This is a genomic window from Kribbella caucasensis (genome assembly GCF_004361855.1).
GTDB classification, from domain to species: Bacteria; Actinomycetota; Actinomycetes; order Propionibacteriales; family Kribbellaceae; genus Kribbella; species Kribbella caucasensis.
In genome coordinates, this window is sequence record NZ_SNWQ01000018.1 from 145,807 (window position 1) to 202,688 (window position 56,882).

General features: G+C 68.5%; 53 protein-coding genes (2 of these 53 only partly in view). 26 read left to right on the forward strand and 27 right to left on the reverse strand.

Annotated elements, in window-relative coordinates:
- Window positions 1-851 carry the 5' portion of an RNA-guided endonuclease InsQ/TnpB family protein gene (locus EV643_RS31395; RefSeq protein ID WP_133803798.1) on the reverse strand. The gene continues 346 nt to the left of window position 1, outside the view, so the window shows 851 of its 1,197 coding nt (coding positions 1-851); its start codon is at window positions 849-851; its stop codon lies beyond the left edge, outside the window.
- Window positions 852-955: 104 nt separating this feature from the next.
- Between EV643_RS31395 and EV643_RS31400 the strand changes: the two genes are divergently transcribed.
- The 8 genes from EV643_RS31400 to EV643_RS31435 all read left to right on the forward strand — a co-directional run bounded on the left by EV643_RS31400 (window position 956) and on the right by EV643_RS31435 (window position 9,617).
- Window positions 956-1,765, forward strand: coding sequence for an ECF transporter S component family protein (locus EV643_RS31400; RefSeq protein ID WP_133803799.1), 810 nt, complete (start codon window positions 956-958; stop codon window positions 1,763-1,765).
- Window positions 1,758-2,459 carry a bifunctional adenosylcobinamide kinase/adenosylcobinamide-phosphate guanylyltransferase gene (locus EV643_RS31405; RefSeq protein ID WP_133803800.1) on the forward strand — a complete coding sequence of 234 codons (702 nt, stop codon included), beginning with the start codon at window positions 1,758-1,760 and terminating at the stop codon, window positions 2,457-2,459. Before EV643_RS31400 ends, EV643_RS31405 begins: the two co-directional genes overlap by 8 nt.
- Window positions 2,459-3,307, forward strand: coding sequence for an adenosylcobinamide-GDP ribazoletransferase (locus EV643_RS31410; RefSeq protein WP_133803801.1), 849 nt, complete (start codon window positions 2,459-2,461; stop codon window positions 3,305-3,307). The genes EV643_RS31405 and EV643_RS31410 overlap by 1 nt, the downstream gene beginning before the upstream one ends.
- A gap of 369 nt (window positions 3,308-3,676) precedes the next feature.
- A complete protein-coding gene (locus EV643_RS31415) occupies window positions 3,677-4,879 on the forward strand; it encodes an ROK family transcriptional regulator (RefSeq protein WP_133803802.1) in 1,203 nt (400 codons plus the stop codon).
- Between the two features lie 100 nt (window positions 4,880-4,979).
- Complete coding sequence (locus EV643_RS31420) at window positions 4,980-6,050, forward strand: substrate-binding domain-containing protein (RefSeq protein WP_133803803.1); 1,071 nt, start codon at window positions 4,980-4,982, stop codon at window positions 6,048-6,050.
- 87 nt (window positions 6,051-6,137) lie between these two features.
- Window positions 6,138-6,947, forward strand: a complete 810-nt coding sequence (locus tag EV643_RS31425; protein WP_202869841.1) for an ATP-binding cassette domain-containing protein — start codon at window positions 6,138-6,140, stop codon at window positions 6,945-6,947.
- On the forward strand, window positions 6,944-8,251 hold the full coding sequence (locus tag EV643_RS31430; RefSeq protein ID WP_133803804.1) for a sugar ABC transporter permease: 1,308 nt from the start codon (window positions 6,944-6,946) through the stop codon (window positions 8,249-8,251). Before EV643_RS31425 ends, EV643_RS31430 begins: the two co-directional genes overlap by 4 nt.
- Window positions 8,252-8,393: 142 nt before the next feature.
- Window positions 8,394-9,617 (forward strand): low temperature requirement protein A, encoded by a 1,224-nt coding sequence (locus EV643_RS31435; protein ID WP_133803805.1) that lies wholly within the window; start codon window positions 8,394-8,396, stop codon window positions 9,615-9,617.
- Window positions 9,618-9,670: 53 nt separating this feature from the next.
- On the opposite strand, the gene EV643_RS31440 is transcribed toward EV643_RS31435, so the two are convergent.
- The 7 genes from EV643_RS31440 to gcvT form a co-directional block, all read right to left on the reverse strand.
- Window positions 9,671-10,729, reverse strand: coding sequence for an ABC transporter ATP-binding protein (locus tag EV643_RS31440; protein WP_133803806.1), 1,059 nt, complete (start codon window positions 10,727-10,729; stop codon window positions 9,671-9,673).
- Window positions 10,730-10,756: 27 nt separating this feature from the next.
- Complete coding sequence (locus EV643_RS31445; RefSeq protein WP_370452408.1) at window positions 10,757-11,908, reverse strand: ABC transporter ATP-binding protein; 1,152 nt, start codon at window positions 11,906-11,908, stop codon at window positions 10,757-10,759.
- Window positions 11,905-12,897 (reverse strand): ABC transporter permease, encoded by a 993-nt coding sequence (locus EV643_RS31450; protein ID WP_133803807.1) that lies wholly within the window; start codon window positions 12,895-12,897, stop codon window positions 11,905-11,907. Before EV643_RS31450 ends, EV643_RS31445 begins: the two co-directional genes overlap by 4 nt.
- 101 nt (window positions 12,898-12,998) lie before the next feature.
- Window positions 12,999-14,756: an ABC transporter substrate-binding protein gene (locus EV643_RS31455; RefSeq protein WP_133803808.1), complete on the reverse strand. Its 1,758-nt coding sequence runs from the start codon at window positions 14,754-14,756 to the stop codon at window positions 12,999-13,001.
- Between the two features lie 40 nt (window positions 14,757-14,796).
- The gene (locus tag EV643_RS31460; protein ID WP_133803809.1) at window positions 14,797-15,804 is read right to left on the reverse strand and encodes an ABC transporter permease; all 1,008 of its coding nucleotides are present in this window, start codon (window positions 15,802-15,804) and stop codon (window positions 14,797-14,799) included.
- Window positions 15,805-16,176: 372 nt separating this feature from the next.
- Window positions 16,177-19,200 carry an AfsR/SARP family transcriptional regulator gene (locus EV643_RS31465; protein ID WP_133803810.1) on the reverse strand — a complete coding sequence of 1,008 codons (3,024 nt, stop codon included), beginning with the start codon at window positions 19,198-19,200 and terminating at the stop codon, window positions 16,177-16,179.
- Window positions 19,201-19,350: 150 nt separating this feature from the next.
- A complete protein-coding gene (gene gcvT, locus EV643_RS31470) occupies window positions 19,351-20,448 on the reverse strand; it encodes a glycine cleavage system aminomethyltransferase GcvT (RefSeq protein ID WP_133803811.1) in 1,098 nt (365 codons plus the stop codon).
- 141 nt (window positions 20,449-20,589) lie between these two features.
- Here gcvT and EV643_RS31475 point away from each other — a divergent pair, with 141 nt between their 5' ends.
- Window positions 20,590-22,083, forward strand: coding sequence for a leucyl aminopeptidase (locus EV643_RS31475; RefSeq protein ID WP_133803812.1), 1,494 nt, complete (start codon window positions 20,590-20,592; stop codon window positions 22,081-22,083).
- A 28-nt stretch (window positions 22,084-22,111) separates the two neighbouring features.
- Here EV643_RS31475 and EV643_RS31480 read toward each other — a convergent pair whose 3' ends face one another.
- Window positions 22,112-22,429: a hypothetical protein gene (locus tag EV643_RS31480; protein ID WP_133803813.1), complete on the reverse strand. Its 318-nt coding sequence runs from the start codon at window positions 22,427-22,429 to the stop codon at window positions 22,112-22,114.
- Window positions 22,430-22,568: 139 nt separating this feature from the next.
- Here EV643_RS31480 and lpdA point away from each other — a divergent pair, with 139 nt between their 5' ends.
- From lpdA to EV643_RS31495, 3 genes are all read left to right on the forward strand, one after another.
- Entirely contained in the window at window positions 22,569-23,957 is a 1,389-nt protein-coding gene (gene lpdA / locus EV643_RS31485; RefSeq protein ID WP_133803814.1) for a dihydrolipoyl dehydrogenase, read from the forward strand.
- A gap of 93 nt (window positions 23,958-24,050) precedes the next feature.
- Entirely contained in the window at window positions 24,051-25,952 is a 1,902-nt protein-coding gene (gene sucB / locus EV643_RS31490) for a 2-oxoglutarate dehydrogenase, E2 component, dihydrolipoamide succinyltransferase (protein ID WP_133803815.1), read from the forward strand.
- Between the two features lie 140 nt (window positions 25,953-26,092).
- Entirely contained in the window at window positions 26,093-26,986 is an 894-nt protein-coding gene (locus EV643_RS31495) for a TIGR01777 family oxidoreductase (RefSeq protein ID WP_133803816.1), read from the forward strand.
- Here EV643_RS31495 and EV643_RS31500 read toward each other — a convergent pair.
- Window positions 26,973-27,365 (reverse strand): Lrp/AsnC family transcriptional regulator, encoded by a 393-nt coding sequence (locus tag EV643_RS31500; RefSeq protein ID WP_202869842.1) that lies wholly within the window; start codon window positions 27,363-27,365, stop codon window positions 26,973-26,975. The genes EV643_RS31495 and EV643_RS31500 overlap by 14 nt on opposite strands.
- On the opposite strand from EV643_RS31500, the gene EV643_RS47030 reads away from it, so the two are divergent.
- The 3 genes from EV643_RS47030 to EV643_RS31510 are packed head-to-tail and all read left to right on the forward strand — an operon-like array spanning window position 27,300 to window position 28,004.
- Complete coding sequence (locus EV643_RS47030; protein WP_370452410.1) at window positions 27,300-27,461, forward strand: ABC transporter permease family protein; 162 nt, start codon at window positions 27,300-27,302, stop codon at window positions 27,459-27,461. The genes EV643_RS31500 and EV643_RS47030 overlap by 66 nt on opposite strands.
- Complete coding sequence (locus EV643_RS31505; RefSeq protein ID WP_166665645.1) at window positions 27,398-27,679, forward strand: AzlC family ABC transporter permease; 282 nt, start codon at window positions 27,398-27,400, stop codon at window positions 27,677-27,679. Before EV643_RS47030 ends, EV643_RS31505 begins: the two co-directional genes overlap by 64 nt.
- Window positions 27,672-28,004 carry a branched-chain amino acid transporter permease gene (locus EV643_RS31510; RefSeq protein WP_133803819.1) on the forward strand — a complete coding sequence of 111 codons (333 nt, stop codon included), beginning with the start codon at window positions 27,672-27,674 and terminating at the stop codon, window positions 28,002-28,004. Before EV643_RS31505 ends, EV643_RS31510 begins: the two co-directional genes overlap by 8 nt.
- Before the next feature lie 40 nt (window positions 28,005-28,044).
- On the opposite strand, the gene EV643_RS31515 is transcribed toward EV643_RS31510, so the two are convergent.
- Entirely contained in the window at window positions 28,045-28,239 is a 195-nt protein-coding gene (locus EV643_RS31515) for a helix-hairpin-helix domain-containing protein (protein WP_238165922.1), read from the reverse strand.
- 263 nt (window positions 28,240-28,502) lie between these two features.
- Here EV643_RS31515 and EV643_RS44350 point away from each other — a divergent pair, with 263 nt between their 5' ends.
- A complete protein-coding gene (locus EV643_RS44350; RefSeq protein ID WP_166665646.1) occupies window positions 28,503-30,662 on the forward strand; it encodes an HNH endonuclease signature motif containing protein in 2,160 nt (719 codons plus the stop codon).
- Window positions 30,663-31,434: 772 nt separating this feature from the next.
- Here EV643_RS44350 and EV643_RS46755 read toward each other — a convergent pair.
- Window positions 31,435-33,267, reverse strand: a complete 1,833-nt coding sequence (locus EV643_RS46755; protein ID WP_133803821.1) for a protein kinase domain-containing protein — start codon at window positions 33,265-33,267, stop codon at window positions 31,435-31,437.
- Window positions 33,268-33,388: 121 nt separating this feature from the next.
- Here EV643_RS46755 and lipB point away from each other — a divergent pair, with 121 nt between their 5' ends.
- On the forward strand, window positions 33,389-34,102 hold the full coding sequence (gene lipB, locus EV643_RS31540) for a lipoyl(octanoyl) transferase LipB (RefSeq protein WP_133803822.1): 714 nt from the start codon (window positions 33,389-33,391) through the stop codon (window positions 34,100-34,102).
- Here lipB and EV643_RS31545 read toward each other — a convergent pair.
- Complete coding sequence (locus tag EV643_RS31545; protein ID WP_133803823.1) at window positions 34,084-34,977, reverse strand: LysR family transcriptional regulator; 894 nt, start codon at window positions 34,975-34,977, stop codon at window positions 34,084-34,086. The two genes, lipB and EV643_RS31545, sit on opposite strands and share 19 nt — an antisense overlap.
- 106 nt (window positions 34,978-35,083) lie before the next feature.
- Here EV643_RS31545 and EV643_RS31550 point away from each other — a divergent pair, with 106 nt between their 5' ends.
- Both EV643_RS31550 and EV643_RS31555 read left to right on the forward strand, forming a co-directional pair.
- Complete coding sequence (locus EV643_RS31550; protein WP_133803824.1) at window positions 35,084-35,815, forward strand: arginase family protein; 732 nt, start codon at window positions 35,084-35,086, stop codon at window positions 35,813-35,815.
- Between the two features lie 90 nt (window positions 35,816-35,905).
- Window positions 35,906-36,973 carry a hypothetical protein gene (locus EV643_RS31555; protein ID WP_133803825.1) on the forward strand — a complete coding sequence of 356 codons (1,068 nt, stop codon included), beginning with the start codon at window positions 35,906-35,908 and terminating at the stop codon, window positions 36,971-36,973.
- A gap of 24 nt (window positions 36,974-36,997) precedes the next feature.
- Here EV643_RS31555 and EV643_RS31560 read toward each other — a convergent pair whose 3' ends face one another.
- The 6 genes from EV643_RS31560 to EV643_RS31585 all read right to left on the reverse strand — a co-directional run bounded on the left by EV643_RS31560 (window position 36,998) and on the right by EV643_RS31585 (window position 41,580).
- Window positions 36,998-37,963, reverse strand: coding sequence for a LysR family transcriptional regulator (locus EV643_RS31560; RefSeq protein ID WP_133803826.1), 966 nt, complete (start codon window positions 37,961-37,963; stop codon window positions 36,998-37,000).
- Between the two features lie 108 nt (window positions 37,964-38,071).
- On the reverse strand, window positions 38,072-39,244 hold the full coding sequence (locus tag EV643_RS31565) for an ABC transporter permease (protein ID WP_133803827.1): 1,173 nt from the start codon (window positions 39,242-39,244) through the stop codon (window positions 38,072-38,074).
- Window positions 39,241-40,122 carry an ABC transporter ATP-binding protein gene (locus EV643_RS31570; protein WP_202869843.1) on the reverse strand — a complete coding sequence of 294 codons (882 nt, stop codon included), beginning with the start codon at window positions 40,120-40,122 and terminating at the stop codon, window positions 39,241-39,243. The genes EV643_RS31565 and EV643_RS31570 overlap by 4 nt, the downstream gene beginning before the upstream one ends.
- 131 nt (window positions 40,123-40,253) lie before the next feature.
- Window positions 40,254-40,622, reverse strand: coding sequence for a sigma-70 family RNA polymerase sigma factor family protein (locus tag EV643_RS31575; protein ID WP_133803829.1), 369 nt, complete (start codon window positions 40,620-40,622; stop codon window positions 40,254-40,256).
- Window positions 40,622-40,849 (reverse strand): hypothetical protein, encoded by a 228-nt coding sequence (locus EV643_RS31580; RefSeq protein WP_133803830.1) that lies wholly within the window; start codon window positions 40,847-40,849, stop codon window positions 40,622-40,624. Before EV643_RS31580 ends, EV643_RS31575 begins: the two co-directional genes overlap by 1 nt.
- Window positions 40,846-41,580, reverse strand: coding sequence for an SDR family oxidoreductase (locus EV643_RS31585; protein WP_133803831.1), 735 nt, complete (start codon window positions 41,578-41,580; stop codon window positions 40,846-40,848). The genes EV643_RS31580 and EV643_RS31585 overlap by 4 nt, the downstream gene beginning before the upstream one ends.
- 155 nt (window positions 41,581-41,735) lie before the next feature.
- Here EV643_RS31585 and EV643_RS31590 point away from each other — a divergent pair, with 155 nt between their 5' ends.
- On the forward strand, window positions 41,736-43,019 hold the full coding sequence (locus tag EV643_RS31590) for a low temperature requirement protein A (protein ID WP_133803832.1): 1,284 nt from the start codon (window positions 41,736-41,738) through the stop codon (window positions 43,017-43,019).
- Here EV643_RS31590 and EV643_RS31595 read toward each other — a convergent pair.
- Both EV643_RS31595 and EV643_RS31600 read right to left on the reverse strand, forming a co-directional pair.
- Window positions 42,930-43,595, reverse strand: a complete 666-nt coding sequence (locus EV643_RS31595; protein WP_133803860.1) for a response regulator — start codon at window positions 43,593-43,595, stop codon at window positions 42,930-42,932. The two genes, EV643_RS31590 and EV643_RS31595, sit on opposite strands and share 90 nt — an antisense overlap.
- Before the next feature lie 13 nt (window positions 43,596-43,608).
- On the reverse strand, window positions 43,609-44,910 hold the full coding sequence (locus EV643_RS31600; protein ID WP_133803833.1) for a histidine kinase: 1,302 nt from the start codon (window positions 44,908-44,910) through the stop codon (window positions 43,609-43,611).
- A 56-nt stretch (window positions 44,911-44,966) separates the two neighbouring features.
- Between EV643_RS31600 and lipA the strand changes: the two genes are divergently transcribed.
- The 3 genes from lipA to EV643_RS31615 all read left to right on the forward strand — a co-directional run bounded on the left by lipA (window position 44,967) and on the right by EV643_RS31615 (window position 48,083).
- Window positions 44,967-45,911: a lipoyl synthase gene (lipA, locus tag EV643_RS31605; protein WP_133803834.1), complete on the forward strand. Its 945-nt coding sequence runs from the start codon at window positions 44,967-44,969 to the stop codon at window positions 45,909-45,911.
- A gap of 37 nt (window positions 45,912-45,948) precedes the next feature.
- Window positions 45,949-46,644, forward strand: a complete 696-nt coding sequence (locus EV643_RS31610) for a DUF4191 domain-containing protein (RefSeq protein WP_133803835.1) — start codon at window positions 45,949-45,951, stop codon at window positions 46,642-46,644.
- Between the two features lie 161 nt (window positions 46,645-46,805).
- Window positions 46,806-48,083: an SAM-dependent methyltransferase gene (locus tag EV643_RS31615; protein ID WP_133803836.1), complete on the forward strand. Its 1,278-nt coding sequence runs from the start codon at window positions 46,806-46,808 to the stop codon at window positions 48,081-48,083.
- Window positions 48,084-48,107: 24 nt separating this feature from the next.
- Here EV643_RS31615 and EV643_RS31620 read toward each other — a convergent pair whose 3' ends face one another.
- Entirely contained in the window at window positions 48,108-48,575 is a 468-nt protein-coding gene (locus EV643_RS31620; protein ID WP_133803837.1) for an RDD family protein, read from the reverse strand.
- A 169-nt stretch (window positions 48,576-48,744) separates the two neighbouring features.
- On the opposite strand from EV643_RS31620, the gene glnA reads away from it, so the two are divergent.
- A complete protein-coding gene (glnA, locus tag EV643_RS31625; RefSeq protein ID WP_133803838.1) occupies window positions 48,745-50,169 on the forward strand; it encodes a type I glutamate--ammonia ligase in 1,425 nt (474 codons plus the stop codon).
- Between the two features lie 116 nt (window positions 50,170-50,285).
- Here the strand turns inward: glnA and EV643_RS31630 are convergent, their stop codons facing one another.
- The 4 genes from EV643_RS31630 to EV643_RS31645 form a co-directional block, all read right to left on the reverse strand.
- Entirely contained in the window at window positions 50,286-51,047 is a 762-nt protein-coding gene (locus tag EV643_RS31630; protein ID WP_133803839.1) for an alpha/beta hydrolase family protein, read from the reverse strand.
- A 15-nt stretch (window positions 51,048-51,062) separates the two neighbouring features.
- Window positions 51,063-51,677, reverse strand: coding sequence for a DUF7711 family protein (locus tag EV643_RS31635; protein ID WP_133803840.1), 615 nt, complete (start codon window positions 51,675-51,677; stop codon window positions 51,063-51,065).
- Between the two features lie 2 nt (window positions 51,678-51,679).
- A complete protein-coding gene (locus EV643_RS31640) occupies window positions 51,680-52,972 on the reverse strand; it encodes a Fic family protein (protein WP_133803841.1) in 1,293 nt (430 codons plus the stop codon).
- A gap of 91 nt (window positions 52,973-53,063) precedes the next feature.
- Window positions 53,064-53,471, reverse strand: a complete 408-nt coding sequence (locus EV643_RS31645; RefSeq protein WP_133803842.1) for a VOC family protein — start codon at window positions 53,469-53,471, stop codon at window positions 53,064-53,066.
- 113 nt (window positions 53,472-53,584) lie between these two features.
- Between EV643_RS31645 and EV643_RS44355 the strand changes: the two genes are divergently transcribed.
- Complete coding sequence (locus EV643_RS44355; RefSeq protein ID WP_166665647.1) at window positions 53,585-53,782, forward strand: hypothetical protein; 198 nt, start codon at window positions 53,585-53,587, stop codon at window positions 53,780-53,782.
- A complete protein-coding gene (locus tag EV643_RS44360) occupies window positions 53,779-54,225 on the forward strand; it encodes a VOC family protein (protein WP_166665648.1) in 447 nt (148 codons plus the stop codon). Before EV643_RS44355 ends, EV643_RS44360 begins: the two co-directional genes overlap by 4 nt.
- Before the next feature lies 1 nt (window position 54,226).
- On the opposite strand, the gene EV643_RS31655 is transcribed toward EV643_RS44360, so the two are convergent.
- A protein-coding gene (locus EV643_RS31655; protein ID WP_133803844.1) for a helix-turn-helix transcriptional regulator crosses the window boundary here: on the reverse strand, window positions 54,227-56,882 show its 3' portion. 92 nt of this gene lie beyond the right edge of the window; 2,656 of the gene's 2,748 nt are visible here — the last part of the coding sequence; its start codon lies off the right edge, out of view — the gene reads right to left on this strand; its stop codon occupies window positions 54,227-54,229.

Sequence of the window (56,882 nt, forward strand, 5' to 3'; positions counted from 1 at the left end):
GGTCGTTCGGGGTCGGGTTTCGGCTTGGGTCGCCGGGTCAGCGGCGCGACCCGCAGGTCCTCCACGCGGATGACATCGAACCGGCGGGCGAGGTCGGTGCTGGTCTTCTCCACCCAGTCCTTGCGCCGGTCGCCGGCCCGGGCGTACAGCTTCGCGATCGCGACCTGCACCCGGCCGCGGCGCTTGGAGCCGCGACGGCAGCGGGCAAGGCGACGTTGCAGCTGCTTGAGCCGTGCCTGCTCACGGTCCGACAGCCCAGGACAAGACAGGAGTTCTCCGGTGGACAGGGCGGCCGAGACGGTCACGCCGCGATCCACCCCGACCAACTCCCCCGTCCCCGGTGCGGGGATCGGCTCCGGGATCGCGGCGAACGCGAGGTACCAGCGACCCATCCGGTCGCAGGTCACGCGGTACGACTTCGCGTCGGGAATGGCACGGGACAGCCGGAACCGCACCCAGCCGACCTTCGGCACCAGCACCCGCGCCCACTTCCGGCTCAGCTTCTCAACACGGGCCGCCTGGGAACCGTCGATCCGGAATCCCTCGTGCCGCCCGGCCTTGCGCCAGGTCGGCCGCCGGTGGGTCCCGGCGTGGAAGTTCTTGACCGCCTGGTCGAAGTCTCGCAGCGCCTGCTGCTGCACGGTCTGCGACCCGGCCCGCAACCACTCGAACGCGGCTCGCGCCTCGGTCAACTGCCGGCACTGCTCAGCAAAGCCCGGCGTCGCGCCCTTGTCGCGGGTCCACATCGCCCACTGCTCAAGCGCCAGATTCCACAGATACCGGGCGTCCCGACACAGTTCCAGCAACGCAGCCTGCTGCGCAGGACTCGGGTACATCCGGAACCGGGACATACCGCTGATCCAATCAGTTGGGACCGACAGTCCCCAAGCTCCGAAGGGAGGCAGTCGCGGTTCCTCCCCGCCCTTAAGGACGGGACTTCCCCGCGACAGCTCAGGTGAGACTCGTCCGGCTCAAGCCCCGCAGTACTGCGACCCTGTTGCTGGCGTCGCTGGTCGGCATCCTCGCCTTCGGTTGGCCGTTGTTATGGCAGACGGACCAGGTCGGGGAGTCGGCGATCGGGCACACCACGGACGCGCCCTGGTTGTTCGTGTTGTTGCTGCCGTTGCTGGTGGCCGTCGTACTGGCCGAGCTGGCCGAGGCGGGGATCGACGCGAAGGTGATCTCGCTGCTCGGCATGCTCGCCGCGGTCGGTGCTGCTCTGCGTGCACTCGGGCCCGGTACGGCGGGGCTCGAACCGGGGTTCTTCCTGCTGATCCTGGCGGGGCGGGCGTTCGGGGCCGGGTTCGGGTTCGTGCTGGGGGCCGTGTCGTTGCTGGCAGGGGCGATGATCAGCGGTGGGGTCGGGCCGTGGATGCCGTTCCAGATGTTCGCCTGTGCGTGGGTCGGGTGCCTGGCCGGGCTGTTGCCGCGAGTGGGTGGGCGGCTGGAGATCCTGTTACTGGCGGCGTATTCGATGGTGGCGGGCGTGCTGTACGGGTTGGTGATGAACCTGTGGTTCTGGCCGTATGCGACGTTCGGCAGCGACTTCTCGTTCATCCCGGGCGACTCGCTGGCGGAGAACCTGCATCGGTATTTCCTGTTCGTGGTGGCAACGTCCCTGGGGTGGGACATTCCGCGCGGAGTGCTGTGCGCCGTACTGGTGCTGGGGTTGGGCCGGCCGATTCTGAACGCGTTCCGGCGGACCGCGCGGAAGGCGGCGTTCGACGTACCGGTGGTGTTCGAGTCCGGGAGGACTGATGGCTGAGTTGGTGACCGGTCCGGACGGCGCTGTCGTCGACGGTGTGCTTCGGCTCGGACGTGACGGGACCGTGGGGGTTGAGGGCTACGAGGTCTCCACTGTGCGGACCCCACACGGACTCCGGTACGACGTACGCACGCCCGATGGGTCTTCGTTGTCGTGGACCACGCCCGTTGAGTCGCAGCGGACCCTGATACTTGGTGGGGCCCGATCCGGCAAGTCCACCGAGGCGGAGCGCCTACTCGCCGACCACCCGGACACCCTGTACGTCGCGACCGGTGGGGACGGATCGGCCGATCCTGAGTGGGCTGCGCGGATCGCCATGCACCGTGCGCGTCGTCCGTCGACGTGGGGGCTGGCCGAGACGATCGACCTGGTGCCGCTGCTCGACTCCCCTGGTCCGCCTCTGCTGGTGGACTGCCTGACCCTCTGGCTGGCCCGCACGATGGACGCCTGCGACGTCTGGGCGTCACCCGACCGGGTGGTCGAGGTCGAAGCCGAGATCGCCGCCCTCGCCGCCGCGTGGTCCCGGACCCCCCGCCTGGTGGTTGCCGTCAGCAACGAGGTCGGCGCGGGCGTAGTACCCGCCGATCCCGGCACCCGCCTCTACCGAGACCTGATGGGCCGCGTGAACACCACCATCGCCCACCACTCCACCACCGTCCTCTGGTGCATCGCCGGCCGAACGGTTCCCCTCTGATGCTTGACGGGTTGAAGTTGGCGTTGGGGACGCTGACGGTTCTCCCGGCGCCGATGCCGTCCAAGGTCGACCGGCGGATCGCGGGGCGGGCGATGGTGTTCGCGCCTGGGATCGGGCTGCTGCTTGGCGGATTCGCGGCGTTGGTCGTGGCCGGTGTTCAAGCGTTGAAGCCGGAGGCGGATCTGCTGGCGGCTGTGCTCGGGGTGCTGGTACTGGTGGTGTTGTCGGGCGCACTGCATCTCGACGGGCTGGCCGACTTCGCCGATGCGCTCGGCAGCCGGCGGGATCGCGAGACCATGTTGCGGATCATGAAGCAGAGCGACATCGGCCCGTTCGGCGTCGTCGCGATCGTCACCGTTCTGCTGATCGACGTCGCCGCGCTCACCACTTGCATCACCGCAGGCTTCGGCTGGCAGTCCATCCTCATCGCGACCACCGCCAGCCGCCTCACCCTCCCCTGGTCCTGCCGCACCACCATCCCAACCGCCCGCCCCGACGGCCTGGGCGCACTCGTAGCCTCCACGGTCCCCCTGCGCGCCGCCGCCCTAACCACCATCACAACCCTCGCCGCCACCCTCCTCCTCACCTGGCTCACCACCCCCTCCACCAACCACCCCGCCTCCAGCACCACCCCGCCCACCCCGCTAGCCACCCCAACCACCGCCCTCGCCTCCGCCCCGACCACCCTCATCGCCACCACAGCCGCCGTCCTGATCGCCGTCGCCACCGCACTCGCCGTAACCCACCGCGCCCGCAAAACCCTGAACGGAATCACCGGCGACGTCCTAGGCGCCACAGTCGAACTAGCCCTCCCCACCACCCTCCTGACCCTCGCCCTAACCACCTGACCCGCCGCCGCAATCTCAGAGGCCAACCTTCGAACTGAATGGTTGCCCCCTCGAAATCTGAGTGGGTAACCATCCATCTCCGAGGTCAACCTCCGAGATGCGGGCCTCGGCGAGTGGGTTTCACGTCGGCGCGGCGTCGCGGGGTGATTGCGCTTCACGTCCGCGCGGATACGCGTAGTACAGGGGGCTGCCGACCAAAGCGGGTCTGGTGCTGGTGGGGTGGCTGGTGCACTAGTGTCGCCGGTGACGTCCTGGCGGGCAGGACTACGCGTAGCGGCGAGGGCACATGGCGATCAGGTTCGGATTCGGCGCGACCGGCGAGGCAGCGGCTCCCACCGCACTGGCCTCTGGATCCGTTATCTTTATGTAATGAACGCAACCCGCCCAGCACCGGGCTCACAGGCTTCGTTGCGCGAAGCCAACCGTGAGCGTGTCCTGCGGGTTGTCCGGCAGCACGGCCCGCTCACCCAGGTCGAGATCGCCGCCGCCTCCGGACTCTCCGCGGCCACCGTGTCGAACATGGTGAAGGAGCTCGACACCGCCGGCATGGTCGGCCTCTCCCGCAGCATCCGCAACGGCCGCCGCGCCGTCCTGGTGTCACTGGCCTCCGGCGGCGGACTGCTCGCCGGAGTCGCGTTCGGCGAGCGCGACGTCCGGGTCGCGATCGCGTCGGAGAGCCGCGAGATCCTCGCCCAGCAACTGATGCCGCTGCAGGCGGACCACGTCGCCGACGACGGCATGGAGCGCGCCGCCCGACTGCTCGCCGACCTCGCCGAGACCGTCGGCCGCGGCGTCGAGGACATCGGCGCGATCGGCTTCGGCCTGCCCGCGCCGGTCGACTCCGTCAGCGGCGAAGCGGGTTCGGACGCGGTGCTCCCCGGCTGGCGTGGTGTCAACGTCGCGGACGCGATGTCGGCCCACCTCAACGCTCCCGTCGTCCTCGACAACACCGCGAACCTCGCCGCCCTCGGCGAACTACGAGCCGGCGCGCTGCGCGGCGTACAGCACGGGTGCTACATCAAGTTCTCGTACGGCGTGGGCGCGGGCATCGTGCTCGGCGGCGAAGTGTTCCGCGGCTCAGCCGGTACGGCGGGCGAGATCGGCCACCTCACCATCGACGAGAACGGCCCGATCTGCCGTTGCGGCAACCGTGGCTGCCTCGACACGTTCGTCGGCTCGCGCGCGATCCTCAACTCCCTGGCCGCCTCGCACGGACCACTGCGGCTCCGGGACGTCGTCACCCGGGCCGTGGCCGGTGACCTCGGCTGCCGCCGGGTGATCGAGGACGCGGGCCGCCGGGTCGGTGTCGCGGTGGCCGGACTGGTGAATCTCTTCAATCCCGAGGTCATCGTGGTCGGCGGCAAGATGGCCGAGGCGGGCGACCTGGTGCTGGTCCCGCTGCGCGAGGCGCTCGACCGGTGCGCGATCCCGAGCGCGGCCGCGACCGTCGAGTTACGGCCGGCTGAACTCGGCGACGATGCGGATGTGATCGGCGCCATTCAGGTGGCCTCCGAGCTCAGCCACCAGCGCGCGACCGCCGGGAGGACCACCGGGCAGGCGACTCCCGTGTAACACCAATATGTCTATTTCTTGAATTCAAGTCTTGACGTCAAGATCAAGGCGAGCTTGACTCTGCTCAGGCCTACTCGGGCCCTCACGTCAAGGAGCACAGATGTCCGTCTCTACATCCCGCATCGTCGGCGTCGGTATCGCCGTCTCGGCCCTTGCCCTGTCCCTCGCCGCCTGCGGATCGGACGAACCGGCTGCGGGCAGCAGCTCCGGCGCCAAGAAGGTCGCCCTGCTGCTCCCCGAGTCCAAGACCACCCGGTACGAGGCGCTGGACCGGCCGCTGTTCACCGACGCGCTCAAGACGGCCTGCGCCGACTGCGAGCTGATCTACAGCAACGCCGACCAGGACGCCGCCAAGCAACAGCAGCAGGCCGAGGCCGCGCTGACCCAGGGCGCGAACGTGCTGGTGCTCGACCCGGTCGACGGCAAGGCCGCCGCCGCGGTGGTCGCCTCCGCCAAGAGCCAGAACGTGCCGGTGATCGCCTACGACCGCTTCATCGAGGGCGCCGACTACTACGTCTCGTTCGAGAACGAGGCGGTCGGCAAGCTGCAGGCCCAGACCCTGGTCGACACGCTGAAGTCGGGCGGCAAGACGTCCGGCAACATCGCCATGATCAACGGCGCGCCGACCGACCCGAACGCGGCCGACTTCAAGAAGGGCGCGCACAGCGTGCTCGACGCCAGCGGCTACAAGGTCGCCGCCGAGTTCGACACCCCGGACTGGAGCCCGGACAAGGCGCAGGCCTGGATGGAGGGCCAGCTGAGCGCGATCAAGAACGGCCTGGTCGGCGTGTACGCCGCGAACGACGGCACCGCGGGCGGCGCGATCGCGGCCCTCAAGGGCGGCGGCGTGACCCCGTTGCCGCCGGTCACCGGCCAGGACTCCGAGCTGGCCGCGATCCAGCGGATCATCGCCGGTGACCAGGCGATGACCATCTACAAGGCCGTGAAGCCGCAGGCCGAGGCCGCCGCCAAGGGCGCGGTCGCGCTGGCGAACGGCAACAAGCCCGAGTCGACCACCGACAAGCAGGGCGTCCCGTCGACGATTCTCGACCCGGTCGCCGTCACCAAGGCCAACATCAACGACACTGTGGTGAAGGACGGGATCTACAAGGTGTCCGACATCTGCACCGCGTCTTTCGCGGCCGCCTGCGCAACCGCCGGCCTCAAGTAAGCCCGCCTCGGCGGCACCCCCGGCTTGAGGAGGCCGGGGGTGCCGCCGCAGCGACGGCGTGACCGAAAGCCCCAGGAGGCTGAATCGATGACTGTCACTCCCGCTCCCGTGACGACCAGCACCGTGCTGGAACTGCGGGGCGTCTCCAAGCGCTTCGGCGCGGTCCAGGCGCTGAAGAACATCGACCTGGACGTGCGCGCTGGTGAAGTGCTCGCCCTGGTCGGCGACAACGGCGCCGGCAAGTCGACGCTGGTGAAGACCATCGCCGGGGTCTACACCGCCGACGACGGGACCATGGTGTTCGACGGGCGGGAGGTCCGGGTCGGCAGTCCGGCCGAGGCCCAGCACCTCGGCATCGCCACGGTCTTCCAGGACCTGGCCCTGTGCGACAACCTCGACGTGGTCGCGAACCTGTACCTCGGCCGCGAACTGCGCACCGGCCGGGTCCTCGACGAGGTCGAGATGGAGCGCTCGTCCTGGGAACTGCTCCGGCAGCTGTCGGCGAAGATCCCGTCGGTACGGATCCCGGTGGCCAGCCTGTCCGGCGGCCAGCGGCAGACGGTCGCGATCGCCCGCAGCCTGCTCGGTCAGCCGAAGGTGGTGATGCTCGACGAGCCGACCGCCGCGCTCGGCGTGGCCCAGACCGCCGAGGTGCTCAACCTGGTCGAGCGACTCCGCGAGCGCGGTCTCGCCGTCATCCTGATCAGTCACAACATGGCCGACGTGATGGCAGTCGCCGACCGGGTCGCCGTACTCCGCCTCGGCCGCAACAACGGGGTCTTCACGGTCAGCGACACCAGGACGCAGGACATCATCGCCGCGATCACCGGCGCCACCGACAACGCGGTCTCCGAACGCGCGGCGCGTCGTACCCAGCAGGAAGGTTCCGCATCATGACCATCGACGATTCCGGGGTCAGAGTGCAGGACAGCACCGTGCCGGGCAACGGCAACAACAACAGCAGCACGGCGGCGGAGCTGCCGGCCGACCTGCAGGACGAGCGGCTGATCGCCAGCCACGGGTTCAGCGGCGCGGTCGAAGCGTTCACCGCCCGGCTCCGGTCCGGCGACCTGGGCTCGGTCCCGGTCGTGGTCGGGCTGATCATCATCTGGGCGGTCTTCCAGATCGCCAACAGCTCGTTCCTGTCCAGCCGCAACCTGGTCAACCTGACCCTGCAGACCACCTCGGTCGGAGTCATTGCCATCGGCATCGTCCTGGTCCTGCTGCTGGGCGAGATCGACCTGTCGGTCGGCTCGGTCAGCGGGCTGTCGGCCGCGGTGCTCGGCGTCACCTTCGTCAACCAGGGCTGGCCGCTCGCCCTGTCGCTCATCGCCGGCGTCCTGCTCGGCCTGGTGATCGGGTTGTTCTACGGCGCGCTGTACACCCGGTTCGGCGTACCGAGCTTCGTCATCACGCTGGCCGGTCTGCTCGGTTTCCTCGGTCTGCAGCTGCTGGTCCTGGGCAAGGAGGGTTCGCTCAACCTGCCGTTCGACTCCGCGCTCGTCGGATTCGCCACCCGCAGCTTCCTCTCCCCCGCGCTGGCCTACGGGCTGGTCGCGGTGGTCGTCGCAGTGTACCTCCTCAGCCGGCTGCGCAGTCGAGGCGCCCGTGCAGCCGCCGGGCTGTCGGCCGCGCCGACGTCGATCATCGCGATCAAGGCCGGCGCCCTCGCCGTGATCCTGCTGGTTCCGGTGCTGGTGCTGAACGGGGACCGTGGCGTCTCCTCGATGTTCCTGTTGTTCGTCGGAATGGTGGTGGCCACCGACTTCGCCATCCGGCGGACCCGGTGGGGCCGCTCGGTGGTCGCGGTCGGCGGCAACGTCGAGGCCGCCCGGCGCGCCGGTATCAACGTGCGGATGATCTACCTGACCGTGTTCGCGGCCTGCTCGACCTTCGCCGCCGTCGGCGGTCTGCTGGCCGCCGCCCGGCTGGTCGCGGTGAACCAGAGCAGCGGTGGCGCGGACACCAACCTGAACGCGATCGCCGCCGCCGTGATCGGTGGCACCAGCCTGTTCGGCGGCCGCGGATCGGCGTACTCCGCACTGCTCGGCGCACTGGTGATCATGTCGATCTCCAACGGCCTGGCCCTGCTCAGCCTCGACTCGTCGGTCCGCTTCATGGTGACCGCCGGCGTCCTGCTGATCGCCGTCACCATCGACTCGCTCAGCCGCCGCAGCCGGCAGGCACACGGAAGGGCGTAACTCGAAGACCCGGTGGGCTCCCGTCTCGACCCCTGCATCGGCGGGAGCCCGCCGCACCAACTTCCCGGTACGACGGGCCGCCGCTCCTCGCCCGAAGCGGCGGCCCGTCTCGTTGTCCCCCGCGGAGTGCAGAATGAGCCGCATGAGCACATGGAGGACGCCGATCCGGGCGCAAGCGACAACCGAGAACCAGCCGGTGACCACGCTGGAACTCTTCTTCGACCTGGTCTTCGTCTTCGCCCTGACCCAGATCACCGCGCTGATGGCGCACGACCTGACCTGGACCGGCGCGCTCCGCGGCGTACTGCTGATCGGGTTGCTGTGGTGGAGCTGGATCGGGTTCTCCTGGATCTGCAACGTGGTCAAGGCCGACGAGGGTTCGGTGCGCGGCGTCATCCTGCTCGCGATGGCGGCTCTGTTCGTGATCGCGCTGGCGATCCCGGAGGCGTTCGAGGACCTGCCCGGCGGCCTGCCCGGTCCGGTGGTGATCGCCCTCGCGTACTTCGCCTTCCGGGCGCTGCACCTGGTCCTGTTCTGGCTGATCGCCGACGGGGACCCAGTGCTCCGCCGGACGCTGATCCGCTTCGCACCGTCGATGCTGGCCGGGACCACTCTGCTGCTGGTGGCGTCGCAGTTCGACGGCACCACCCAGACATTGCTGTGGGGTCTCGCTCTGGCCGCGGACTACGGCGGCACCTATCTCGTCGACTCCCGCGGCTGGCGGTTCAACTCGGCCACCCACTTCGCCGAACGGCACGGCCTGATCGTCATCATCGCGCTCGGCGAATCCATCGTCGCGATCGGCGTCGGCGTCACCGACCTGCCGATCTCCTGGCCGATCATCGCCGCCTCCATCCTCGGCCTGGCCGTGTCGGCAGCCCTCTGGTGGATCTACTTCGACGCCGCCACCCGGTACGGCGAACACGCGCTCGCGGCCGAACCCGCCGAGACCCGCCCGGGGCTGGCCCGCGACGCCTACACCTTCCTGCACTTCCCGATGGTGGCCGGCATCGTCATCCTCGCCCTCGGCCTGAAGAAGGTCCTCGAGTACGTCGGCGACACCGACCACCACACCCTCTCCGATCCCCTGAAGGGCGTCGGCCACTACGCCCTCTTCGCCGGCGTGATCCTCTACCTGCTCGGCCACGTCGGCTTCAAATGGCGCACCATCCATCAGTTGGGGATCACCCGCCTGATCGCGGCCGCTGTCGGCGTCATCGCCCTTTTCGCCACCACTCCACTACCGGCCCTCGCCCAACTCGCGGTACTGACCGCTCTGCTCGGCATCCTGGTCGGCTACGAATCCGTCCACTACGCCCGCGAACGCGAAGCACTTAAACACGGCCCACACGGCCCACCCGCCTGACAACAGCGAAAGCCCCTGCCACGGCCGGCAGGGGCTTTCGTTTTGCTGGTGGATCAGGCCGTTTCGGCGATCAGGTCTACCTTCGGCTCGGCGAAGTGGCAGGCGGCCGTGTGGCCGCTGCCGGAGCGGGGCTTGATCTCCAGCAGGGGTTCCTGGGTGGCGCAGATGTCCTCAGACTTCCAGCAGCGGGTCCGGAAGCGGCAACCGCTGGGTGGGTCGATCGGGGACGGGACGTCGCCTACCAGGCGGATTCGCTCCTTCGGCGGGACGCCGCGGATGGTGCCGAGGTCGGGGGCGGCCGACAGCAGCGCCTGGGTGTAGGGGTGCTGCGGGGCGCCGTAGATCTGCTCCCGCGGGCCCTGCTCGACGATCTTGCCCAGGTACATCACCGCGACTTCGTCACAGAAGTGCCGGACGACACCGAGGTCGTGCGCGATGAAGACGAAGGCGATGCCGAGGTCGCGGCGCAGATCCTCCATCAGGTTCATCACCTGGGCCTGGATGGACACGTCCAGGGCGGACACCGGCTCGTCGGCGATGATCACCTCGGGCTCGACGGCGAGCGCGCGGGCGATCCCGATCCGCTGGCGCTGACCGCCGGAGAACTCGTTCGGGTAGCGGTTGTGGTGCTCTGGGTTGAGACCGACCCGCTCGAGCAGTTCCTGGACCCGGTCGAGCTCCTTGCCCTTCTTGACCAGGTTGTGCACGCGCAGCGGCGTACTGATGATGTTGCTGACCGTCTGGCGCGGGTTCAGCGAGCTGTACGGGTCCTGGAAGACGATCTGCAGCTGCCGCCGGAACGGGCGCAGGTCCTTCTCCTTCAGCCGGGCGATGTCGGTGCCCTTGAAGAGGATCTGGCCCGCGGTCGGGGTGAGCAGCCGGGTGATCATCCGGCCGGTGGTCGACTTGCCGCAGCCGGACTCGCCGACCAGACCGAGGCTGGCGCCCGGCTTCAGGTCGAAGCTGACGCCGTCGACGGCCTGGACCACCTTCCTGGCCCGGCCGAGACCGGCCACCTCCTTGATCGGGAAGTGCATCTTGAGGTCGCGGACCTGCAGCAGCGGGGTGACCGAGCCGTTGGCCGGAACGTTGTCCTGCACAGGTGTTGTCATGCTCATCTCTCTCCCTCAGCCCAGTCCCTAGCCCAGCCTTGGCGCGACCTCGGCCTCGTAGATCGAGGCCTTGTCGTGCAGGTGGCAACGGGACGTGTGCGCGCCGGCGCCGTCGACCGGCAGCAGCTCGGGCAGGTCGGTGGTGCAGCGTTCGCCCTTCACCCGGTCCTTGTACGGACAGCGCGGGTTGAAGGAGCAGCCGGTGGGCAGGTTCAGCAGACTCGGCGGCAGGCCCTTGATCGGGCGCAGCCGCTCGTTCGCGGCCGAGACTGTCGGGATCGACTCGAGCAGACCCCAGGTGTACGGCATCCGCGGCCGGGCCAGTACGTCCTCGGCGGTGCCGTACTCGACGCAGCGACCGGCGTACATGACCAGTACGTCGTCGGCCATCTCGGCGACCACACCGAGATCGTGGGTGATCAGCACGATCGCGGAGCCGAACTCCTTCTGCAGGTTGTTCAGCAGGTCCAGGATCTGCGCCTGGACGGTCACGTCGAGCGCGGTGGTCGGCTCGTCGGCGATCACCAGCTTCGGGTCGTTCACCAGGCCCATCGCGATCATCGCGCGCTGCCGCATACCGCCGGAGAACTCGTGCGGGTACTGCTTGAACCGGCGCTGCGGGTTCGGGATGCCGACCAGGTCGAGCATCTCCAATGCGCGCTTGCGGGCCACGTCCTTGGACACCTTGTGGTGCACCAGGTACGCCTCGGCGATCTGGTTGCCGACGGTGTAGAGCGGGTGCAGCGAGGACTGCGGGTCCTGGAACACCATCGAGACCGCGTCACCGCGGATCTTCATCAGCTCGTTCTCCGGCAGGCCGACGACCTCGTCGCCGCCGAGCCGGATCGAGCCGGTGATCTGGGTCCGCTTCCGGTCGTGCAGGCCCATCACGGCCATGCTGGAGACCGACTTGCCGGAGCCGGACTCGCCGACGATCGCGAGTGTCCGGCCGAGCGGGACGGAGTAGCTCAGCCCGTTCACCGCGCTGACCAGGCCGTCGGCGGTGGGGAACTTGACGGTCAGGTTCTCGACCTCGAGGTACGGCGTCTCGCCGCTCGGGTTGATCGAGCCCTGCCGGCGTTCCCGGGTCGCGATCGACGGGCCACGCTTGGCGTCGGCGGCCGCCTCGGTACCGGTCATGTCCTGGAGGTCCTTCGGCTCGTTGGCGGGTGTGGTCACGAGAGCCTCACCCGCGGGTCGATCAGGCTGTAGGCGACGTCGACGAGGAAGTTCATCGCGACGAGGATGATCGAGGCGACCAGGACGGTGCCCATGATCACCGGCAGGTCGTAGTTGTTCAGGCTCTCCAGCACGAGGTTGCCCAGACCCGGCAGGTCGAAGATCCGCTCGGTGAAGATAGCGCCGGCCAGGCTGCCGGCGATGTCCAGACCGAAGATCGTGATGACCGGGATCATCCCGGAACGCAGTGCGTGCTTGTAGGTCACCACGCGGTCCGACAGGCCCTTCGCCCGGGCGGTACGGATGTAGTCCTCGCTCAGCGTCTCCACCATCGAGCCGCGCGAGTAGCGGGCGTACTGCGTGCAGTTGTAGATGCCGAGCACCAGCCAGGGGGTCAGCAGCCCGGCGAACCAGGCCCCCGGATTGTCCGTGAGCGGCGTGTAGCCACCACGCGGCAGGATCGGGTACAGGATCGTCAGGTAGAGCGAGATCATCAGCGCGACGATGTAGTACGGCACCGAGCTGAGGATCAGCGTGCTGCTCATCAGCGCGCGGTCGCCCAGTGTGCCCCGTCTCTTCGCAGCCATCGAGCCCACGAAGACACCAATGGTCAGGACCATCACCGCGTAGCCCGCGACAAGCGAGACCGTGACCGGCAACCGATCCTTCAGCATGTCGGTGACCGGCCGGTCGTTCTTGAACGAGAAGCCGAGGCAGGGCGCGTTGCACTCCTGCTTCACGCCGGACGTCTCGAAGGTCCGCCCGGCGAAGATGCCCACCGTGTACTCGGCGAACTGCTGCACCTTGGGCCGGTCGAGGTGCAGATTCTCCTTGATTTCGTTGTATCGCTCTGTTGTGCAGTTGCGATCACCACAGATCGACGCGGCCGGGTCTGTCGGCGCGACGAAGAACAGCGCGAAGGTCACGATCAGCGTGACCAGCACGACGCTGAGCGCGCTGACCAGCCGGCGCGCCACGAAGTAGAGCACGAGGGTTTCTCCTCCACCGATCGGGGTGGTGACCGAACCGAGGTCCGGTCACCACCCCACCATCAGATGATCAGACTGCTAAGTACTGCGGGCAGTCCGGATCAGGGCTGCTTCAGGTACATCGAGGTGAACTCCGGCAGGCCCTGGGTCGGGTCGTTGACGACGTGACCCAGATTCTTGCCGACCGGGTAGTAGCTGGCGGTGTAGTAGAGCGGGATGGCCGGCAGGTAGTCCTTCAGGATCATCTCGTCGACCTTCATCCACTCCTTCAGCTGCTCATCCGGGGTGAGCGCGCCGACGCGGTCGATCTCGGCGTCCAGCTTCTTGTCCTGCAGCATGCCGATGCTGTTGCTCAGCTCGACGGCGTCGGACCGGAACAGAACGGCGTACCAGCTGGTGCCGGACGGCCAGTCGGAGCACCAACCCGACGGGCCCTGGCCGATGTTCACCGGAGCACTCGGGTCGTTGCGCATGGTGCGGATCTTGGCCTTCGGCACACCGATCGCCTTGACCTTGAAGCCGGCGGCGGTCATGACCTGGGTGCGCAGCTGGTTGACCTGGGTGGCGATCTTGTCGTCGTTGGAGTAGTACCAGCTGAGCTCGAAGTTCTCCTTGCCGAGATCCTTCAGCTTCGACTTGATCTCCGACGCGACCGCCGGGTCATCCGCGCCCTTGCCCTTGCCGGTGAGGCCCTCGAGCTCGTACTTCTTGTAGCCGGGAACGGCCGGCGGCAGGATGGTGGACGCCGGGATCGCGCTTTGCGGGCTCAGACCGGCGACCTTGCGCCAGGTGTCGAACGGGTACGCCTGGGCGATCAGCTTCCGGACCTCCATCGGAATCTTCCGGGTGTCCAGGCCCCAGACGTAGGTGCACGGCTGCCCACCCGTGATGATCTGGCTCTTGTCCTTGACCTCGGGGATGAGGCTGGAGTCCAGGTCGGAGTAGTTCAGCGCGTTCGCGTCCGGACCGGAGCTGGCCAGCACCTGGCGCTGCACCTTGAGCGTGTCCTGACCGAACTTGAAGTTCCAGGCGTCCGGGTACTGGTGCCGCACCGGGTCGGTGTTCGGGTCCCAGTTCGGGTTCTTGCTGAGCTTCAGCTCGGTGCCCGGGGTGTACGACGCGACCTGGTACGGACCGGTCGCCATCGGCTTCAGGTCGTACTGCTTCTTGGTGTCCTTCGCCTTCGGGATCGGCGTGAACAACGGGAACGCCGCGTAGAACGGCAGGTCGTCGAACTTCTTCGCCAGGTGGATGATCAGCGTGCTCCCATCCGGCGTCTCGACCCCGGCGTAGTTGTCGCCGCTCGCGTACGGGCCCTTGTACTTCTCGCCGTCCTTGAAGAACTGGGTCTGGTACGTCGGACCGGCGTCGTACAGGTCGTGCGCGAAGGACCGCTTGATGGCGTAGGCGTAGTCCTCGGCCTTGACCGGGGTGCCGTCCATGTACTTGATGCCCTGCTTGAGCTTGAACGTCCAGGTCAGGCCATCGGCGGACTTGGTGCCCAGGTCCTCGGCGAGGTCGGGAACCAGGGTCGGCTTCTGGGTCTTCTCGTCCAGCTTGTACTGCGTCAGCGCGCGGAAGACCAGCTTTTCGATCTGGTTTCCGTCGACGAAGTAAGTGTTCGTCGGGTCAAACGTGTCCGGGGTGACGTCAGACAGGACGGTGACCGTACCGCCCTTCTTCGCACCCTCGACCTCGGGGGCCGGGCCCTTCAGCGTCGGGTCCAGAGCCTTCTCCTGGGCCGTGCCGGCGTCGCCCGTGTTCCCGCTACCGCTGCTGTTGTTCGACGACGGGCTGCCGCAGGCCGCGACGGCCAGCATGACCGTCACCGCAACAGCGGTGATCCGTTTCCACTGCATTGTCGTGTTTCTCCTTTTCTGCCGCTGGGGCAACGCCGGGCTACCGGCGAGTCTTGGGGTCGAAGGCGTCGCGCACGGCGTCACCGAGCAAGGCGAGGGCCAGTACCAGCGCCGTGATGCCCAGCACCGGTAGCCAGAGATAGATCGGATCCGCCTTGAACCAGTTGGTCGCGGTCGCGATCGTCTGACCCCAGGACGGGATCGGCTCGATCAGACCGACGCCGAGGAAGGACAGACCCGCTTCCGCGGTCACGTAAGCCGGCAGCGACAGTGATGCCGAGATCACGATCGGCGCGACCAGGTTGGGCAGCAGTTCCTTGAACAGCACCTGCCTGGTCGGCACTCCGATGGCCTTCGCCGCGAGCACGAACTCGCGCTCACGAAGGGACAGCACCTCGCCCCGGATGATGCGGGCCAGACCGGCCCATCCGAAGAACGAGAGTACGAAGATCAGGACGAAGAATCTCGTCGACGCCTGCTCGTCCGGCGAGAGGTTGAAGGACCCTCCGCGGACGCTCTCGACGATCGGCACCATCGCGATCGCGAACAGCAGGTACGGCAGGCTGAGGACGAAGTCGACGACCCAGGAGATCACCCGGTCGACCCAGCCACCGATGAAGCCGGCCAGCAGACCCATCACGACACCGACGAGGGTGCCGACCGCGGTCGCGACGAAGGCGACGATCAACGACGGACGAGCGCCGTAGACCCAACGGGCGAAGTTGTCCCGCCCGGTCTTCGGCTCGACACCGAACCAGTGCTCGGCGTTCGCCACGAAGGTCGGGAAGCCGTACTCGTCGACGAGCTCCGGGTGGAAGGTGCCGATGTCGGCGCCCTCCAATTTGGCCAGCAGCGGGGCGAAGATCGCGATCAGGATGAAGAACAGCACGACAGCCGCGCACACGACGGCGACTTTGTCCTTGCGGAGCCGGTCCATCGCGATCCGGGTCGGGGATTTGCCGTGCGGGACAGCGGAGTCCCGAACCGGCTCTGCCGACGCCGGGTGGTCCTCGACACCTACGGTCGAGTCGGGCAAACCGATACTCATTCGCGCTCCGTCAGCTCTGTCAGCCAGGTTCATCGGGTCCGGCAACGGTCTGTAGATCGTGCCGAGCTTCGCCTTGTGGGTAACTCCCGTCAAATCCCGTTGACACGGAGGTCCGCCACAGCCGCGCGCTAGCCTGCCTGACACTTCGGGACGGTGCCAGCCGCTTCCGGCGGCAGAGTACAAATCGTTACCGGAACGCATAATTCGGCAGAACATTCGGCGCCAATGCTTACGTTCCGCAGTCATTCATCCACAAATTGCGTCGGCACAGCACCGTCAATGGCCATTTTGTGCCAAATTGTCACTGACCGTGCAGGAAATTGCGCCCTCCGTCGAAGATCACGCTGGGTAATCTCGAGAGCCCGGTCCCAGCTACAGCGCTGCCTCGGCTTGCTCGAGGCGCTCTCGCAGAACCGCCGCTCGTTCGCCGTCGCCGATCCGCACAGCCGCGTTCAAGCCGTTCCTGAGGTATCGGACCGCTTCGGCGGGCTCGCCATTGTCCAGCAGCGCTTCGCCCAGCTCTCCTTCGGATGCGGCCATGTCGTCGCGCTGGCTCAGGCCTTCGTAGATGTCGACACAACGCCGAAGTTTGCTGATGGCCTCCTGAAGCCGGCCCGCGCGGTGATCCAGAACACCGAGCTCGCCGAGGATGAAAGCCAGACGCCACTGCTCGCCAGTGCGGTGGGCCGCGCGCAATGCTTCCTCGAAATGATGCCGTGCGGCTTCCAGGGCGCCCATTGACTCGTAGCTTCGGCCCAGGGCGAGGTTCACGCCACCGATGAGGGCGTCCTCGGCCACGTCCTCGACCAAGTCGAGAGCTTGTTTGCCGTACACCACACTTTCTTCGTAGCGCCCAGTCGCGAACAAAGAGGCAGTGAAGTTCGTCAAGGCCAGCAGCTCCGCACGAGGGACCTGAGCCCGGCGCAGGTGTTCGAGGGCGGACTCGAAGGCTCCGAGCGCTCCATCGGCGTCCCCGACGCCGCCCAGACCGACGCTCAGGTCCTGAAGCAGCAGACCGGCCGCGAACGAATCGCCGATCTCCAGCGCGATGCGCTCGGCCACTCGGTTCAGGCTGATGAGGTCGGCCCAGCATTCGCGGGAGAAGTTGTAAGTGCCCAGACCGATGGCCAATGACAGTGCCGATGCGCGAGTCGCGGCCGACACATGTGTTCCTTGGAACGCGACAGCAAGCATCTGTGGTTTCGCCTCGTCGAGCCACCCGAATGTCCGTTCGCCGGTGGGTTCGGTGAGGTCTGTCTCGTCCTTCCAGTGCTCTACTGCCCAGTCGAGCCTGACTGCGCGGGCGTTGCGGACCGCGACCGATCGCCACGCGACGGACGCGTAGAGGCTCAGCAGCCGGCGGAGTGCGAGTTCACGGTCGTCGCTGTCGAACAGCGCCTCGGCCTGTTCGTTGGCGAAGGCCCACAGCAGGTCATGCAGCCGGTAGACGCCCGGTGAGGTCGTACCCAGCAACTGGGCGTCGACCAGGCGTTCCAGCAACAGCTCGGCATCGAACTCAGGAAGCTCGAGCAGTCGACCCGCTTCCACCACGCGGATCCGTGGACTGTCCGGGATACCCAGCCGAGCGAAGGTCCAGGCCGCTTGTCGATCCTCCGGGTCGTCAGATGCCTGCAACTGCTCCAGTGAGCTCGCGAAGACGGCCCGTACGCCGTTTCGGCGAAGGCCCAGCTGATCAAGACGCCGACGGTGATCAGCGATCCTGTCAGCCAGATGACTGATCGGCCAGGAAGGCCGGGCCGCCAGCCGTGCGCCGGCGACGCGGACCGCCAACGGAAGGTTGCCGCAGGCCCTCAGGATCGCCCCGGCCGCCTCCGGTTCCCGATCGACCCGGGCACCGCCCGCAAGCTGCCGGAGCAGAGTCAACGCCTCTTCGTCGGTGAGTGCGTCGAGTAGCAGGGACCGCGCGGTATCCAGCTGATTGAACTGGGTTCTGCTCGTCACGATGACCGCGCTGCTGCCGGCGCCTGGAAGCAGCTGTTCGACGACCACAGCGTCCTGGGCGTTGTCGAGGACGATCAGAATCCGCCTGTCTGCGACCAGCGATCGATAGAGCGTCGCCGCCTCGGCCGGATCACCCGGCACGTCCCCATCCGCCAGCCCCAAGCTGCGGAGCAGGATCCCCAGCGCCTCTGCAGCGGCCATCGGCGGGGCGGCACCGAACCCCCGGAGATCGAGGAAGAGCTGGCCGTCCGGGAAACGGCCCGCGATCCGGTGGGCCACCTCCACGGCGAGCGCGGTCTTGCCGATCCCGCCCATCCCGGCAATCGCGGAGACCACGACGACCGGCGCTCCAGAGCCGCTTGGCCGATCGGTGAGCAGCGCGGCAAGGTCATCAGCAACCTCGACCCGGCCGACGAACCCGCTCACCGGCGCCGGCAGCTGCCTCGGCCTTGGCCGCCCGGACCGCGGGTCAGCAGGCTCCAGCAATTGGGCATCGCCTTGCAGAATCGCGAGCTCCAGCTCCTGGAGGCGGCGCCCGAGATCCAGGCCGAGATCCTTCGCCGCGCGCTCTTTCGCAGCGCGGATGGCATCCAGAGCGTGAGCCGCCCGCCCGGCCCGATACAGGGCCAGAGCAAGGGAAGCGATCAGCCGCTCCCGTAGGGGATGCTCGGCGATCAGCCCGGTCAGCTCCGCGACCAGCTGCTCGTTCCAGTCGACCAGAAGGTCTGCTTCGATCCTCGACTCCAGGGTCTGCAGCCGCTCCTCTTCGAGGCCGGCACAGAGCCGCTGCCGGATCTCTTCCGATGCCACATCCACCAACGCCGGACCTCGCCAGAGCGCCAACGCTTCTCGAAGGCAGGCTGCGCGTGCGGCAGGGTCCGGCTCCTGTTCCGCGCGCCGTACAGCGTGCTGAAAGCGGTGAACGTCGACGCTCTCGGGGTCGATCTCCAACTGGTAGCCCTGGTCGCGTGCCACCAGACTGGCTCCCCGCGGCAGAGCCTTTCGCACTCGCGACGCATAGACCTGCAGCGTCCGCAGCGGCTGCGGCGGCTGTTCATCGTCCCAGAGCAGAGTTACCAGGCGCTCGGCCGGGACCAGCTGGTTGGCCGACAGCGCGAGCAGAGCGAGCAGCAGGCGTTCTTGGCGTCGGCCTTGCGGCAGAACTTTGCCATCTTCGACCACTTCGACCGGGCCAAGCAGACGGAACTCCACACCGCAGCGTAGCTCGATGGTAGGCGCTGGGTAACACGGTTCCCACATGCTGCAACGGCGCTGGGTCTGCCTTCTGGGGCCGGGGGGCCTCCTGGGCCGGCCCAGTGCGTCCGAGCCGGGGGTGAGGAGACTGCCGGCGTCAGGAGTGAGGACGCGGTTGATGGAAAGACAGTGGGGACTGGCGGCAGCCGGGCTGGGCTTGGTGGCGAGCCTGCTCTCCATGCCCGGGCAGGGTCAGCAGCCCGGGCGCGGGTGGTGTGGGAGCTCGCTGGCGCCGCAGGCGCACTGTCGCGGTACTGCGGCGCCGCGGGTGCGGACCGAGCCCCGGGTCAGGTGGACCGTCGCCAGGGCTCGCCGCCGGACAAGAGGTACTCAGCTCTCCCGGACGTGGACCGTCACGAACGGGGGTTTGACCACGTCGAACAGCTCCTGCCGGCCCCGGATGTCGACCGTCACCTGGTCGCCTTCCTTGACCGTCGCGTCGAGCAGGGCCAGGGCGATCCCCTTCTTCAGGGTCGGGGAGAACGTGCCGGAGGTGACCTCACCCAGCGCCGTACCGGCCGCATCCGCAACAGTCATGTGAGGCCGCGGGATACCCCGGCCGACCGCACGCAGGCCGCGCAGGATCCGGGCCGGGCCGGCCTCCTTCTCGGCGCGCAGGGCCTGGTCGCCCCAGAACTGCTCCTTCTTCCAGCCCACGGCCCAACCGGACCGGGCCTGCACCGGCGTGATGTCCAGCGAAATGTCCTGGCCGTGCAGCGGGTATCCCATCTCGGTCCGCAGAGTGTCCCGCGCGCCCAGACCGGCCGGGGCGATCCCGAACTGCTCCCCCGCCGCCAGGATCGCGTCGAACACGGCGACCGCCGCGGAGTTCGGCACGACCAGCTCGTAGCCCCGCTCGCCGGTGTACCCGGTCCGGCACACCACCACCGGCGTACCGGCGAAGTCGGCCACCGCGAACGCCATGTAGTCGTGTCCGGTCGGCAGACCGATCGCGGCGACCACGTCATCGCTGTGGGTCCCCTGCACGGCCAGGATCGCGTAGTCGTCGTGCCGGTTGACCACCTCGACGCCCTCGGGCGCGGACTCCTGCAGCCGGCGGACCACCTCTGCGGTGTTCGCCGCGTTCGGGATCAGGAACACGTCGTCGTCGGCGTGCAGGTAGGCGATCAGGTCGTCCACCACGCCACCGGTGTCGGCACAGCACAATGTGTACTGCGCTTGCCCGGGTCCGATCTTGCCGAGGTCGTTCGTCAGGCAGGAGTTCACGTACGCCGCCGCGCCCGGCCCCTTGACGGTCGCCTTGCCCAGGTGGCTCACGTCGAACACCCCGACGGAGGTCCGGACCGCGGTGTGCTCGGCCACGACACCGCCGTACTCCAGCGGCATCTCCCAGCCGCCGAACTCGGCGAACTTGGCTCCCAGGGCGACGTGCCGCTCGTGCAGCGGTGACTTCTTCAAGCTGGTCATGAATCGGAACCTACCTGAACGGGCACTGGTGCCCGGTGTGGCACGCATCTCCCCGCGCCTGACGCGTAGCATGCGGAGGCAGCATTCACGTACCGTCACGACCGGGCACCTGCCAACCGGTCAAGGAGAACTGAGGAATTCGTGAGCACCATCACCCTGAGCAAGTCCGATGCCGCGGGCGTCAAGACCGACGTCGTCGTCATCGGCGTGGTCAAGCTCGACGGCGGCGTCACCCTGCCCGCCGGCACCGAGTCGCTGAATGCCGCGTACGACGGCCGGCTGGTGGAGGTGCTGTCGGGGCTCGGAGCCACCGGCAAGTCCGGTGAGGTCACCAAGGTGCCCGGCCCGAAGCCCGGCAAGTCGGCGACGCTGATCGCGGTCGGCCTCGGCGCCGCCCCGGACGGCGCGCTGAAGACCGAGGACCTGCGGACCGCGGCCGGCGTGGGCGTGCGTGCTGCCAAGACCACCCAGTCCGTCGCGTTCGCGCTGCCGACCCCGGACGCCGACTGCGTCCGCGCGATCGCCGAGGGCGCGCTGATCGGCCGGTACTCGTTCACGGCGTACAAGTCCGAGGCGACCAGCGAGGCGCCGGGCAACCTGACGGTGCTCACCGACCTGGCCCGGAACAAGGACGCCAAGGCCGCCCTGGAGCGGGCCGAGATCGTCGCCGACGCCGTCCACCAGGTGCGCGACTGGGTGAACATGCCCCCGTCCGACCTGCACCCCGCGGAGTTCGCCGGGCACGCGCAGAAGCTGGCCAAGGAGTACGGCGTCAAGGTCGAGGTGCTGGACGAGAAGGCGCTGGCCAAGGGCGGCTTCGGCGGCATCCTCGGCGTCGGCCAGGGGTCCGACAACCCGCCGCGGCTGATCCGGCTCAGCTACACCCCGAAGAAGCCGGTCACCCACCTCGCCTTCGTCGGCAAGGGCATCACCTTCGACTCCGGCGGCCTGTCGCTGAAGACCGCCAGCGGGATGATCAGCATGAAGGCGGACATGGCCGGCGCCGCCGCGGTGGTCGGCGCCACCCTCGCGATCGCCCGGCTCGGCCTGCCGGTCCAGGTGACCACCTACGCCGCGATGGCGGAGAACATGCCGTCCGGTTCGGCGGCCCGCCCGTCCGACGTACTGACCATGTACGGCGGGAAGACGGTCGAGGTGCTCAACACCGACGCCGAGGGCCGGCTCGTCCTCGGCGACGCGCTGGTCCGGGCGTCCGAGGACCAGCCCGACCTGATCGTCGACGTGGCCACCCTGACCGGCGCCTGCGTCGTTGCCCTCGGCACCAAGGTGGCCGGCGCGTTCGGCAACACCGACAACGCCCGGGACCGGGTCGTCGACGCCGCGCTCGCGGCCGGTGAGGCGATGTGGCCGCTGCCGATCCCGGCCGAGATGCTGGACAAGCTGCGCTCGCACTCGAAGGTCGCGGACCTGGCCAACATCACCGGCGAGCCCTGGGGCGGTGCGCTCGCGGCAGCCGCGTTCCTCGGCGACTTCGTTGCTGACGGCATCGACTGGGTGCACCTCGACGTGGCCGGCCCGGCCTTCAACGACGGCGGCCCATCCGGCTACACCCCCACGGGCGGCACCGGCTACAGCGTCCGCACCCTGGTGGAACTCGCCGCCTCCGCCTCCTGACGGCAGGCCCTCACCGGGGTCCACGCCGCTAGGCGAGGCCGTTCTTCTTCATGCGGGCGTTGTACTCGCGCATGCGGGGCGGGTAGCCGACCACCGCCGCGTCGTACGACGGGACGCCGAGCTTGTTCGCGAAGTTGTGCGCCCACTCGACCGACGGGACCCGGCGTCGGGTCCACTCGCCGTCGATGGCGACCAGGAGCAGCGTGTAGTCCGTCACCGCCGTCCGCGGCTCGACGAATCCCTCGACACCCTGCCGAGTCTGAGCGAACTCCCGCAGGTGCGCCTGGTCGGGCGTATCCGACCTCCGCATCGTGCCCGGCTTCTGCCGGCGACCGAACCACTTCATGAGGTAAGTGTCCCTTATCACTGCAAGTTCTCCAGCAACCCGGACGCGACGGATCGCGGGTGCGGTGACAAGATGACGCCCGGGCCGGTGTTCCGCGACCCGGGCGCCGCCCGCCGACCTGAAGCCCACGGAGGAACCTGTGACGAACACGGCAGCCAGTACTCAGACCTACGACTTGGTGATCCTCGGCGGTGGCAGCGGTGGGTACGCCGCCGCGCTGCGCGCCGCGGTACTGGGTCTGTCCGTCGCCCTGGTCGAGAAGGACAAGCTGGGCGGTACCTGTCTGCACCGCGGCTGCATCCCCACCAAGGCGCTGCTGCACGCGGCCGAGGTGGCCGACTCGGCGCGCGAGGGTGAGCAGTTCGGGGTCCGGACCACGCTCGAGGGCGTCGACATGGGCGGTGTGAACAAGTACAAGGACGGCGTCGTCGACCGCCTCTACAAGGGGCTGCAGGGACAGATCAAGTCCCGCGGCATCACCGTGATCGAGGGCGAAGGCCGGCTCACCTCCCCGACGACGGTCGAGGTCGCCGGTACGACGTACACGGGTAAGAACGTCATCCTCGCGTCCGGTTCGTACTCGAAGTCGCTGCCGGGGCTGGAGCTCGACGGACAGCGGATCATCGCGAGCGAGCAAGCCCTGACGCTGGACCGGGTGCCGGAGTCCGCGGTCGTGCTCGGCGGTGGCGTCATCGGGGTGGAGTTCGCCAGTGCGTGGACCTCGTTCGGGACCAAGGTGACGATCGTCGAGGCGCTCCCCCGGCTCGTGCCTTCCGAGGACGAGGACTGCGGCAAGACCCTCGAGCGGGCCTTCCGGAAGCGGAAGATCGCGTTCCGCACCGGTACGCCGTTCGAGTCGGTCGAGGTCGGCGAGAACGGGGTCAAGGTCACCGTCGCGGGTGGTGACGTGATCGAGGCCGAGGTGCTCCTGGTCGCCGTCGGCCGAGGCCCCAACACCAGCGGACTGGGGTACGAGGAGGCCGGCGTCGCGCTCGACCGGGGCTTCGTGACCGTCGACGAGAACCTGCGGACCAGCGTGCCCGGCGTCTACGCGGTCGGCGACATCGTGCCCGGGCTGCAGCTCGCGCACCGCGGTTTCCAGCAGGGCATCTTCGTCGCCGAGCACATCGCCGGGCTCAACCCGACCCCGATCGACGAAGACGGCATCCCGCGGGTCACGTATTCCGAACCCGAGGTGGCCTCCGTCGGCCTGACCGAGGAGCAGGCTCGCGCCAAGTACGGCGAGGTGGAGATCCTCAACTACAACCTCGGCGGCAACGGCAAGAGCCAGATCCTCAAGACCCAGGGATTCGTCAAGCTGGTCCGGGCCAAGGACGGCGCCGTGGTCGGCCTGCACATGGTCGGTTCCCGGGTCGGCGAGCTGATCGGCGAGGCGCAGCTGATCTACAACTGGGAGGCGTTCCCGGCCGACGTCGCGCCGCTGGTGCACGCGCATCCGACCCAGAACGAGGCCCTCGGCGAGGCGCATCTGGCGCTGGCCGGAAAACCCCTGCACTTCCACGAGTAAGTTTGAGGCTGCCGGGATGGGCGGGTCCGCCGCTCGCTCTGGCGGCACCGTAGGCTGACCCGAGACCGATCAGACGAAGGAGCAACGACCGTCATGCCGACCTCTGTATCCCTGCCGGCCCTCGGGGAGAGCGTCACCGAAGGAACCGTCACCCGCTGGCTCAAGCAGGTCGGCGACACGGTTGCCGTCGACGAGCCCCTGCTGGAGGTCTCGACCGACAAGGTCGACACCGAGATCCCGTCCCCGGTAGCCGGCACCCTCCTGGAGATCAAGGCCGCAGAGGACGAGACCGTCGAGGTCGGCGCCGAACTGGCCGTCATCGGCGACGCCGGCGAAAGCACCGGCGGCTCCTCCGCCCCCGCAGAGACCGCCGAGGCTGCTCCCGCCGAAGCTGCTCCCGCGGAGCAGGCCCCAGCCGAGGCCGCCCCTGCTGAGCAAGCGCCGGCCGCCGAGGCGCAGGCCGCGCCCGCCGCGGAGCAGGCGCCCGCCAAAGGTGCCCCTGCCCCGCAGTCCTCCCCCGCGGAACAGGCCCCGGCCGCCTCGGCCGGCGAATCCGGCTCGGCCGGCGGCACTTCCGGTACGCCGGTGACGCTGCCCGCGTTGGGCGAGAGCGTCACCGAGGGCACAGTCACCCGCTGGCTGAAGCAGGTCGGCGACGACGTAGCGGTAGACGAGCCGCTCCTCGAGGTCTCCACAGACAAGGTCGACACCGAGATCCCGTCCCCCGTCGCCGGCAAACTCCTCGAGATCAAGGTCGCCGAAGACGAGACCGTCGAGGTCGGCGCCGAACTCGCCATCGTAGGCTCCGGCGCCGCCGCACCGGCTCCCGCGGCGGCTCCTGCCGCACCCGCTCCGGCTGCTGCCGCTCCGGCACCGGCCGCTGCTCCGGCCCCAGCCGCCGCCCCGGCCCCAGCTGCTGCTCCGGCTCCGTCCGCTGCTCCGGCTCCCGCCGCGGCCCCCACGCCGCAGGCCGCTCCGGCCCAGCCCGCCGCGCAGGCCCCGGCCGCTGCCCCCGCCGCGCCCCCGGCTCCCGCTGCCCCGGCGACCTCGCCGAACGGCTCCTCCTCCGACGGCCCGAACTACGTGACCCCCCTGGTCCGCAAGCTCGCCGCCGAGCACCAGGTCGACCTCGCCGCCGTACAAGGCACCGGCGTCGGCGGCCGCATCCGCAAGCAGGACGTCATCGCCGCCGCCGAAGCCAGGAAGGCTGCCGCTGCCTCCGCCCCAGCCGCCCCGGCCGCCGCCGCGACCGCCCCCGCCACGTCGGCCCCGGTGATCAGCCCCCTGCGCGGTACCACCGAGAAGATGAGCCGGATCCGCAAGGCGATCGCGAACCACATGGTCAACTCGCTGAAGGTCTCGGCGCAGCTGACCACGGTCGTCGAGGTCGACATCACCGAGGTGGCCAAGCTGCGGACCGCGAAGAAGGCCGAGTTCGAGGCGCGCGAGGGCGTCAAGCTGTCGTTCCTGCCGTTCTTCGCACTCGCCGCGGTCGACGCGCTGAAGCAGTACCCGAAGCTGAACGCCTCGATCGACGACGAGAAGGGCGAGGTGACGTACCACGCCGCCGAGCACCTGGGCATCGCGGTCGACGCCGAGAAGGGCCTGATGGTCCCGGTCGTGCACAACGCCGGCGACCTGAACATCGCCGGCCTGGCGAAGAAGATCGCCGACCTCGCCGACCGCACCCGCAACAACAAGGTGCTGCCCGATGAGATGGCCGGCGGCACCTTCACCATCACCAACACCGGCAGCCGCGGCGCCCTGTTCGACACCCCGATCCTGAACCAGCCTCAGGTCGGCATGCTCGGCACCGGCGCGGTCGTCAAGCGTCCGGTCGTGATCACCCACCCCGAACTCGGTGAGACGATCGCGATCCGGCAGATGGTCTACCTGGCCCTCACCTACGACCACCGCCTGGTCGACGGCGCCGACGCGGCCCGCTACCTGACCGCCGTCAAGCAGCGCCTCGAAGAAGCCCAGTTCGACGTCTGATCCACCTCGCTCAACTCAACACCCGCTCCACCCGATCCGCCGAGGACCTCATTCTCGGCGGATCGGTGCTTGACCCCACCCGTTGCCCCCGGCCACCACCATCGGCGTACCGGGCACACTGATCCGCGGAGGACCTGACGATGAAGTACGTGCTCGGTGGTTCGTCCGGATTCCTCGGTCGCGCACTCGCCCGTGATCTGATCGCCGACGGCCACGAGGTCATCCGGCTGGTCCGCCGCGAACCCGAGCAGCCCGGCGAAATCCGCTGGGACCCGGCGACCGGCACCCTCGATCTAGCCGCACTCGGCGACCCCGACGTACTCGTCAACCTGGCCGGCGCGAATGTGGGCCGCCCCTGGACCCCGACGTACCGGAACAAGATCCGCGAGAGCCGCGTCAGTACGACGGCCACGCTCGCTGAGGCCGCCGCCCAACTCGAGCGCCCACCGGTGTTCATCACGCAGAGCGGCGTCGGCGGCTACGGCAAGGACTGCGGCGACCGCGTCCTCACCGAGGACTCCGACCTCGGCGACGGTTTCCTCGCCGACGTCGTCCGCCTGTGGGAAGGCGCCGCCGACCCAGCCCGCCATGCAGGCTGCCGAGTCGCCACCCTCCGCACCGGCGTGGTCCTGGATCGATCAGCTCCCGCGTTCCAGCTCCTCTCCCTCCCGTTCCGCCTCGGCGTCGGCGGCCGCCTCGGCCCCGGCACGCAGTACTTCCCGGTCGTCTCCCTCACCGACTGGCTCCGCGTCGTCCGCTACGTCGCCGAACACGACACCGTCGCCGGCCCCGTCAACGTCGCCCTCCCCACCCCAATCACGAACCGCGACTTCACCAAGGCCCTCGCTGCGGCCCTGCACCGCCCGGCCCTCGTCCCCATCCCGTCCTTCGTCCTGAAGACCGTGCTGGGCGAGTTCGCGTGGGAACTCATCGGCAGCAACCGAGCCCTGCCCCAAAAGCTCCAATCCGACGGCTTCACCTTCACCCACCCCACCGCCCCCGAAGCCCTGGCCGCAGCCCTCAGTCGGCCTTGATCCTCTTCATGGTCAAGTGCGACTCCGTCCGCAGCACACCAGGCAGCCCGATGAGCTTCCCGCTGACGAAGTCCTCGTACGTCGCGGCGTCGGCGACCGCGACCCGAACGAAGTAGTCGGGACGACCGAACATCCGGCGGAACTCAATGACCTCGTCATAGCCGGCCACAGTGGTCTCGAACTCCTGCACGGTCTTCAGGTCGGTCGCCGAGATCTCCACATCGATCAGAACCTCCAGCCCGCGGCCGATCGCGGCGGGGTCGATGACACCGCCGTCATCTACGCCGGCTCGTTCGAATTCCTGCACGTCGGCCTGGTCACTGCGGTCGCCCCGGTCGCGGCGATCGCGATGACCGCGTTCCTGGTCAACGTCCGGCACGTCTTCTACGGACTGTCTTTCCCCTGCACCGTGTGCGTGGCCGCCCAGCCAGGACCTACAGCGTCTTCGCCCTCACCGACGAGGCGTATGCCCTGACCACGACCGACCAAGCCAACTCCTGGTCAGGCCGCCGCATCCTGTACCTCCAGGCCTTCGTGCACCTGTACTGGGTGGGCGGCGCCACCACCGGCGCCCTCCTCGGCGGACTGATCCCCGACACCGTCACCGGCCTCGACTTCGCCCTGACCGCCCTCTTCGCCACCGGCCTACTAGCCCGCCACCTACTCGCAAGCCGAAAGGCCAGTCGTGCCTGACACGCGCTATCTGCTCGCCGCAGTCCTCGCCTCCGCCGCCGTCACCTGGGCGCTGCGCGCCGCACCCTTCGTCGCCTTGGCCAGGTTGCGAGCCAGCAACACCGTCGACTACCTCAGCACCCGCATGCCGGCCGGCGTCATGGTGATCCTCTTCGCGTACTGCCTACGCGACCTGCCACTGACCACCCCCGCACACCTACTCCCCCCGCTGCTCGCCCTGGCAGTCACCATCGGCCTACACCTGTGGCGCCGCAGCGCCCTCCTCGGCATCCTCGCCGGCACCAGCGTCCACGTAGTCCTCGCCAGCACCCTCTTCGCCCACTGACCACCGCAGCCCCTCGGCCGAGTACCCGTCAGGAACGCCCTCAGTAGTTCGCGAAGTTCATTCCCCGGGTGGCAAGTTCCACGCCAAGAATCCGCACCGCCTTCGGCCCAACCCCGTGGATCTTGAGCAGCTCCTTCGCCGACACCTTCGTCAACTGCTCGTACCGCGTGAACCCGTTGAGGGCCAGCACCCGCCGAGCCGTCCTCCCGATCTCCCGCGGAAACTCCGTAGACACCGAAGCATCCTCAGCAACCATCCGAATCCTTCCTCCGCGTGCCGGGCCTGTCCTCACCGCGAACCCGGCACCAACCAGGTCGCGGTACGCCGTCGATGCACCGACTCTAAGCATCCATCAGCCGACCCCCCACGCCCCCGTCATCCGACCCCCCGACCGGGACGACCCAGCCGGTTGTTGGATCCCTGGTGTCTTGCCTAGCCATAGATCTCGCTATCCGTGCCTGATTTGATTCGCAGTGTAGTCGAACATATGCTCGACTCATGAGCGAATGCCTGGCCACCCACCCCGAGGACGCAGCCCTGCGCCCACCCCCGGGCCAGGCCGACCGCTCACCCCACAACCCCGACAACACGTCCCCTCTAAGCGACACCACCATCGCCAAACACGGCGTCTTGGGCCGGTTCGACGTGGAGGATGATCCTGCTGGCGGTTCTGCGCTGTATGACGCGGTGGTTTCCCAGGACACCACGCAGTTGACCGACGGCGGCTGGCTGGACCGGGTCGATGCCATCACCCGGCTCGAAGCCCGGCTGGCCGCGTTGAAGGCCGAAGCGATCGCCGGCTTCGACCAGACTCTGCACGGGATCTCGGCCGACCTCGGCCACCGCCACCCCGAACCCGGCGACCGCGATGCTGCCCCCGGCGAACGCCGCTGGCACGCGGGTGATCTGCGGTCGGTGTCCGACGAGATCGGCCTGGTGTTGAACCTGCACCGCGGTGCCGCGACCCGCCGGATCCACACCTCGTGCGAGCTGGTCCACAACTTCCCCGCCACCTGGCACGCGTTGCTCGAGGGCGACCTGACCGAACGGGCCGCGTTCACCATCGTGGCCGAACTGTCGGTCCTGGACGACCTGGACGACCTCCGCGCCGCCGAGGCCGAGATCCTCACCTGGGCCCGCAAACACCCGCTGCAAGGGATCCGGCAGGCCGCCCAGACCATCGTCGCCCGCCGGTCCCCGGCCGCCACCGACAAGGCCCACAAACGCGCCCTGGACGAACGCTCCGTCCGGATGCACCCCGACGACCACGGCACCGCCGCCCTCATCCACACCCAAGACGCCCTCGACGCCGCCACCATCATGACCAGCCTGTCCCGCGCCGCCGTCCGCCGCCGCCGCAACGGCGACCCCCGCACCCTGGACCAACTCCGCGCCGACATCGCCCGGAACCGCCTCCTCCCCCGCACCAAACAACCCACCACCACCCCCACCGACCCCGATAGCACCGCCGATCCCGCCGAGGCGACCGGCTCCGCCAACACCACCAACGCCCACCCCGACACCGCCTCTGCCTCCGCCAACACCACCGCCAACACTTCCGCCCACTCGGCCGCCGATGACGCGACCGGCGCGCCCAGCCACAGCCCGCGCGACTGCGACGACCCCGACCACGACCGCGGTACGACGGGCGCCGGTACCACCGGTGGGGACTGGAACACCTCCGCCGACCGCGCCGGGAACACTTCGGCGGACCGGGACGGCAGAGCCTGCGCGGACCGTGACGGGCGTACTTCGGCAGATCGCGGCGGGAACCCTTCGGTGGACCGGGATGGGAGCAGCCCCGAGGATCGCGGTGGCCGCACTTCGGGGGATGGTGGCGAGAGCGCCTCGGCGGGCTGGGATGGGAGCGCCTTCCGGGACAGCGACCGGGAGGGTTCGGTGTCTGGGGACTTCGGGGTTCCGTTCGCTGGCGACGATGCGGATGAGTTGGGCGGGGCGTCTCATGGGGCCGATGCGATGGTGGTCATCCACGCCACCGGCGCCGAACTCCGGGCCCTGATCAACGGAGAAGCAGGCACCGGCGGCGAGGCCGAACACTACGGACCGATCCCGCAGAACTCGCTCCGCAAACACCTCCTCAAAGCCCTCACCGACACCCTCCTACCGAACCTCGCCGACGCCGCCACCGGAGCCAGAGCCGGTACCGGAGCCGGTGCGAGTGCGGGGGCCGGAGGAGCCAGAGCCGGTGCCGGAGCGGGTGCCGGTGCCGGTGCCGGTGCCGGTGCCGGACCACCATCTGGCCGGGGCGGCTCCCGGCTCGATATTCGGGTCACCGACCAGCCACCCGACAGTGATCCGGATCGATACACCCCGTCGGCTGCGCTGGACCGGTATGTCCGGCTCCGGGATCGCACCTGTCGCTTCCCCGGCTGCAACCGGCCGGCCGAGTTCACCGACCTGGACCACCGCGTCGCCTTCGCCGCCGGTGGGCGCACCACCGCGGACAACCTGCAGTGCCTGTGCCGGCACCACCACCGCCTCAAGCACGAAGGCGGCTGGAAGATCCACCAACACCCCGACGGCACCCACACCTGGATCAGCCCCACCGGCAGGCGCTACCGCGAGAACGGGCCCTCTGATCCGACGTCGGCCAGCCCACCGTCGGCCAACCCACCGTTGAACGGCCCACCGTCATAGCGGAAGCCCGCTCCGACCGCGAGCCCGACGGCCGCCACCGAAACACCGTGAGTCGCTCACTGCGACATCTGCAGGGCGCGAGGGCGGCAAAGGACTGCTCCACCACGTTCGCCGAAGCGCAGGGGACTGTAAGACGTTCAGTGTAAGTCCAGCTCATGGAAGTGCACCTGATGGGGACTGTGTCGCTGACGGTGCCTCCGGGGCGGTGGATGTGATCGCCCCGGGCCGTCTGCGCACCAACCCGCACCGACCGCGGCAGCCCGAGGGACTTGCAGTCTCGGGTGTACTGCGTTCCCACCAGGGCTGGCGTGCAGACGGACAGCAGGTGATCGGCAGCTGGTCGGCGGTCGAGGCGCTTTCGCTCGTGGGCTTCAGGCATGGAGAGCCGCCCTTGGGAGCAGTACGCCCCGTAGGCCGGTATGCGACTGCCTATCGGCCGGTATGCGACCGCGTATCGGCCGGTATGCGATCGCCCGTCGGCCGGTGCGCGACGACTCCTGTCGGCTGCACGACTATCCTCTCGGCCGGCGCGGGAGGACGCGGCGACCGCTGGTGGTCGGCTCGTGGTGGGGCGGATCGTCTGGCGGCCGCCCTGGCTGAGGGGCCTGAGGTCGTGGGTGGACGGCACCCTCTCGAACCGGCGGGGTTGGGCCCCCCGGTGCTGCTGGCGGATGGTTGGACCGATGGTGGGTGTGTGGCGGGCTGTCGGCGCAGCGGGTTGCTGGTGGTGAGGCAACCCGTGAGCGGGTAGACCCGCGGTTCGTGGATGTGGTCAGGCCTTGGTGATGGTGGTGATTCGCCAGGTTTGGGGTGGGTTTTGGGTTGGGGGTGCTGGGGTGAGGGTGATTCGGCGGGTGGTGGGGGTGCCGGGTGGGAAGGAGGTGCGGTGGCCGGTTGGGTCTACAGCTGTGCCGGCGATCAGGCGGTCGGTGATGCGGAGGGTGACCTTGGTGGGGGTGGACTGTTCGACGGTGAGGTGGTGGATCTGCATGCGTAGGCCTTGGATTCGGACGTGTTGGGCCTGGTAGGTGGCGAGGAGGGTTCGATCGGCGGTCCATGGTTGGCTGCCGGGTTGGTAGATGGCGTCCAGGTCGGTGGGGTTGAGGGTCCAGAAGGCTTGCGCTCGGTGTTGGTCAAGGGACTGGAGCAGGTGCAGCCAGTCGGCGGGCTTGTTGCTGTTGGCAACAGCACTTGGGGATGTGGTTGGCGCGGTGGGGCTGCTGGTTGGCGGTGTGGGGTTGGGGGTTGTGGGGTTGGGGGTTGTGGGGTTGGCCGCGGTGGCGGCGGGGGCGCTGGTGGGGGTGGTGAGGATGCCGATTGTGATCAGGCCTAGGACCAGTACGGCGATGGCGGTGAGGGCGCCGATGGCGAGGATGCCGTAGGCCTTGCGGGTTGGGTGAGGGTTGCCCTTTGCCGTGGCGAGGATGTGGCCGAGGCGGCGGGTGGTGGTTCGGCGGGGGTTGCGGTTGGTGCGTGGGGTCGGGCGTGTTCGGGGGCGGGCTCGGCGGCGAGCCTTGGGGTTGCGGGATCGGCTTGTGGGGGCGGGTTTGAGTGCCGGTGGATGAGCAGCGGTGGGATGGGGGTGGGAGGTCGGGGGCTCATCGGACGCCTTTGGGTGTGGGGCCGCGGCGGCGGATCCGGGGTGGGGTGGGTTGGAGTCAGCGGATGGAGTGGTGGGGCCGGTGGGGGTCGGCGGGACGGGGAAGGGGCGGCGGGCCAGGTCTGCGTGGGTGGATGGCGGTTTGCGACGGGCTGGGAGGCGACGGGCGGTGAGGTTGATCGGGGTGGGGTCTGGCGCAACCGGGGGTTCCGGCGTGGACGGGTCGGTCCGGCCCAACGAGGTCGGGGAAGGGGATGGAGATCGGGATGAGGTCGGCGTTGCCGAAGAGTGCGCGGCTGGCGATGAGGTGGTCGGGGTCGAGGGCGGGGTTTGGGTTGTGGGGGTGGGCGGAGTTGTCGGTGGGGTGGGGTCTGGTTCTATGCCTAGGTTTAGGGCGGTGGGTGGGGATAGGCGGAGGACTGATTGGGCGAGGGTGTGGGGGTCGGTGGTGAAGAGAGTGTCGCGGAACGTGGTGGGGTCTCCCCCGGCCAGGCGGGTTAGTTGAGCCAGGACGGTTAGGTCGTCGGCGGGGGTGCTGGGTGGGGCTGTGCAGCGGAGGCCGGGGTCGGTGATGACGGGGCGGCCGTCGGCGTCGAACATGATGTTGTCGGGGGCTAGACGGCCGTGGGTCAGGCCGATGTGATGTAGCACGCTCAGGGCTTGGGCGAGGGGGCTGACCAAGGTGACTAGTTCGCCGAGGAGTAGGTCGCCTCGGCGTTGAAGGAGGCTGGTCAGGGTGCCGGCGGCGACGTACTGGCTGAAGAGGAGCCAGTCGGTGTCGGTCTGGCGGATCTCGAGCAGGCGGGCGACGTGCGGGTGGTTGATGCTCTGGGCGAGGGTGAGGTCATGGTGGAACTCCTCTGCGGACGGGATCGCGGTGACGGGGATGCGTTTGAGCACGGCGTGCCGGCCGGAGGCGAGGTCGCGGACCAGCCAGACAGTGCCGACCGATCCGGCCCCGAGCCTCCGGCGCAGGCTGTAGCCGGCGATGTCTTCGAGTGCCATGTCAAAGAGGTTGCACCAATCGCGCCCGGCGGCCCGGAAGTTATCCACAGCACATTAGGGCTGCGCGTGGGCTGTGGATAGCGAGAACTGGGGCGAGAGCGGGAGGCATACACTCGTTGGCGTGAGGGCTATCAGGTTTGTGGAGGCCGGGTTCGGCGCGGGTGCGGTGGACTACGAGGCGGCGTGGGCCCAGCAGCGACGGCTGCACACGTCCGTTGCCGAGGGCACCGAGTCGGACACGGTGATCCTGCTCGAGCACCCGCCGGTGTACACGGCCGGCAAGCGGACCGAGCCACATGAGCGGCCGGTGGACGGTACGCCGGTGGTGGACGTCGACCGGGGCGGGAAGATCACCTGGCACGGTCCGGGACAGCTGGTCGGCTATCCGATCGTGAAGCTGGCCTCACATGTGTACGTCGTGGACTACGTCCGGCGGCTGGAGGAGGCGTTGATCGCGGTCTGTGCCGAGCTCGGAGTACGGACCGGGCGGGTGAAGGGGCGCAGCGGGGTGTGGGTGCCCGCCGACGACCGCGGGCGGGAGCGGAAGATCGCGGCGATCGGGATCCGGGTCGCGCAGGGCGTGACCATGCACGGGTTCGCGCTGAACTGCGGCAACGATCTGGGCTGGTTCGACCGGATCGTGCCCTGTGGGATCTCGGATGCCGACGTGACCACGCTGTCGAAGGAACTCGGCCGCGACGTGAGCGTCGGCGAGGTACTCGACCCGGTACGACGGCACCTCGAGCGGTTCCTTTCCTGGGAGGACTATGTACGTTCCCCGGACATCGATCACGACGACTCCCCCAGCACGATCACCTACGGCCTGACGGTCTGAACAGAAACCAGCAGCTCGAGTAGGGCGTTGGTGGCTGGGGTTGGGGTTCGGGTCAGGGCGTGGGTGGTTCGGGTGATCTCGATTGCCGTGATCGAGCGGAGGACGACGCCGTCGGGGACGCCCAGGGTGGCGACGACTTCGGGGACCAGGGCGGCGCCGAGGCCTTCGCGGACCATGCGGAGGACGAGCGCGTAGTCGTCGGCTGTGTGGATGACGTTGGGGTGGAAGCCGGCCAGGGCGCAGGCGCGGTCGAGCATCTCGTGGTCCGTGGTGCCTTGGGAGCCGGCCATCCAGGGTTCCTCGCGCAGGAGTCGTAGGTCGACGTCTCCGGTCGCGGCCGGGTGGTCGGCGGGGAGGGCGATCAGGATCGACTCGACGCCGAGGAGGTGCCGGGAAACTCCCGGCGGTGGGTCCTCGGGGATCAGGTTGTAGGTGAAGGTGATCGCGAGGTCGCAGTCGCCGGCGCGGAGTACGTCGATCGCTTCGTGGGGTTCGAGTTCATGGAGGATCACGTTCAGCTGCGGATGACGGGTTCTGGCGGCGGCGATCGCGGGCAGCAGGCGTTGCAGGGCCGCCGTACCGAATGTAGCCACGCGCACGGGACCCCTGGGAGTCGACGCCGAATGGAGGTCTGCTTCGGCGGCATCCAGTGCGTTGAGGACGATGTGCGCGTGCCGGACCAGGCGCCAGCCTTCCGTCGTCAGACGCACCCGGCGTCCGGTGCGTTCGAACAGCGGGACCTTGGCCTCACGTTCCAACGTGGCGAGCTGCTGGGAGACGGCCGACGACGTCATGCGGCAGACCTCACCGACAGCGGTCATGGTGCCGTGCTCGGCGAACTCGCGCAGCAGCCGGAGCCTGATGGGATCCAACATCAAGGAAACCTTAGAGATCAGCTGAGAAATGCTAAGTGGACGTTGCTGATTGGATCACGCCAGACTCTCGATTGACCACAACCGAGTCGATATCGAGGAGGGCACCATGCTGACTGTCGTCGAGGTCCCGCAGTGGCAGGGGTCGCTGTCGCCAACCGCGCCAAGACTGGTCGAAGGCGCCGCACGACTGGCCGCGATGATTCCGGCGGATCGCCATGTCCGGGTGGACGCCGTCGGCAGCCTCGCCGAGATCGCCGAGAAGGTCCGGCTGGCGCTTCCCGAGGACGGATTCACCGTCGCCGTCGGCGGGGACTGCGCCATCGACCTCGAACCAGTCTCGGCCGCGGTACGCCGGTACGGCGATCGGCTGAACCTCGTCTGGTTCGACGCCCACGGCGACATGAACTCCCCCGACACATCCCCGTCTGGCGCCTTCCACGGCATGATCCTTCGCACCCTCCAAGGCGATGGACCGCCCGACCTGGTGCGTTCGCCCGTACTGCGCCCCGACCAGATCGCCATGGTCGGAACACGTTGCCTGGATCCAGCCGAGGCCGACTACATCCGGCAGACGGGCATCGGCGGTCTGTCCACGATCGACGACGACGCGGTCCTCTATATCCACGTGGATCTGGACGTCCTGGACGGCATCAAATCGGTCGGTTACCCCGAACCTGACGGGCTGTCCGCGACCGCGTTGACCGAGGCGATCGCCGGGCTGGCCGCGCGGCACGAGATCGTCGGCCTCGCGATCACGGAGTACGCGCCATCAGATCCCCAGGACGAGGAGATGCTCAACCAACTCGTCCCCGAACTCGTCCGGCTTTGCCGGCAGTAGGAGGCGCGTTCGAGAATCGGGGGTGGCGTACGTAAAGGTTGTGCGAAGTGTCGGCGTGGTGAGCGGGGGAAACGTCGCTACGGTGGGGATGTGTCCAAATTCCTTGGTTTCCTTCTCGGTGTCGTCGCGGCGCTGGTGGGGCCGGCTGCGTTCGGAGTACTGGCGGCTGACGGCGGGATCGAGCTGAACGCGAAGGAGATGGCGCTTGCCTATGGCATCGGAGCGCTGATCTTCTGGGCCGTGGTGTCGTACTTCTCCGGCGCCGGAGCGCTCGGGGCGGCGCTGACGTTCGGGGTGATGATCTACGCGGTGCACTGGATCCCGAACCGGACGACGAACTTCCTCAACGACGTCCCCGGGGTCACCACGGGCATGATCGACGGGGTCAAGCAGTACACGCTGAACGGCGTGGTGCCGATCCTGGCGGTGATCTCGCTGGTGTACGCGATCCAGCTGATCACCCAGTCGGTGCAACGGCGTCGGCGGGAGCGGGCCGAGGCGGAACGGCAGCTGCGCGAGCAGGAAGCCGCGCAGGCAGCTGACGCGGGCGCGGGATACCCGGCGGCGGGCGGTGACTACCAGGCGGGTGGTGAGTACCCGACGACTGCGGAGAACCGGTTCAGCACCTTCGGGAACACCAGCTACGACGATCTGTTCGACGAGGAGCCGGAGCCGGTCCGGCCGCGGATCCAGGCGGAGGAGCAGACCACGCAGTTCGCTCCCGCGCCGGCCGCCGCCGAGCAGACCGCAGTGGTCGATGCTGAGGGCAACGATGCTGGTGAGGACACCCAGCTGATGGCGCCGGACCGCGACGAAACAGTTGCCGTCGCCACCGAGGAGCCGACCGAAGAGCCGACCGAAGAGCCCGCCGAAGAACCTGCGCAGGAGGAGGAAGCTCCCACGGCCGAGGCCGCCGAGGAGCCCACGCAGGCTCCGGTTGCTCCGCCGCGGGAGGTGCCTGACGATCGGGTGCAGCCGTTCCAGAAGGAAGAGGTGGGGCAGCAGTATCGGGAGCGGATGGACGGGCCCGACCCCGAGGACACCGGCGAGTTCCACATCGGCGCGTTCGAGAATCCGAACCCGGTCGTCGCCGACGACCGCCCGCAGGCGCCGCGGATCGTGGATCTTCCCGGGCAGTTCCGTCCCGCCGGAGCCTGACCAAGCCGCAAACGGGGCCGCAGCTCAGGCGACGTGCATGCGCTGGTGCTGACCCCGCCGGGCGTGTTCGGCGAAGGCTTCGTCATAAGCGTGCGTCGCCATCTGACACACCTCCGCGGCCATCTGCGCGCGCGGTGAATCCTTGCTCCACGCCAGCAACATCCGCCGGTGGATCGGGTCGCCGACGAGCCGCCGGGTGGTCACATCGCTCGAAAGCATCCGGTACGACGTGGGCGAGATCAGCGCGATCCCCTGACCCGACGTCACGAATCCCATCAGCACGGACGTGTCCACCGAATGGTGCTCGACCTTCGGACTGAACCCGGCCTGTTCACAAGCCGCCCGGAACAACACGTGGAAGCCGCTGTCATCCGGCGGCTCACCGATCCACTCCTCGGCATGCAGATCGGCGAGGTCGATCTCGCCGCGCGCCCGGCTCGCCACCGCGAGCGGGTGGTCGGCCGACATCACGACGTACGCGGATTCCGACTCCACGATCGTGCGGGCCTCGACCCCGGACGGCAGCCGCAGCTCGAACCCCGGGAACTCACGAAGTAGGGCAAAGTCGAGTCGCCCGTTCTCCAGCTGCTGGAGCAGCACACTGGTCGCCCACTCCACCTCGATGCTGACCTGCTCGATCTCCCCGTGATCCCGCAACCGGCTCGCGATCCCGGACATCGGCGCGGTCGGGAATCCGCCGAGCCGGACCGCACTCGACTCCGCCGCCGTCATCGCGGACACCGTGGCGGACAGGTGGTCGACGTCGACGAGGATGGCGCGGGCCCGATCCACGGCGTACCGGCCGAGGGCCGTCGGGGTGACTCCGGTGCGGGAGCGTTCGAAGAGCTCACCGCCGAACGCGGACTCGATCCGTTTCAGCTGCGCGGTCAGGCTCGGCTGGCTGACCTTGAGCCAGCGGGCGGCCCGGCCGACGGACCCCGCTTCTGCCACCAGGACCACCACCCGCAGGTGGCGCAGCTCGACGTTCATGCGTTGTGACCGTAGTCGAGGTGCGGGCACAGCACACAGCGATCACATGTTGCGGTTTCGTCACAGCCAGGAGATTTTATGTAACGCTCACCTGGCTGTGACGATAAGTCATGACGTCTTGAGCGCCAATGCCTCTCGGTAGCCGAGCCGCCGGCCGGTCTGCAACAGCGTCCGCTCGTACAAGCTGGCCCCGAGCCGGACAATCAGCACGGTCGCCACCAGCAACACCGCGATCGCCACCAGCGGCTGCCACAGCAGCACGTCCTCGGTCAGCATCCGGCCGGGCATCGCCATCGACGACGCGATCGGGATGAACGACGCCACCGTCTTGGCCGACGATCCCGCGAACACCGAGAAGAAGAACGGGATCATCAGGATCATCTGCCCGGGCAACGTGGTCGAGCCGAGATCCTCCTGCCGGGTGGCCAGCGACCCGGCCACCGCCCACAGCCCGGCCAGCGCGACGAACCCGAGCACGAAGAACACCACGAACCAGCCGGCCACCGGCGCGATCACCCCGAGGATGTCGGCCTGGTCGGTGACCATCAGCCCGATCAGCGAAGCGCCCGCGATCACCAGGATCTGGGCCAGCGCCAGCACGGTGTTGCCGATCACCTTGCCCCACAGCAGCGCCCGGATCGGGACGGCCGCGGCCAGGATCTCGACCACCCGGCTCTCCTTCTCCTGCACCACACTCTGCGCGATCATCATGCCGAAGCCGAGCGCGGTCATGTAGAAGGCGAGCGCGAGGCCGATGTTGACGAACTCGGCCACGATCTCGGGCAGCGGACCGGGGTTGAGCAGTTCCTCGTGCAGACCTGTGTTCGCCCGCAACTCCTCCGGGGTGAGCCCGGCGCCGGCCGCGTTCTGCTCCATCCCGATGTTGACCACGGCCTCGCGGAGGCTGTTCTGGATGTCGCTGTCGACCCGGTCGTCGCCGAGCACGACGTACCCGTTGTCGGCCGGAATCAGCGCGGCCTTCACGTCTCCCCCGGTGACGGCCTCCTCGGCGGACGTCCGATCCGCGACCCGGACCGATTCGAAGTCGCCGTTGATCGCGTCCGCCTGCTGCACGATCTTCGCGCCCGCGTCGTTCAGTACGGCGATCTTGTCCGGACCGCCGTTACCCGAGATCAGCGCCGGGATGATCACCGCGGCCAGCACCAGGACCAGCATGAACACCGTCGATCCGATGAAGGTCTTGTCCCGCAGCTTCGTACTGATCTCCCGGTGCGCCACCAGCTCCCACGGGTGCCGCAGCGTGCTCTGCTGATCGCTCATCGGGTCGCCTCCCGGAACACGTCGCTCAACGCCACCTTCTCCGGCCCGAACTCGAGCACCGAACCGCGGCTCATCGCCTGCTGCAGGATCCGCTGCTCCTGTCCCGCAGCTTCAACGTCGAACAGGGCCACAGCGCCGGCCACGTCGCGCACCCTGATCCCCGGTACGTCGCGCAACCAGCCCGCATCACCGTCGACCACCAGCCGGTACGTCGAACTCGGGCCGGCCGCCAACTCGGCAACGGGGCCCGCGGCAACCACCTTGCCCCGGGACAGCACCACGAGGTCGTCGCAGAGTCGCTCGACCAGTTCGAGTTGGTGACTGGAGAACAGCACCGGCACCTCGGGAGTGACCTCCTCGCGGAGCAGGTCCACCATCGTGTCGACGGCGAGCGGATCGAGGCCGCTGAACGGCTCGTCCAGCACCAGCGCGATCGGCTCGTGCACCAGGGCCGCGGCGATCTGAACGCGCTGCTGGTTTCCGAGTGACAGCGTCTCGAGCACGTCACCAGCGCGCTCCGACAGCGACAGCCGCTCGAGCAGTTTGTCGGTCCGCTCACCGGCCCGGATCGGGTCCAGCCCATGCAGCCGGCCGAAGAACACCAACTGGTCGCGGATCTTCATCTTCGGGTACAGCCCGCGCTCCTCCGGCATGTAACCGAAGTCGCGCCGGATCGCCTGGGTCAGCGGGCCGCCCCGCCAGCTGACCTCGCCGCTGGACGCCGCCAGGACGCCGAGGATGATCCGCATCGTCGTCGTCTTGCCGGCCCCGTTCGCCCCGACGAATCCGGTCATCCGGCCCGGTACGACGTCGAACGTCACGTCGTCCAGGGCGAGGTGATCACCGAACCGCCGGGTCAGCCCAGCCACGCTCAGCATCCCGTTCACCGTTCCTCTACTGCTTCGGCCCCCTGGACCGGACGAACGCCCGATCACTCCCGCTCGGGAGTGGTTCCAACGCTAGTCAGAACAAACCGGTTGTACGTCGGTCCGCAGGGTGAACGGCAACGTCATCCGCGGGGAGGACTGAGCTGGTGCCAACGGGTCAGCTTGTCCGGGTTCAGGACGATCCACAGCTCGCTGACACGCCGGCCGGCCACGCTCATACCGAGCACCGCCTCCGCACGACCGCCCCGGCGGACGACCAGTCCGGAGCGGCCGTTGACGGATTCGACGGTGAGCTCGGCGCCTGGCCGAAGCAGGTGCGCGACGATCCGGGCGGCGTCGGCGGACCCGTGAACCGGCCGCAACGGCGCGAGCGCCCAGCCGCCGCTGTCGCTCACGAGCACCACGTCGGCTGCGAGGAGAGACTCCAGTACGCGCGCATCACCCGACTCGCAGGCCGCGGCGAACCGGCGTACGAGTCGGTCGTGTCTCATCACCCAGCAGGGTCGGTGCGGGCGTCACCTTCCAGTGATTCGACCGCACCGAGGAGGCTGCGCAGCCCGATCTCGTCACGCTGGACTTCGGCCGGATCGACCATCCATTCGGACGCCGGTTCGTCCATTGCCTCGTCCGGGTGGCTCGATGCGATCAGGTCCAGGTCGACTTCGACCTCACCCTCGAGCCGGTGCAGGAAGGCCGGCTCGTCCGATGGGGTGCTCATTGCTTGGACCAGTCTTCGTACCGGATCCGGCCGAGGGTCGCCTCGCCCTCGGGGACCAGGGAGGTCTCGGTCAGCTCAGCGCCGAAGTACTGGGCATGCTCGTCGGTGACCACTTCGCGCTGGTCGTCCGCGAGGGCCTGACGGAAGAAGTCGTCCATCCGGTACTGCTCCGGTCCGGCGGTGTCGACCCGGCCGTTCAGCGGCTTGCCGATCGCGACCCGGGCGACCTCGTCGGCAACGTCATCCCCGGCCATCGGCTGGAACAGGACCGGCGCCATCCGGACCGTCGTACCGTCGGTGGCGCTGTCGGCGATGGCCTTGACGAACTCGAAGAACTGGGTCGCGTGGACCAGTGAATACGGAATCGACGACTTCTCGATCAGCTGCTCCTGCGCGATCTTCGCCTGGAAATAGCCGCTCTCCGGCAGCCGGTCGGTCCCCACCACCGAGAGCGCGACGTGATGCCCGACGCCGGCGGCAGCCTCTGCGGCGAGCAGGTTGCTGGTCGAGGTCTCGAAGAACTCCATCACGGCCGCGGCCTCGAACGACGGCGAGTTCGACACGTCGACCACCACGGACGCGCCAGTCAGTGCCTCGGCCAGGCCTTCGCCGGTCAGTGTGTTGACGCCAGTGTTCGGGGAGGCCGCCACCGCCTCGTGCCCGTGCGCCTCGAACCTCCGCACCAGCTTCGACCCGATCAGTCCGGTACCGCCGATGACCACGATCTTCATGACACGCCCTCCTGTACGCCGGGTTCGCTGTCGCCCGGTCGCCAGCTATGACAGAGCAGCACCCCGACTTGTGACCGCCGCCACGAAATTCGTCACAACCGGGGGCGCTGTCCTGTCTGTTCTGTGAGACCACGGCGACGACAAAAGGACGGCCCATGCCCAACGGAAGCTCCACGATCCGTATCCGGGTCCGGATGCGCGCGCGGCCGATCGACGAGCCGCATCGCGCCTCCAGCCAGCTCGAGTTGCTGTTCGACCTGACCTTCGTGGTCGCGATCGCCGCCGCCACCGCCCAGCTCGCGCACACCATCGGCGACGGCCACGGCCGGGACGGGCTGGTTCCGTTCCTGCTGGTGTTCTTCGCGATCTGGTGGGCCTGGATGAACTTCACCTGGTTCGCGTCGTCCTACGACACCGACGACGTGCTCTACCGGCTCCTGACCATGCTGCAGATGGCCGGCGTGCTCGTCCTCGCCGCAGGCGTGCCGGCCGCGGCCGACCACTCCGACTTCCGCGTGATCACCATCGGCTACCTGATCATGCGGGTCGGTCTCGTCACGCTCTGGCTCCGCGCCGCGATCGAGGATCCGGACCGCCGCCGTACGGCGCTGCGCTACGCCGCGGGGCTGACCATCCTCATGATGGGCTGGATCCTTCGGAACGTCCTCGCCGAGGCCGATGTGCTGCCGTCCCCGGGTCTGCTGCTGTTCTTCGTTTGCCTGGCCGCTCTGGAACTCGCCGTACCGCACTGGGCCGAACGGGTCCAGACCACGAACTGGCATCCACACCACATCGCCGAGCGCTACGGCCTGTTCACGATCATCCTGCTCGGCGAGAGCGTGCTGGCGGCCGGGATCGGAGTCCGCTCCGCCGTCGAGGTAGGGGAGCTCAGCGGCTCATTCGTCGTCATCGCCGTGGCCGGACTCACCCTGCTCTTCGCCCTCTGGTGGCTCTACTTCCTGGAGCCGTCCGGGTACGGCCTCGCCGACCGTCGGCATCGCTCCTATCTGTGGGGCTACGGCCACTACGGCATCTTCGCCGCCCTGGCCGCGCTCGGCGCCGGCCTCGAGGTCGCTGTCGAACAGACCACCCATCACCTCGCGGCTTCATCCTTGACCATCTGCTACGCCGTGGCGATCCCGGCCGGAGGTTTCATCCTGCTGCTCTGGGCCGTGCACCTGCCCATCGTGGAGAACCCGGTCGTCCGGCCGGTGGCGACCCTGACCGCCGTCGCCGTCATCTGGCTGCTGCCGCTCGCGGTGTCGTGGATCGGAGTGGCCGGCGTGATCGCGGCGATCGCGGCCGCCGCTGTCCTGCTGGTGATCGGCACGGTCGCGCCGCGGGCCGGATCAGCCGCTGCCGGGGTGGTCGTCGCCGGGGACGACGAGGCCGCATTCGTAGGCGAAGACGACGGCCTGGACCCGGTCACGGAGACCTAGTTTGAGCAGGATGCGGGAGACGTGGGTCTTGACCGTGGCCTCACCGACGAAGAGGTTGGTGGCGATCTCGGTGTTGGTCAGGCCGCGGGCGATCAGGCCGAGGACCTCGCGTTCGCGGTCGGTCAGGTCGGCGACCAGGTCCGGGCGGTAGACGCGTTCGCCGCCGCCTGCGAACCGCTTGATCACCCGGCGGGTCACCTCGGGAGCGAGCAGGGCGTGGCCGGAGTGGACCACCTGGATCGCCTCGACCAGGTCCTCCGGCGCGGTGTTCTTCAGCAGGAACCCGCTGGCCCCGGCGCCGAGCGACTCGAACAGGTAGTCGTCGCGGTCGAACGTGGTCAGGATGACGACCTTGCCGGCGTCCGCCGCGACGATCCGCTGGGTCGCCGCGATCCCGTCCAGGCCGGGCATCTGGACGTCCATCAGTACGACGTCCGGCCGCAACCGCTCGGCGAGTTCGACCGCCTTCTCGCCGTCGGCCGCCTCCCCGACGACCTCGATCTCGGGTTCGACCGACAGGATCATCCGGAATCCGGCCCGGACCAGGTCCTGGTCGTCCACCAGCAGCACGCGCATCGGCGTACCGGAGTCAGTCACCGCTGTTCTCCTTCACGAGGTTTGTCGCAGGCGCCAGTGGGATTCGGGCGCGGACCCGGAAGCCGCCGACCGGGCGCGGGCCGATCTCGCTCTCGCCGCCCAGCAGGCCGACCCTCTCACGGATCCCGACATGGCCGAGACGGCTCCCCACCGGCGCGTGTTTCGGCCGGCCGTCGTCGATCACCTCGACCTCGACCGCGGCCTCGCCGAGATAGCGCAGGGTCACGTGAGCGCTGCGCGCGGTGGAGTGGCGGCGTACGTTGGTCAGCGCCTCCTGGGCGATCCGGTAGACCGAGACGGACACCGTTTCCGGCAGCGGGACGGGTGCGCCGATCTGGTGGAAGCCGACGGACAAGTGGTCGCCGGACACCGACGCGACGAGACCCGGTAGCCGATCCGCACCGGCTTGGGGTTCCTTCAGCTCCGGTCCGTCGAGGTCGAGATCCGGGTCGGCGGCGCGGAGCATGCCGAGGAGCTGGCGCATCTCGTTGACCGCGGTGCGGCTGGAGTTCTCGATCACGCTCAGGGCGTTCTTGGCGGCGTCCGGATCCGTCTCCATCACCCTGCGGGCGCCACCGGCCTGAACGCCGATGCTGCTGATGTGGTGGGCGACGACGTCGTGCAGTTCACGGGAGATCCGCAGACGTTCGTCGATCACCGCGCGCCGGGCGTTCGCCTGCTGCTGGGCGGCGAGCTCGGCGGCCTGTTGCTCCAGCTCATCCCGCTGCTTGGCGACACGCCAGGAGGTGAGGCCCCAGAAGTAGGCGCCGAAGAAATAGAGCACGTTGATGGCGAAGTTGAGGATGACGAAGGACACGTACGGCGACAGCACGCCCTGGTCGGCACCCTGGATGGTGTCCTCGCGCAACGCCTTGAGGAAGCCGTAGAAGAGCCAGCAGAACATGCCGGCGAACACCACGACGACGGCGATCTTCATCCGGCGGCGGTCGCGCGACCAGGCGACGGCGGCGTAGATCGCCATGAACTGGGCCGCCTGGGTGACCAGGCTGCCGGCGAAGGCGAACGGGGTGCGCTCGCCGGCCAGGACGAACAGGACGGACACAGTGAGCAGCACGGTCAGGGGGTAGCGGCGGCGGAAGCACAGGGGTAGCGCGATGGCCGCGCTGAGGAAGTACGCCTCGACGCCGCCCAGGCCCATCTCGACCGGGCCGGGTGAGGTGCCTTTGGCGAGCTCGGTGCCGATCACGCCGGCCACGGCCATGACCAGACCGAGGATGATGTCCCGCCGCTGCTCCGATTGGGTGGGGCTCGGGCGCTGCCAAGGGCTGGACATGGCTCACCAGCCTAGGGCCTGATGACTGCTGTCGAAGCCCGCGTACTCTGGGGGGCGTGACGATCGCCCCAGAAGGACGGAAACTGCTCAGGCTCGAGGTGCGCAACGCGGAGACCCCGATCGAGCGCAAACCCGAGTGGATCAAGACACGCGCGAAGATGGGCCCGGAGTACCAGAAGCTGCAGTCGCTGGTGAAATCGGAGAAGTTGCACACGGTCTGCCAGGAAGCCGGCTGCCCGAACATCTTCGAGTGCTGGGAGGACCGCGAGGCCACCTTCCTCATCGGCGGCGACCAGTGCACCCGGCGCTGCGACTTCTGCCAGATCGACACCGGCAAACCGCAGGCGCTGGACCGCGACGAACCGCGCCGCGTGGCCGAGTCCGTCCGGACCATGGGCCTGCGCTACGCCACCGTCACCGGCGTCGCCCGCGACGACCTGGACGACGGCGGCGCATGGCTGTACGCCGAGACGATCCGGCAGATCCACGAGCTCAACCCGGGCACCGGGGTCGAGATGCTCGCGCCCGACTTCAACGCGGTCCCCGAGCAACTGGCCGAGGTGTTCTCGTCCCGGCCGGAGGTGTTCGCGCACAACGTCGAGACCGTGCCGCGGATCTTCCGCCGGATCCGCCCGGGCTTCCGGTACGAGCGCTCCCTGGACGTGATCACCCAGGCCCGCGACTACGGCCTGGTCACCAAGTCGAACCTGATCCTCGGCATGGGCGAGACCCGGGACGAGGTCAGCCAGGCGCTCCGCGACCTGCACGACGCCGGCTGCGACATCATCACCATCACCCAGTACCTGCGCCCCTCGGTGCGGCACCACCCCGTGGAGCGGTGGGTCCGGCCGGAGGAGTTCGTGGAACTGCAGGCCGAGGCCGAGGGCATCGGTTTCGTCGGAGTCATGTCCGGTCCGCTGGTGCGTTCGTCGTACCGGGCCGGTCGGCTGTACCGTCAGGCCGTGGAGTCGCGGATGACCTCCGCGGCAACAGACGCCTAGACCCCACGGACGAGCTAGACAAACGGACAAGGTAGAGATGGCCAAGAACGACGCCCCCGCCGAGAAGACCAGCCGGCTGAAGCAGATCCGGTCGGCGTACCAGCTGACCAAGAAGTCCGACCCGCGGATCGGGCTGCTGCTCGCCGCGATCTTCCTCGGCGTGGCCGCCGTGTTCGTGGCGCTCGGCTGGTTCGTCGGGCCGCTGCTGGTGTGGATCCCGCTGGGTGTGGCGCTCGCGTTCCTGGCGACGACGATCGTGTTCGGCCGCCGGGTGGAGAAGGCGGCGTACAGCCAGATCGAGGGCCAGGCGGGCGCGGCCGCGTCGGCGCTGCAGACGCTACGCCGCGGCTGGAACGTGACGCCGGCCGTCGCGGTCACCAAGAACGCCGACATCGTGCACCGGGTGGTCGGCCGGCCGGGCATCGTCCTGGTCGGCGAGGGCCAGCCGAGCCGGGTGAAGAACCTGCTCGCCGCCGAGCGCAAGAAGCACGCCCGGGTGGCCGGCGGCGCGCCGGTGATCGAGGTGCTGGCCGGTTCGGGCGAGGGCGAGATCGACATCCGCAAGCTGACCAAGCACGTGATGAAGCTGCCCGCCGCGCTGCAGCCGTCCGAGATCACCGACCTCCTGCAGCGGCTGAAGGCTCTCGACGCCGTCCGCCCGCAGGTGCCGATGCCGAAGGGCCCGGTCCCGACCAGCCTCAAGGGCGCTCGCCAGGCCATGAAAGGCCGCTGACAGTACGCCGTTTCGCCGGTCCGCCGCTGGTTGTGGGCGACCCGTCGACGCAGGTTCCCCTCGTTCGTCACCGGTGGGTGAGACCATCCGGAACGAACAAGGAGGTAACCGATGGCCGTCGACGACGTTTTCCCTATCGTGACCACCAGAGGTAGACACTCATGACGGATCTCTTTCCGGCGGTGCATCAGCCGGTGGCCGAGGCGTGGCCGACACTGGTCCCGCCTCGATCCAACCCGGTACGCCGGGCCGGTGCGCTGGCCGCGATCCGCATGATCGCCAAGGACCTCCCGGCCACACTCATACTGGACAACCGTGAGTACGGGCTGGGTGGTCCGGCGATGCGGGTGCACCGGACCGCTCCGTTCCTGGCCCGGCTCGGACAGGACGCCGGGTCCGGATTCGGCGAGGCATACCTGGCCGGGGACTGGGACGCGGAGCCCGGTACGGATCTGGCCGATCTGTTGCTGCCGTTCGCGGAGCGGTTCAGCAATGAGGAGACCCGTCATCTGCTCCCGAAGTGGGCCCAGTCGCTGCGCTGGCTGGTCACCCGTTCGCAGCCCGGGGACCTGGAGAACGACCGGGCCGGCGCGCGGGAGAACATCAGCCGGCACTACGACCTGTCGAACTCGATGTTCTCCGAGTTCCTGGATCCGACGCTGACGTACTCGTCGGCGTACTTCGGGGACCGGGCCGCGTCGGATCTCGCGACCGCGTCGTACGACGAACTCACCCAGGCGCAACTGGACAAGCTCGACGCGATCCTGGACGCGGCCGGGATCCGGGCCGGGTCCAGGGTGCTCGACATCGGCTGTGGATGGGCGAGCCTGGCGATCCGCGCGGCGCAGCGAGGAGCGTGGGTCACGGCGATCACGATCGCGTCGCAGCAGGCGTTGCTCGCGCAGCGCCGGATCGCGGATGCCGGGGTGAGCGACCGGGTCCAGGTGGCGTTGCGGGACTATCGCGACCAGATCGGTGAGTTCGACGCCGTCCTGAGCGTGGAGATGATCGAGGCCGTCGGCGAGAAGTACTGGCCGGTGTACTTCGACGCGATCGAACGGCGGCTCGCGCCGGACGGGGTCGCCGTCGTGCAGGCGATCGTGATGCCGCACGCGCGGATGCTGGCGACCCGGAACACCTTCACCTGGGTGCAGAAGTACATCTTCCCGGGCGGCCTGATCCCGTCGGTCAAGGTGATCAAGGAGGTCACCGGAAACCACACCGGCCTGCACGCCCAGGTACTGCGCCACCTCGGCCCGGACTACGCCCGCACGCTCCGGATCTGGCGCAACCGCTTCATCGACCGCTGGCCGGCGATCGCCGCGCAGGGCTTCGACGACACGTTCAGGCGGATGTGGGAGTTCTACCTCGCGTACTCCGAAGCCGGCTTCCGCTCGGGCTATCTGGACGACGTACAGCTGCTGCTCACTCGTCGGTAGCGCGGCGCAGCGTAGTACTGGGGTTCAGCGTTTGACGACGACTGTGCTGGCGGCTTGGTCGTGGAGGCCCCGGCGGTCTCGGTCGTAGACGACGGCGGGGATGACCAGGCAGACCAGGAACGCGCGGAGGGCGCCGGACAGCAGGCCTGGTTGAGCCGTGTACGTGGTGGCGGACTGGGGCCGGGTGGTGATGACGCGCAGACCGCACACGCGGTGCCCGATGGTGGCGCCGGCCAGGCCGACCAGGAGCGCGGTCATGGCGAAGAAGACGACCAGCTGCGTGGTGGTGTAGTCGTTGCCACCGGCCCACATGGGTCTGCCGGTGATCGCGGAGGCGACCAGGCCGGCGATCACCCAGTCCAGGAACAGGGCGAGCACTCTGCGTCCCCAGCCCGCCACCGAACCGGACCCCTGCTCGGGCAATCCGAGACGGCTGCCCGCATACCGGAACTCTTCGGTGGGTCCTGTGCCGTTCTCAGGGGTTGATGCCATGATGGCTAGCCTACGGAGGCGGGCTGAGTTCTCACGCCCTCCCCCGGCGTACACCAGTGGGTCAGCGCGGACACGCTGGGCGTAACATCCGCGAAACATTGGGGTCACGACCGAGTAATCGTCAGGCCCTACGTTACGAAGCAATCTCTGAGCCACCCTAGGAGTACGTATGTTTTCCAGCGCTGAGGAGCTGCTCGCCTACGTCAAGGACGAGGGCATCGAGATCATCGATGTCCGGTTCTCCGACCTACCGGGCATCATGCAGCACTTCACCGTCCCGGTGTCGTCGTTCGGTCCTGAGGTCTTCGAAGAGGGCCTGATGTTCGACGGTTCGTCGGTGCGCGGGTTCCAGCAGATCCACGAGTCCGACATGAAGCTGCTGCCCGACCCGACCACGGCCTTCCTCGACACGTTCCGCGGGACGAAGACGCTGGCCATCAACTTCTTCGTGCACGACCCGCTGACCGGTGAGGCGTACAGCCGCGACCCGCGGAACATCGCCCGCAAGGCGCAGGAGTACCTGAAGTCGACCGGCATCGCGGACACCGCGTTCTTCGCCCCCGAGGCCGAGTTCTACGTCTTCGACGACGTACGGTTCGAGACCAAGGCCAACACCGGGTACTACGCGATCGACTCGATCGCCGGCGCCTGGAACACCGGCCGGGTCGAGGACGGCGGCAACCGCGGCTACAAGGTCCGCTACAAGGGTGGTTACTTCCCGGTCGCGCCGACCGACCACTTCGGTGAGCTGCGCGACGACATCACGCTGGCGCTGGAGAAGTCCGGCCTGGTCGTCGAGCGCGCCCACCACGAGGTCGGCACCGCGGGTCAGGCGGAGATCAACTTCCGCTTCGACGAGCTGCTGAAGACCGCCGACAACCTGATGAAGTTCAAGTACATCGTCAAGAACACCGCCTGGGCGGCCGGCAAGACCGCGACCTTCATGCCGAAGCCGATCTTCGGCGACAACGGTTCGGGTATGCACTGCCACCAGTCGCTGTTCTCCAACGGCGAGGCGCTGTTCTACGACGAGTCCGGCTACGGCGGCCTCTCCGACGTGGCCCGCTGGTACATCGGCGGTCTACTCAAGCACGCCCCGTCGCTGCTGGCCTTCACCAACCCGACGGTGAACTCCTACCACCGCCTGGTCCCGGGGTTCGAGGCGCCGGTCAACCTGGTCTACTCGCAGCGCAACCGGTCGGCGTGTATCCGGATCCCGATCACCGGTTCGAACCCGAAGGCGAAGCGGATCGAGTTCCGCTGCCCCGACCCGTCGGCGAACCCGTACCTGGCCTTCTCGGCCCAGCTGCTGGCCGGCCTGGACGGCATCCGCAACAAGATCGAGCCGGCCGACCCGGTCGACAAGGACCTGTACGAGCTTCCGCCCGAGGAGCACGCGCTGCTGAACCAGGTCCCCACCTCGCTGCCGGCCGTGATCGACTCCCTCGAGGCCGACCACGACTTCCTGCTCGAGGGTGACGTCTTCACCTCCGACCTGATCGAGACCTGGGTCGACCTCAAGCGCGAGCAGGAAATCGCCCCGATCCAGCTCCGCCCCCACCCGCACGAGTTCGAGCTCTACTACGACGTGTGATCGGCGCGGGTCCCTGACCTGCAGGTAGTCCGCAAAACGGCGGCTGACCTTGGGCAACGTCCTCGCGACGTTGCTCAGGGTCTGCCGCCGTTTGTGAGAGGCAGCGCGGCTGACCTTCATTGGTCGGCCAGGTACGGGTCCGCCCAAGCACTGATGATGCGGGCCGCGCGCTTCGCCTGGTTGCGCCCGGTCAGCAGGTGGTCGGCGCCCTCCAACGACACGAAGTTGCGCGGGTGCCGGGCCGCCCGGAAGATCTCGCTCGCATTCGCGATGCCGACGGTGTTGTCGGTCGGTGAATGCATCACCAGCAGCGCCCGGTGCAGCGTGCGGATCTGCTCGTGCAGGTCCGCCGCGCGCACGTCCTCGATGAAGTGTCGGCGGAGGGTGAGCGCCTTGCCGCCGATCAGGAACGGCGCCTCACCGTCGACGAGGATCCGTTCCACGAGCGCGTCGTAGTTGTGCTCGACATGGCCAGGCTGGTACGGCGCGCCAATGCTCACCACCGCGCGCACCGAGTCGACGTGGTGGGCCGCGGCGATGACTGCCGCGCCGCCGAAGGAGTGCCCCACGAGCAGCCGCACCTCGCGAGCCGACTCGTTCATGAATCGCACGGCCTGGGCAGTGTCGGCGACCTTGTTGGAAAAGGACCCGTGGCCCCAGTCGCCCTCGGAGTCGCCCAACCCGAGATTGTCGAAGCGGAGCATCCCGATGCCCTCGCTGGCCAGCTGCTTGCAGATCCGGCCGGCGGCCGGGCTGTCCTTGCCCAGGGTGAAGCCGTGCGAGAACACTCCCCAGCCACGGACTGGGGCCGCCGGATGGTCGACCAGACCAGCCAGCTTGGGCCCGCTCAGGCTCGGGAACCAGACGCGCTCGGCCACGTCAGTCATCCTCCGTCACGCAGTCGCCTCCGTGGCCAAGCGGTGCACGGCGTCCAACAGGTCGAGGTAGCCGTCGGCGGCTTCCCAGAGGTGAGTCTCGGGGTAGCGGCCACCCCCACGATGTTCGCTGCGCCACTCGCGGTCCCAGTACTTCTCGTGGACACCACGGAGTTGAGTCAGCGCTTGGTCGAGCTCTACCTCGGCGCGTCGCAGTAGTTCCGCCGGGCTAGCCTCCAGTCTCGGAAGATCCGCGAACCGGCGTTCCTGCAGGGCATCCAGTACTGCCTCATCGGTGCCGTCGAGCGACCAGAACCGCACGGGCCGGCGGATGGCGTGGTTCCATACAGGCCCGTGCCCTGAGCGCCACCAGTACGCGAAGCCGCCCTTGTCCAGCCGCAGAGTTTGCACCAGCCACGGCGTGCCCGGGGGTTGCGAGCACCAGGGCACCTCCTCCGGGGGCAGGTTGAGCGTGAACGCGATCTGGAGGTACTCGATCGGGTCATCGCCGTCGAGGATGTCGCCGAAGACATACGCCTCGCGCAGGAACGGCTCTTCGAGCGGCATTCTCGTTGTCGACTGGCATGCCTCGGCCAATTGGCGCAACTTGTCGACGGCTCGTCGGTGTCGCATGGTCACTCCTGCGGTCGCGCGGGCACCGGACGATTCGGGGCAGAGGCGCGCGTATCGAACCTCGTACTCGCGAGCGCACGCTCGGTCAGTGTGATCAGATCCAGGACCTCACGACTGACGTAAGCCGTGGCACCCCGCTCGATCGACTTGGTCTGGACAATTCCGGCTTGGCGCAGCTCGTCCAGCGCAGCGCTCGCGGCCGGAAAGGAGATACCGAGTATCTTCGCGAGGGTCGTGGCGGTGACCACCGGCGCCTCGGGAAGTTGGTTCAACAGTCGTGCTACGGCCGAATCCGCGCGGGGCGTCTCACGTAAGCCGACCGACTTCCGATGGTTGGAGAGCCGCTTCGCCCAGTCAGACCTCAGGTCGTTGATCTGCTCGATCAGCATCTCGGACCGCTGTACGGCGATTGCCGAGGCCTGGATGAAGATGTCGAGCCACTCGTTGATCGACGTGCTCGCTTGAGGGCTCGCCGCCGGCGCGTCGTGGCGGTAGGCGTTCAGCCCTTCGACGTAGCGACCGCGCAGGGTGGCGAGCACGAGGCTGATGGGGAGCACCGCGCGTTCGGTCAACCCGCGACGGGCCAGGACCGTGTGAATGAGGGCACGACCAACCCGCCCGTTGCCGTCGGTGAACGGGTGGATCGTCTCGAACTGCGCGTGCACGACTGCGGCTTGGATCAGCGGCGAGTGGGCGGCGCCGTTCATGTAGTCGACGAGGTCGGCCATCAGGGCCGGCACGCTCTCGTGGCCCGGCGGCACGAAGTCGGCATCGATCGGGCTCCAGTCCGAACCGCCGATCCAGTTCTGCACCTTACGCAGACCGTGATGTCGCGGCTGGTCGGGAAGTAGCGACTGAAAGAGTCCGACAATGTTGTCGACTGTCAGGGACTCAGTCTCGGCGAGCTCGGTCGAAGAGCGTCGTACAACCGTCATGTTGTTGGCGACGAGCCGGGCCTGCTCGCTGATCCCGCGAACGGTTTCGGACTGGCCCAACTCGGCCAGAGCCACCTGCTGTGCCGAGGGTGCAATGCCTTCAATCCGCGAACTGGCGATCGCCTCGGAGCGCAGCAGGAACCGTGCTATGCCGGCCAGGCTCTCCGCCTCCGGGCCATTGAGTGCTCGGATGCTCCGCTCAACGGCAGTGACCCGCCGAGAGATGTCTCCGTCGATCACCAGCGCGAGGCCGTCGATGCTGTCGGGGACGTACCGTTCGTACGACCCCGCGCGCCGTGCCGAGCGTGGGATGTTGGAGTCGACGCTGGGTTCCCAGTACGCCTGCTCCCAAGTGGCCATCAGCGGTTTCCTTTCACAGAACCACAATCTATCAAAGAATAAGAACTAACCTTTGATAGATGCGCGATCAGTTCAAGGACTCGGACATGTCTCAGCCCTTTGTTGCGCCGAAGTCGTGTTCGGGGGGCACGTTTCGGTGCCAGCCCAGGCAGAAGGGGTGCCCGGCGGGATCGGCGTAGACCTGGTGGCCCTCCTCGGTGTCCAGGTCGTCGGCTGCCTTGAGCAGCCGGGCACCGAGCGAGATCGCGTGGTCATGTGCGGCCCGGATGTCCTCGACATGCAGATCGAGGTGGACCTGTTGCTGCTGCGGCCCGTCCGGCCACTCGGGCGGAACGTGGTTCGGCGCAAGCTGTACCCCGAACCGCCACTTGCCGTCGACGATCACGCTGTGAAAGCGGTCGTCCTCATAGACCTCGCCACCCAGGAGCCCCGCCCAGAACGCGCTCTCGGCGGCGATGTCGGCGGCATCGAACACGGTGATCTGCCTGGCGATCTTCATCAGTCATCCCTTCGAGAGCTCTCGCACGGCACGCTACAAAGCGACTCCGACAATCCTGAGGTTGGGGGATTCTCCCGACGCGACGAGCGGCCCGCCGGACGGATCGTCGTGGCATGACGAACTCGACGAACTCGACGAACTCCTCCATCGGACCGGCCGCGGACGACGGCCGCTGGTCGCGCTTGCTGTGCAGTCTCCACCGTGGCCTGTGGCCCGGCATCGTGTGGTTCGGTGCTCCGGCGCCTACCTACCTCTGGCGCGCGCTGCTCAGGGATCGGTCAGACATCGAGCGGCGAGGGCCGGCGCGATGACACCGGGCATTCTGGGCTTGTCGCACGTCTCCTTGAGCGTCCGGGACTGCGACGCGGCCAAGCGCTTCTGGGTCGAGGTGCTGGGCTTCGAGGTGTTCAGCGAGGAGCCGACGCACTGCTTCTTGTTCGACCGAGCCGTGGGGCTGGCGGTCATCATCAGCGACCACGATCGGACGGTGTCCGGCACATTCGACGAGCACAACGTCGGTCTGGACCACCTGGCGTACGCCGTACCGAGCGTCGAGGCATTGCTGAGTTGGCAGCAACGGCTGGCCACTCTCGGCGTACCGCACTCACCGATCGTCGAGACCGACGCGGGTCACCACCTCAATCTGCGCGCACCGGACGAACTGGCGATCGAGCTGTACGTGATGAAGCCGGAGTTCGCCGCGATCCTCGGCCTGGCGGACGACGCGGTCCCGGTCGCGGCCACCCACGGTTGAGTCAGGTCTCGGTCGCCAGGGCGCGCGCCAGCTCGGTGCGCGACCTCAGCCCGCGCTTTCGGAGTACGGCGCCCAGGTGGTGCTCGACGGTCTTGGGACTGAGGAACAGCGCCGCCGCGACCTCACGGTTCCTCATGCCTTGCGCCACGAGCAGAGCGACCCTCGTCTCCTGGGACGTCAGGGGCTCCCTCGTGGCGTCTCGGGAGTGCACCCGTTCGCCGGTGCCGGCGAGTTCGTGCGCGGCCCGCTCCGCCCAGAGCGTCAGTTCCATCTCGACGAACGCCCGCCGCGCGGCCTCGAGCTGGACGCGGGCGTCGACCCGACGCCCGCCGCGGCGCAGCCGCATGCCGTACAGCAGCCGGGTTCGAGCCGGCTCGAACTGATCGGGCTGGTCGCCCAGCAGCGCGAGGGCCCGTTCAAACGCCGGCACCGCGTCGTCCAGGGTGTCGGCCACCAGTGCCTCGCAGCGGGCGAGCATCGCGGCCACGGGCGGTATCGGCTCCAAGGCCTGGGCGGCTGCGAAACGCGCAACCAGCGCCTGGGCGTCCGCGTCGCGTCCGAGACCCAGGTAGGCCTCGACCAGGAGCGGCGCCACGCCCAGCGGTTCGAGATAGAGGCCGATGCCGTCGAAGCGGACGACTTGGTCCTCCAGTACGTCGGCCACCTCGTCCAGGTCGCCGCGGCAGGTGGCGCAGAACGCGACGGTCCGGGCCAGATGCGGCGGCATCGGGTCGAAGCCGTTGATCGCTACCATCCGCCGGGCCTGGTCGAGCAACTGCTGTGCGTCGTCGTGCATGCCGCGGGCGGCGCTCTCGATGGCGGCGATCTCGTACGCGACGCCGGGGTCCGCGGTGTAGCCCAGGATCTCCAGGAGCTCGACCGCTTCGCCGGCGAACGCGTGGGCCCGGACATGATCGCCCAGCCAGGCCAGCCCGCCGGAGTACAAGGACAACCCCATCGCCAGCAGCCCCAGAGCACCGGCCTCGCGGGCACGGGCGATCCGTCGATCGATGAAGGCTGCGACGGTCTGCGGGTCCATCAGCCAACGGGCGCACAGCAGCAAGACGGACAGGTGGCGCGGGTCGTCGCGCAGAACCGGGTCGGTCTCCAGCAACTCTAGAGCTTGGTGAATCAGCGGCGCGCCGAGATCAGGGCGGCCCTCGACGACTCGCGCGGCTCCGGGCAGGTAGGCCGCCAGCATCGCCTGCTCGGGTTCGGTGCCGTCGGCGCCGCTTGCGGCCCGGTCGGCCGCCGCGACCATGCCTGCTATGTCGTCGAGCAGGTAGCAGATGTGGAAGAGTTCCGAGAGTGTCCGAATCAGCTGCAGACCGGTGGCGAGCTCGGCCGCCTGCTCGAGCAGGTCTCGGGCGCGGGCGAAGGTGCCGTACCACACCTCGAGCATTCCGAGGGTGAGCAGGACCCGGGCGCGTGACTCGGCGCCGGCATCGGAACGCAACACCTCCGCCGCCAGGCGTCGAACCCGATCGGCATCGCCGGCGAGGTGCGCGTCCTCGGCCGCCACTGCCAGCCAGTCGGCCCGTCGGCCCGGGTCCGCAGTGAGCCGGGCAGCACGTTCGATGGCGCCGGACGCGGCCGCGAACCCGCGCCGTGACCGGTCCACATCGGCGACGCGGGCGAGTTCCTCGGCGAGGGCGTTGTCGTGGCCAGGTGTCGCCTCGGCGCGATGCCATGCCCGGGCGGCCTGATCCAGCGTGACGGCGGCGAGTGACCTGTGTGCGGCCTGCCGCTCGATCACGGTGGCACGGGCCCACGCAGCCGACCGCAGCAGCGGGTGCCGGAAGGTGCACCGACCGTCTTGGACAACCAGTACCTGCGCGGTCCCGGCCAGGCACTCATCAGGGTCCAGGCCCTCCGAGACCAGAGCCGCAAGCATCGGCGCAGCAGCCTCGTCGGTGCTCGCGGCGCACAGTACGACGGCTCGCCACGCGCTTGGCGAGAGGCGGCCGAGCTCGACGGCGTACAGCTCGTTCAACCGGTCCGGCACGGGAAGCGCCTGGGGAAGTGCAGCCGCGCCGGCCCGTTGAGCCTGGTTGAGGGCGTGCAGGCACTCTCGCAACGCCAGCGGATTCCCTCCGGTCTCGGACACCAGTCGCTCTACGACGGTCGCGGAGAAGCCCGGGCCGAGCAGTTCGCGGGCTGCGTCTGGCATCAGCCCTGCAACGGCGACCACGTCGAAGCCGTCCAGTGGTACCGGAAGTGGCGTCCCGATCCGGTGCGTCACCAGCATCACGAACCTGTCATGACCAAGGCGACGAGCGGCGAAGGCAAGAGCTTCCATCGACTGCGCGTCCACCCACTGCGCGTCGTCGACGGCGAGAAGGAGCGGTGCGCGCGCCGCGGCCGCCGCCAGCAGGCTCAGTGTCGCCGCGCCGATCAAGAACCTGTCCCCGACACCGGACGTTGGACCCCACCCGAGCGCCGCAGCGAGGACGTCGGCCTGGACCGCGGGCACCGAATCCAGGTCCCGCCGCAGCGGCGTCAAGGCTGCGAGCAGGCCGGCGCCGGACAACACAGCTTCGGACTCGATCCCCGATACGGCCACGCAGGTCCATCCGTCGGTCCGCGCGCGGTCTGCCACTGTCCGAAGCAGGGTGGTCTTCCCGCTTCCGGCTTCGCCGCGAATGACCGCGGCGACC

Bases quoted from the DNA above. Each gene is read 5' to 3' on its own strand.
- gcvT (WP_133803811.1), bottom strand. From the start codon at position 20,448: ATGACCAGCTTGAAGAAGTCACCGCTGCACGAGCGGCACGTCGCCCTG.
- EV643_RS31410 (WP_133803801.1), top strand. From the start codon at position 2,459: ATGCTTGACGGGTTGAAGTTGGCGTTGGGGACGCTGACGGTTCTCCCG.
- EV643_RS31635 (WP_133803840.1), bottom strand. From the start codon at position 51,677: ATGCGACACCGACGAGCCGTCGACAAGTTGCGCCAATTGGCCGAGGCA.
- EV643_RS31640 (WP_133803841.1), bottom strand. From the start codon at position 52,972: ATGGCCACTTGGGAGCAGGCGTACTGGGAACCCAGCGTCGACTCCAAC.
- EV643_RS31455 (WP_133803808.1), bottom strand. From the start codon at position 14,756: ATGCAGTGGAAACGGATCACCGCTGTTGCGGTGACGGTCATGCTGGCC.
- EV643_RS31465 (WP_133803810.1), bottom strand. From the start codon at position 19,200: ATGGAGAGCAGGCTCGCCACCAAGCCCAGCCCGGCTGCCGCCAGTCCC.
- EV643_RS31560 (WP_133803826.1), bottom strand. From the start codon at position 37,963: ATGAACGTCGAGCTGCGCCACCTGCGGGTGGTGGTCCTGGTGGCAGAA.
- EV643_RS44360 (WP_166665648.1), top strand. From the start codon at position 53,779: ATGACACCGGGCATTCTGGGCTTGTCGCACGTCTCCTTGAGCGTCCGG.
- EV643_RS31600 (WP_133803833.1), bottom strand. From the start codon at position 44,910: ATGTCCAGCCCTTGGCAGCGCCCGAGCCCCACCCAATCGGAGCAGCGG.
- EV643_RS31435 (WP_133803805.1), top strand. From the start codon at position 8,394: ATGAGCACATGGAGGACGCCGATCCGGGCGCAAGCGACAACCGAGAAC.
- EV643_RS31420 (WP_133803803.1), top strand. From the start codon at position 4,980: ATGTCCGTCTCTACATCCCGCATCGTCGGCGTCGGTATCGCCGTCTCG.
- EV643_RS31550 (WP_133803824.1), top strand. From the start codon at position 35,084: ATGCTGACTGTCGTCGAGGTCCCGCAGTGGCAGGGGTCGCTGTCGCCA.
- EV643_RS31595 (WP_133803860.1), bottom strand. From the start codon at position 43,595: ATGCGCGTGCTGCTGGTGGACGACCAGGACCTGGTCCGGGCCGGATTC.
- EV643_RS31425 (WP_202869841.1), top strand. From the start codon at position 6,138: ATGACTGTCACTCCCGCTCCCGTGACGACCAGCACCGTGCTGGAACTG.
- EV643_RS31580 (WP_133803830.1), bottom strand. From the start codon at position 40,849: ATGAGCACCCCATCGGACGAGCCGGCCTTCCTGCACCGGCTCGAGGGT.
- EV643_RS44355 (WP_166665647.1), top strand. From the start codon at position 53,585: ATGACGAACTCGACGAACTCGACGAACTCCTCCATCGGACCGGCCGCG.
- EV643_RS31620 (WP_133803837.1), bottom strand. From the start codon at position 48,575: ATGGCATCAACCCCTGAGAACGGCACAGGACCCACCGAAGAGTTCCGG.
- EV643_RS31645 (WP_133803842.1), bottom strand. From the start codon at position 53,471: ATGAAGATCGCCAGGCAGATCACCGTGTTCGATGCCGCCGACATCGCC.
- EV643_RS46755 (WP_133803821.1), bottom strand. From the start codon at position 33,267: ATGGCACTCGAAGACATCGCCGGCTACAGCCTGCGCCGGAGGCTCGGG.
- EV643_RS31495 (WP_133803816.1), top strand. From the start codon at position 26,093: ATGAAGTACGTGCTCGGTGGTTCGTCCGGATTCCTCGGTCGCGCACTC.
- EV643_RS31575 (WP_133803829.1), bottom strand. From the start codon at position 40,622: ATGAGACACGACCGACTCGTACGCCGGTTCGCCGCGGCCTGCGAGTCG.
- EV643_RS31480 (WP_133803813.1), bottom strand. From the start codon at position 22,429: ATGAAGTGGTTCGGTCGCCGGCAGAAGCCGGGCACGATGCGGAGGTCG.
- glnA (WP_133803838.1), top strand. From the start codon at position 48,745: ATGTTTTCCAGCGCTGAGGAGCTGCTCGCCTACGTCAAGGACGAGGGC.
- EV643_RS44350 (WP_166665646.1), top strand. From the start codon at position 28,503: ATGAGCGAATGCCTGGCCACCCACCCCGAGGACGCAGCCCTGCGCCCA.
- EV643_RS31460 (WP_133803809.1), bottom strand. From the start codon at position 15,804: ATGAGTATCGGTTTGCCCGACTCGACCGTAGGTGTCGAGGACCACCCG.
- EV643_RS31430 (WP_133803804.1), top strand. From the start codon at position 6,944: ATGACCATCGACGATTCCGGGGTCAGAGTGCAGGACAGCACCGTGCCG.
- EV643_RS31545 (WP_133803823.1), bottom strand. From the start codon at position 34,977: ATGTTGGATCCCATCAGGCTCCGGCTGCTGCGCGAGTTCGCCGAGCAC.
- EV643_RS31590 (WP_133803832.1), top strand. From the start codon at position 41,736: ATGCCCAACGGAAGCTCCACGATCCGTATCCGGGTCCGGATGCGCGCG.
- EV643_RS31415 (WP_133803802.1), top strand. From the start codon at position 3,677: ATGAACGCAACCCGCCCAGCACCGGGCTCACAGGCTTCGTTGCGCGAA.
- EV643_RS31405 (WP_133803800.1), top strand. From the start codon at position 1,758: ATGGCTGAGTTGGTGACCGGTCCGGACGGCGCTGTCGTCGACGGTGTG.
- EV643_RS31615 (WP_133803836.1), top strand. From the start codon at position 46,806: ATGACGGATCTCTTTCCGGCGGTGCATCAGCCGGTGGCCGAGGCGTGG.
- EV643_RS31610 (WP_133803835.1), top strand. From the start codon at position 45,949: ATGGCCAAGAACGACGCCCCCGCCGAGAAGACCAGCCGGCTGAAGCAG.
- sucB (WP_133803815.1), top strand. From the start codon at position 24,051: ATGCCGACCTCTGTATCCCTGCCGGCCCTCGGGGAGAGCGTCACCGAA.
- EV643_RS31585 (WP_133803831.1), bottom strand. From the start codon at position 41,580: ATGAAGATCGTGGTCATCGGCGGTACCGGACTGATCGGGTCGAAGCTG.
- EV643_RS31565 (WP_133803827.1), bottom strand. From the start codon at position 39,244: ATGAGCGATCAGCAGAGCACGCTGCGGCACCCGTGGGAGCTGGTGGCG.
- EV643_RS31440 (WP_133803806.1), bottom strand. From the start codon at position 10,729: ATGACAACACCTGTGCAGGACAACGTTCCGGCCAACGGCTCGGTCACC.
- EV643_RS31570 (WP_202869843.1), bottom strand. From the start codon at position 40,122: ATGCTGAGCGTGGCTGGGCTGACCCGGCGGTTCGGTGATCACCTCGCC.